Below are 57,671 nucleotides of genomic sequence, written 5' to 3' on the forward strand. Positions count from 1 at the left end.
CCGTCGCCGCCGGTGCCGCGCTGCTGACCGTGTCCCAGGCCGCGACCCCCGCGGCCGCCGACGAGGGCTTCGACCAGGTCACGGTCGAGTCCGGCAGCATCACCCCCGACGGCGAACTCACCCTCGCCGGCAGCTACCGCTGCCTCAGCACCGGCGGCTCCGTCCGCGTCGCCGCCGCGATCGAGCGCGGCGAGAACGTCTGGCACGGCCTGGACAGCATCCCCGCGAGCTGTGACGGCTCCTGGCACCAGTGGTCGAACACCAAGGCCACCGAGCCGGGCGCGTACGAGCCCGGCCCGGCGCGGGTGAAGACCAGCCTGGTGGAGTTCCGCCGCTCGGGCTTCATCCCGCTGCCGACGGTCCACTCGGAGCAGATCCAGGAAGTCGTCCTCACCCAGGCCTGATCGGCACGCCCCGCGCAACAGGGCTGACGGGGGCCGGCCGGTGCTACGCGCCGCCGGTCAGCCCCCGCATCCATTCCTCGACCTCGTCGGACGTACGGGGCAGCCCGGCCGACAGGTTCTCGTGGCCGTCGGCCGTCACCAGGATGTCGTCCTCGATCCGGACGCCGATGCCCCGGTACTCCGCCGGCACGGTCAGGTCGTCCGGCTGGAAGTACAGGCCCGGCTCGACCGTGAGGACCATGCCGGGTTCGAGGACGCCGTCGACATACAGCTCGGTCCGTGACTTGGCGCAGTCGTGCACGTCCAGGCCGAGCATGTGACCGGTGCCGGCCATGGTGAAGCGGCGCTGGAGGGCCAGCTCGTACACGTCGTCCGGGTCGCCCTCCAACAGGCCCCACTCGACGAGCTTCTCGGCCAGGTACCGCTGGGCGGCGACATGGAAGTCCCGGTACGCGGCACCGGGCTTGACCGTCCGGATGCCGGCTTCCTGGGCCTCGTACACCGCGTCGTAGATCTTGCGCTGGAGCGGGGTGAAGGTGCCGCTGATGGGGAGGGTGCGGGTGACGTCGGCGGTGTAGAGGGAGTTCGTCTCCACGCCCGCGTCGAGCAACAGCAGTTCCCCCGGACGGACTTCGCCGTCGTTGCGCTGCCAGTGCATGATCGTGGCGTGCTCGCCGGCCGCGCAGATCGAGCCGTAGCCGATGTCGTTGCCCTCAAGTCGGGCGCGGCGGAAGAAGGTTCCCTCGATCCAGCGTTCCGAGGTGGCGATCGCGGTCGCCAACTCCCGTACGACGTCCACGAATCCGCGTACGGTCGAGTCGACCGCCTTGCGCATCTCGCCGATCTCCCACGCGTCCTTCACCAGCCGCAGCTCGGACAGGACCGTCTTCAGCTCGGTGTCACGGTCCTCGTCCGTCGGTACGGCCGCTTCGAGTTCGGCGTCGTAGCCGCGCACGATCCGGGTGGGGACGGCGGGGGCCGCGCGCAGCTCGGCGACGGCCTCGCGGACGTCACGGCAGGGCAGGCCGAGGACCTGTTCGGCCTCGGCGAGGGAGTGGCGGCGGCCGACCCACAGCTCGCCCTTGGCCGCGCCCTGCCAGAACTCGCCGCTCTCCCGGTCGGAGCGGGGGAGGAGATAGGCGACGGCGTCATGGCCATCGGCGTCCGCACGGGGTTCGAGGACGAGGAGCGCGTCCACGGTCTGGTCGCCCGTGAGATGGACGTACTCGGTGGACGGGCGGAACGGGTAGTGGGTGTCGTTGGCGCGGACCTTGAGGTTGCCGGCCGGGACGATCAGACGCTCGCCGGGGAAGCGGGCGGAGAGGGCGGCGCGGCGCTCGGCGGCGTAGGGCGCCTGCTCGATGGGGCGCAGGTCCTGGAGTTCGGTGTCGGCCCAGCCGGTCGTCATCAGCTCGGCCAGCTGGGGGGAGACGGACGGGTAGAGGCGGTTCTTGCGGTCCTTGGTCTCGGCGGTTTCGTCGATCTCGGCGGTTTCGGTCGAATCCGTGGACACCTGTGGGCACCTTCTTCGTTTCGAGGTGAGGTCAGCAGCAGTCAGTCAGCAGCAGCAGCGAGTCGAGCCTAGGCGCCCTTGGCGAGAATAGGAACATGTGACATTGTACTGATGTGAGCAAGCGACTGACCTGCGATGTTGTGGTCATCGGCGCCGGAATGGTGGGCGCCGCCTGCGCCCTTTACCTCGCCCGGGCGGGCCTCGCGACCCTGGTCCTCGACCGGGGACCGGTGGCCGGCGGGACCACCGGTGCCGGTGAGGGCAATCTGCTCGTATCCGACAAGGAACCGGGGCCCGAGCTGGACCTCGCGCTGCTCTCCGCCCGCCTCTGGCACGACCTCGCCGCCGAGCCCGGCCTCGGCGGCGCCGTCGAGTTCGAGGCGAAGGGCGGGATCGTCGTCGCCTCCGACGCGGCAGGCATGGCCGCGCTGACCGGCTTCGCCGCCGGACAGCGGGCGGCGGGCGTCGAGGCCGAGACGGTCGACGCCGGTCAACTCGCCGACCTGGAACCGCACTTGGCCCCCAGTCTCGCGGGCGGTGTGCTGTATCCGCAGGACTGCCAGGTGATGCCCTCCCTCGCCGCCGCCCAGGTCGTCCGGGCGGCCCGGCGGGCCGGAGCCGAACTGCGCACCGGCACGGCCGTCACCGGCATCCTGCGCGCACCGGACGGCTCCGTGCGGGGTGTCCGGACGGCGGAGCACGGCGACATCCACGCCCCGGCCGTCGTCAACGCGGCCGGCACCTGGGGCGGCGAGGTCGCCGAGCTGGCCGGGGTGCACCTACCCGTGCTGCCCCGACGCGGCTTCGTCCTCGTCACCGAACCGCTGCCGTCCGGCACCGTCCGGCACAAGGTGTACGCCGCCGACTATGTCGCCGACGTGGCCAGCGGCGACGCCGGGCTCCAGTCCTCGGCGGTCGTCGAGAGCACGGCGGCGGGGCCGGTGCTGATCGGGGCCAGCCGCGAACGGGTCGGCTTCGACCGGACGTTCTCGCTGCCTGTCGTGCGGCGACTGGCCGCGCAGGCCACGGCACTCTTCCCGGTGCTCGGCAGTGTGCACGCGATGCGCGCCTACCTCGGTTTCCGGCCGTACATGCCGGACCATCTGCCGGCCATCGGGGCCGATCCCCGGGCGCCGGGGCTCTATCACGCGTGCGGTCACGAGGGGGCGGGGATCGGGCTCGCGGTCGGTACGGGGCAGCTGATCGCGCAGTCGTTGGCGGGCAAGACGCCCGATCTGGATCTCGCGCCGTTCCGTCCGGACCGCTTCGAGGAGGGCAATCAGTGAGACAGAGGACTCCGCTGGAGCTGGCCAGGGCCCACCCCGGGCCGCCCTTCAGCGTCACGGTCGACGGACACGAGACCGCCGCGCTGCCCGGTCAGACCGTCGCCGCCGTGCTCTGGTCGGCGGGCATCACCTCGTGGCGGAGCACCCGGGGCAGTGGTGCGCCGCGCGGGATCTTCTGCGGGATCGGGGTCTGCTTCGACTGCCTCGTCACCGTCAACGACCGGCCCAACCAGCGGGCTTGCCTGGTGCCGGCTGCACCCGGCGACGCGATCAGTACCCAGGAGGGCACGGGTCATGACGAACTCGGCGGCTGAGCGGGGCGCCCCGACAGGGGCGCGGGGAACTGCGCGACCAGCCCCCACCGGCCCGCAGCAGAAGAACTGCGCAACCCACGGAGCACTTGTGGTCATCGGCGCCGGTCCCGCAGGCCTCGCTGCCGCGCTGACCGCGGCCGACCTGGGCGTACGGGTCGTGCTGCTCGACTCGGGTGCGCAGGCGGGCGGGCAGTTCTACCGGCAGCCTGCTGCGGCGCTCAAGGCGCGCCGGCCGCAGGCCCTGCATCACGCCTGGGGCACCTGGGAGAAGCTGCGGGACCGGCTGGCGGCACATGTCGAGGCCGGTCGGGTCACTCATCTGGCGGACCGTCATGTCTGGTTCGTGGAGCGGGAGTTCGGCGGAGCCCGTCGCTTCGGCGTGCACGCCCTGCTCGGTCCCGCGCAGACCCGGTCGGAGACCGTCAGCGCCGACGCCGTCCTTCTCGCCACGGGCGGGTACGAGAAGGTACTGCCCTTCCCCGGCTGGACCCTCCCCGGTGTGGTCACCGCCGGTGGCGCCCAGGCGATGCTCAAGGGCGGGCTCGTCCTGCCGGGCCGTACGGCGGTCGTCGCCGGGACCGGGCCGCTGCTGATGCCGGTCGCGGCCGGGCTCGCCGCAGCGGGCGCCGAAGTCGCCGCGTACGTCGAGTCCACGCATCCCGCCGACTTCGTACGGCACACCGCGACACTCGCCGCCAACCCGGCGAAGATCGCCGAGGCCGCCCGGTACGCGGCCCAACTGCTGCGCCACAAGGTCCCGGTGACGGTACGTCACACCGTCGTCGCGGCCCATGGCACCGACCGCGTCGAGGCCGTCACCGTCGCCGCCCTGGACACCGGCGGCCGGGTACGGCCGGGCACGGAGCGGCGGATCGTCTGCGACACCCTGGCCGTGGGCCACGGCATGCTCGCGCACACCGACCTCGCCGAGAGCCTGGGCTGCGCGATCGACGCCACCGGTGATCCCTTCGTCGTCACCGACGCCGAGCAGCGCACCGACGTCGACGGTGTCTGGGCGGCGGGTGAGGCCACCGGTATCGGGGGAGCGGTGCTGGCGCTCGCCGAGGGGGAGATCGCCGGGGGCTCGATCGCCGCGCGGCTGGGGGGAGTTGAGCCTCGTCCTGCCGACTGGGCGGCTGCCGCCCGGACCCGTACCCGGCTGCGGAGGTTCTTCGCTGCCGTTGATACCGCGTACGCGCCGCCTGCGCACTGGGTGGAGCAGGTCGCCGATGACACCGTCGTATGCCGTTGCGAGGAGGTGACGGCTTCCGAAGTCCGGGAGGCCGTCGAGGAGTTGGGGGCGACGGATTTGCGTACCGTCAAGCTCCTCACTCGCGCTGGCATGGGGTGGTGTCAGGGGCGGGTCTGTGCGACCGGGGTCGCTGGGGTTGCCGGGTGTTCGGTGGGGGTGGCCAAGCGGCCGTTTGCTCGGCCCGTGCCGTTGGGTGTGCTGGCGAATGATCCCGATCGGTAGTGATGTGTCTGCAGGTCCGTTGTGGCTGGTCGCGCAGTTCCCCGCGCCCCTAAAAGAAGGGGCGCTTCTCCTCTGTATCTCGAAAGCTGGAGGTCTCTATGAGTACCCACACCCCCGTCTGGCGCGGCGTTCTCGTCGCAACCGCTCTGCCGTTGAACGACGATCTGAGCGTCAACTACGGCGCGTACGCCGATCATTGCCGTTGGCTCGTCGAGAACGGGTGTGACGGTGTCGTGCCCAATGGGTCGCTCGGTGAGTATCAGGTGCTCACCGTCGAGGAGCGGGTGAAGGTCGTCGAGACCGCTGTCGCCGCGATCGGCGGGGACCGGGTCATGCCCGGTGTCGCCGCCTACGGCTCCGCCGAGTCCGTCCGCTGGGCCGCGCAGGCCAAGGACGCCGGCTGCGCCGCCGTCATGCTGCTGCCGCCCAACGCCTATCGGGCCGACGAGCGTTCGGTGCTCGCGCACTACGCGGCCGTCGCCGAGGCCGGTATCGACATCGTGGCGTACAACAACCCCATCGACACCAAGGTCGACCTCACCCCCGAACTGCTGGCCAAGCTGCACGCGGCCGGGCTCATCAAGGGCGTCAAGGAGTTCTCCGGGGACACCCGGCGCATCTACCAGATCCAGGAACTCGCCCCGGAACTCGATGTGTTGATCGGTGCCGACGACGTCCTGCTGGAGCTGGCGACCGCCGGAGCGGTCGGCTGGGTCGCCGGGTATCCCAACGCCCTGCCCCGGGCCACTGTCGAGCTGTACCGCGCCGCCGTCGCGGGCGACCTGGCCACCGCCCTGCCGCTCTACCAGCAGCTGCACGCCCTCCACCGCTGGGACTCCAAGGTCGAGTTCGTGCAGGCGATCAAGTTGTCGATGGACATCGTGGGGCGCCATGGCGGTCCTGTTCGGCCGCCGCGCATGCCGTTGCTGCCCGAGCAGGAGAAGGCGGTCCGTGAGGCCACCGAGAAGGCCGTCGCCCTCGGCCTCGCCTGAACCGACGGCCCGCTGAACTGAGTTGGCACGACCTGAGAGGATCGCCCCATGCGCAGCAAGCTCGTCCTGCACGCCGTCGACTCGCACACCGAGGGCATGCCGACCCGGGTCATCACCGGCGGGATCGGCACCATCCCCGGCGACACGATGAACGAACGCCGGCTGTGGTTCCGCGAACACCGGGACGACGTACGGAACTTCCTGATGAACGAGCCGCGCGGGCACGCCGCCATGAGCGGGGCGATCCTCCAGCCGCCGACCCGGCCCGACTGCGACTACGGCGTCGTCTACATCGAGGTCTCCGGCTATCTGCCGATGTGCGGCCACGGCACGATCGGTGTCGCGACCGTGCTCGTCGAGACGGGCATGGTCCCGGTCGTCGAGCCGGTCACCACCATCCGGCTCGACACCCCGGCCGGGCTGGTCGTCGCCGAGGTGGCGGTGGAGGGCGGCGCGGCCAAGGCGGTCGCCATCCGCAACGTGCCTTCTTTCGCGGTGGAGTTGGAGAGGAAAGCGACCCTCGCCGACGGGCGCACGGTCACGTACGACCTCGCCTTCGGCGGGAACTTCTACGCCATCCTGCCCCTCGACGAGTTCGGCCTGCCCTTCGAGCGCGAGCGCAAGGACGACATCCTCGCCGCCGGACTCGCCCTGATGGACGCGATCAACGCCGACGGTCCCCCCGTACACCCGGAGAACCCGACCATCAACGGCGTCCACCACGTCTATCTGGCCGCCCCCGGCTCCGACGCGACCCGTTCCCGGCACGCGATGGCCATCCACCCCGGCTGGTTCGACCGCTCGCCCTGCGGCACCGGCACCTCCGCGCGCATGGCCCAGCTGCACGCGCGCGGTGAACTCCCGTTGCACCAGGACTTCTTGAACGAGTCCTTCATCGGTACGTCGTTCACCGGGCGGCTCGTCGAGAGCACCGAGGTAGCCGGGCGGCCCGCCGTGGTGCCCACGATCACCGGGCGGGCCTGGGTCACGGGCACCGCCCAGTACCTGCTGGACCCGGACGATCCGTTCCCGGCCGGCTTCGTACTCTGACATCCCCACGAATCAACGAGTTCCGCCGAATCAACGAGTTCCGACGAATCATCGGGTTCCAAGTTCCGAGATCCATCCAGGAGAAACCCATGGCCGCTCAGCCCACCGGGCCCGCCCTGCCCAGCCTCGGCGGGCCGCGGCCCAGTTACCGGGCGAGCGTCGCCGACGCGCTGCGGGCCGCGCTCGTCGCCGGTGAACTGCGGCCGGGCGAGGTCTACTCGGCGCCCTCGCTCGCCGCCCGTTTCGGCGTCTCGGCGACCCCGGTGCGCGAGGCCATGCTCGACCTGGTGAAGGAGGGCATGGTCGATCCCGTGCCCAACAAGGGGTTCCGGGTCACCACGGTGTCCGAGCGGCAGCTCGACGAGTACACCCACGTCCGGTCGCTGATCGAGATCCCGACCACCGTCGGTCTCGCCGCGACCGCCGACCCGGCCGCCCTGGAGGCGCTGCGCACCTACGCGGAGGAGAGCGTGGCCGCCGCCGACAGCGGCGATCTCATCGCCCATGTCGAGGCCGACCGCCGCTTCCACCTCGGTCTGCTCGCCCTGGCGGGCAACGAGCATCTCGTCGAGGTCGTCGGCGACCTGCGCAAACGGTCCCGGCTGTACGGGCTGACCGCGCTGGCCGAGCGCGGTCTGCTGAAGTCCACCGCCGAGGAGCACCTGGAGATCCTCGACGCGCTCCTCGCCCGGGACGCGGAACGCGTACGGACCGTGATGACCAGGCATCTGGGCCATGTCAGGGACGACTGGGCCCACTGAATCACCTGTTGAATCTCCTGTACAAAAGGCGTACGCGAACTCACCGTGCGCGTTCGGACGTGTTCGGTTGTTGCCCTCCGGGCGGCGGGAGGACACTGAATCCATGGCCTCCGAGCACGCGGACGACGAACATCAGGACGGACCCGACCTGGTGGAACAGGCGTTCCGGCAGGCGTCGTACTCGATGTCCGTGTTCGACATCGAGCAGCGGTACCGGCGGCTCAACGACGTGGCCTGCCAGGTGATGGGTGTAGAGGAGGACGCGCTGCTCGGCCGGGTCTTCCCGTACGGGGTCCCGGAGGACGTGGACTGGAAGGGCACGCTCCAGGCCCTGAAGGACGTGGCCGCGACGGGCAAGCCCGCGCACTACGAGAGCTTCACCCGGGCCCCCTCCGGCATCCGCGAGCACGCCTGGAACCTGGAGCTGTGGCCCGTCCGGGACGCCTCCGGCGAGGTGTGCGCGGTCGGGATGGCCGGGTTCGACAGCAGCGAGCAGCACTGGGCGCGGCAGCGGCTGGCGGTGCTCGACGAGGCGGCCGTCTCCATCGGCACCAGCCTGGACCTCGACCGCACCGCCCAGGAACTCGCCGACCTGGTCGTTCCCCGGTTCGCCGACTTCGCGAGCGTCGACCTGCTGGAGGCGGTCATGCGTGGCGACGAGCCCGCCGAGGCCGGCCCGGACGGCGAGGTCGTGCTGCGTCGCCTCGCCCACGCCTCCGGCTCGGAGTGGGAGCCCGGCGCGGTGATGGGGCTGGGCGCCACGGACACGTACCCGCCGTACTCCCCGCCCGCCCGGGCGCTGCGTACCGGGCAGACGGTGCTCAGCCGCAGCGGCGCCCCCGACTTCGACCACTGGATGGCGAGCGCGCCCGAACGGGCCGAGAGCCTGCGCGGAACCGTCGTCACCTCGCTGGTGGCGGTGCCGCTCATCGCACGCGGTACGACACTCGGGGTCGCCGTACTGCTGCGCACCCGGCCCGACGTCTTCAACGAGGACGACTTCGTGCTGGCGAAGGAGCTGGCGAGCCGTGCCGCCCTCTGCGTCGACAACGCCCGCCGCTTCACCCGCGAGCGCACCACCGCCCTCGCCCTCCAGGAGAGCCTGCTGCCGCGCGGCCCGTCCCGGCAGTCGGCGGTGGACGTCGCCTCCCGCTATCTGCCGACCGACTCCCGCGCGGGCGTCGGCGGCGACTGGTTCGACGTCATCCCGCTGTCGGGCGCGCGCGTCGGCCTGGTCGTCGGCGATGTGGTCGGCCACGGCATCCAGGCCTCGGCGACCATGGGCAGACTGCGTACGGCGGTCCAGACCCTCGCCGATGTCGACCTGCCGCCCGACGAACTCCTGGCTCATCTCGACGACCTGGTCCTGCGGCTCGCCGCCGACGACGACAGTGACGCGAGCGACGCGCGGATCGGCGCAGGCGCCACCGGGGCGACCTGTCTGTACGCCGTCTACGACCCGGTCTCCCGCGAGCTGGCCGTCGCCAGCGCCGGCCATCCGCCGCCCGTGCTGGTCCTGCCGGACGGCGACACCCGGGTCGTGGACGTCGCCGTCGGGCCGGTGCTCGGGGTGGGCGGCCTGCCCTTCGAGACCACCGAGAGCCAGCTGCCCGAGGGCACCCTCGTCGCCCTGTTCACGGACGGGCTGGTGGAGGCCACCGAACGTGACGCGGACCTGGGGATCGCCCTGCTCGCCCGGACCCTGGCCGACGGGGACACCGTCCGGATCCCGCTGGAGGACCGCTGCGACCAGGTCCTCTCCGCCCTGCTGCCGACGCACCCGAGCGACGACGTGGCCCTGGTGCTGGCTCGCACCCGCGCCCTGGACGCCGACCACGTCCGCGTCTGGGACCTGCCCGCCGACTTCGAGGTGGTCGCCGAGGCCCGCAGACGCGCCGTCACACAGCTGACCGAGTGGGGACTGGACGAGGCCGCGTTCGTCACCGAACTGGTCGTCAGCGAACTGGTCACCAACGCGATCCGCTACGGCGCCGACCCGATCCAGCTCCGGCTGATCCACGACCGTACGCTCATCTGCGAGGTCTCCGACGGCAGCTCCACCTCACCGCATCTGCGCCGGGCCAGGATCTCCGACGAGGGCGGCCGGGGTCTCCTCCTCGTCGCCCAGCTCACCACCAGCTGGGGCACCCGGCACACCAGGAACGGCAAGACGATCTGGGCGGAACAGGCCCTGACCTGACCGCTCCCGCCCAGGCTCAGGAGACGGTCGTACCGCCTGGAGTGGTGCGCAGCCGCTCCGGGACCGCCCACCACTGGTCCGGACGGTCCACCACCGCGGCCTCCGGTCCCGTCTCGAGGAACCGGGCGAGCCGGAACAGATACGCCGCGATGCCCGCCGCGCCCTGCATCCAGGCGGTGCCCGGGGGCAGCAGCGGATCCTCCTGGCGGTACTCGACGAAGCGCCAGCGGGCGCCCGCCCCGTCCCGGATCGCCCGCTCCACCAAGGCGTCGCCCATCACACGGGCCGCCTGGACGAGCGTCTGCGCGGTGTCCGTTTCCGGGGTGTCCTGTGCCGCGTCCAGGAGTATGTCGCCCACGCCCGCCGTGCCGCAGCAGCGGCCGTCGTTGTCCCAGAAGCCGGGGCGCAGCCGCCGCGGGACGCCCGAGGTGAGGATCGAGGTCAGACAGCGCTGCCGCAGCTCGCCGACGCCGAGCCCCGACACCTCCGCCACGCCCGCGTGGGCCAGCGCGGTGAACAGGTGCGAGGTGCCCGCCGGACCGTGGCACCAGGTGTACGTCACCGGCTCGACCTCCCGTTTCGACGGCGGGATCGTGTGCGGGACGACGAAGCCGCCGTCGTCCAACAGGCCCACGGACAGGACGTGTTGGGCCCCTTGTGCGGCGGCGTCGACGAAGTCCTTGCGGCCGAGCGCCGCCCCCGCCACAGCCAGCGCCGAGGCCACTCCGGCGGTGCCGTGGGAGTAGTTCGGCGCCCGCCACTCCGTGGTCGCCCCGATGCCCCAGTCCAGGCCCGCCGCCGTACGGTGCGCGACCCGCAGCAGTGCCTCGCAGCCCGTCGTCGCGATCGACTCCGCGTGCTCGCCGCCCGCCCAGACGGCGGTGAGCACCACACCCGCGGTGCCCATGATGATGTCGTTCAGGGGCGCGTCGGAACCGGCTTCGAACCCGACGGTGGTCCTCCAGCCGTCGGGGGCCGCCAGTTCGGCCAGCCGCCGCAGCGCGACCGACTCCGAGCCCGGTTCGAGCAGCCTCAGCGCGGTGACGTCGCCGGCCAGCCCCTCGTACAGCGAGGGTTCCGTCCGGTCCCGCGCCGTCGCCGACAGCCTGGCCACGATCCCGGCCGCCAACGACCGCTCCCGCAACGTGAGTTCGCGGTGCCGGGCGATCTCCGCCAGGACGGGGGCCAGGCCCGCGATGCCCGCGTACAGGGAGTCCCGGTCCTTCGCGGGGGAGGGGTCCGGACCGTCCTGCGCCGAGTCCTCGGACACCGTCACCGTCTCCGGCAGCCAGGGGCCGTCGTCGTCGCGGATCTGGTCGAGCACCCACGACCAGGCGGCTTCGCCCAACTCCCGATAGCTGTCGTACGAGTCGTTCGAGCTGCTTGATTCGTTCTTCTCCGGCACCCGGTCACGCTACCGCCGCACGCTCGCCGTCGGTAGGCGCCCACCGGCCGGGAAGGGGCAGAGGCCTAGGTCCATCGGCCGAGTCGGATCGGGACCGGGGTCGGGTGCCGGCCCCGGGGCGCGTCGCTACCGTGGGCGATCGGCCACGGTGAGGAGAGCAGTGACGCGGACGCCGGACGACGCCATCGTGGAGCGGGCCGATGCCACCCGCAACCGCGCCCGGCTGCTGGAGGCCGCCGCCCTGCTGGTCGCCGACCGGGGAGCGGAACATGTGACGATGCACGAGGTCGCGCGGGCGGCCGGGGTCGGAAAGGGCACGCTCTTCCGCCGGTTCGGCGACCGCGACGGACTCCTGCTGGCCCTGCTGGACGAAGCCGAGGCGGAGTTCCAGGAGGCGTACACCTCCGGCCCCCCTCCGCTGGGACCGGGAGCAGCGCCGCGAGAACGGCTGACGGCGTTCGGCTCCGCCCTGATCGATCGCATCACCGACGACGAGGACCTGGGTGCCGCGCTGGGCCGCCAGATCCTCTGCGAACGCCGTATCGCCTCGGACACCTGCCGCGCCTTCCAGCACCACGTCGAGTCGCTCCTGCGCGAGGCCGGGACCGAGGGGGACCACGCCGTACTCGCCCACGCCCTGCTCGCCTTCGTGAGCTTCGAGAGCGTGCACCACCTGCGCGGCGAGCGCCGGATCAGCGGCGCGCGGCTGCGGGCCACCTGGGCGGACCTGGTACGGCGGATGACCTGAGCGACGGGCACGGGCGGTGACGCGCACCCGGGGCGCCACCCCCGCCCACCCGACACTGTGTGCCGGCCGAGACCGGGCAGGCCTCTCCCATGCGCCGCGCCGCACCATGTAGAGCCCCGAACCCACCCGGTGCGTCGTCCGGCTGGGTGGAGTCCAGCGAGAACGTCCCGGTCGGGGCAGCGGGCTCGTGGCCGCTTTCGTCCTTCTGACAGACGGCCCGCCCACGGTGTGACAGCCGCCGAGGGGAAGCGCCTTGCGCCAGGACACCGAAACCCGAGAGCCGAGACGGACGTCACACCGGGCTTTCTGTCACGTATCGGCGGGCGGCTCCGGTCAGTAGGGGTGAATCCGCACCATGACACGGAGTTCACCGTGGAATCGCTTATCGACCATTACGGCAACCCACTCGCGGGGAAGAGCGGCAGCACCGGCATGCGCGCGATGATCGGCCGGGACGCGGAACTGCGAACCCTCCGGCGGGTGTTGGCGGACGCGGCGTCCGGGCACGGTGGCGCGCTGCTGGTCCACGGCACCGCCGGTGTCGGCAAGTCGGCTCTGCTGCGCACGGTCGGCGCCGAAGCCGCCGGGAGCGGTTTCAGGGTGCTGAGCGCGTCCGGCGTGGAGTCCGAGCTGTGGCTGCCGTTCGCCGCACTGCAACTGCTGCTGCAACCGGCCGCCGGCGGTATCGGGAACCTGCCGGCCCCGCACCGGCTGGCGCTGAGCAACGCGTTGAGCGCCACGGAGACCGAGCCCCAGATGTTCCAGGTCGGCATGGCCGTACTCGAACTGCTCGCCGACGCGGCCGACCGGCAGCCGCTTCTGCTGCTCGTCGACGACCTGCAGTGGATCGACTCGTCGAGCCGGGACGTGCTCAGGTTCGTCGCCCGGCGCACCCGCGACCTGCCCGTACTGATCATCGTCGCCTCCCGGATCCACTACCCCGAGTCGAACAGCCTGAGCGCGCACCCGGACCTCCATCTGGAACCGCTCGGCCGGACGGCCGCCGCCGAACTGCTCGACCTCGGCGCCCCCGGCCTGTCGGCGCCGATGCGGGCGCTCATTCTGGAGCGCGCGGCGGGCAACCCGCTGGCCCTCGTCGAGCTGCCCAAGGCGGTGAAGGGCATGCCCACGGAGCCGGACGAACTGCCGCTGCCGCAGCGGCTGGAGGAGGCGTTCGCCGCGCGTTCCGACTCGGCGAGCCGGGAGTGCCGTACGTTCCTCCTGGCTCTGGCCGCCGAGCCGAACGCCCCGCTGAACCGGCTGCTGAAAGCGTCGAGTCGCCTCGCCGGCTCGACGGTCTCCGTGGACACGCTGCAGGAGGCGGTCGACGCGGGCCTGGTGACCCTGATCGGCCGAACCCTCGAGTTCCGGCATCCGCTGATGCGCTCGGCGATCCACACCCGCGCCACGGTGGCCGATCGCCTGGCCGCCCACCGCGCCCTCGCGGCGGTGATGGACGACATGCCCGAGCGTCAGCTCATTCACCTGGCCGCCGCCACGCTCGGCCCCGACGAGGAACTGGCCGCCCGGCTCGAACGTTTCGCTGACGCGTCGCAGGCCCGGGGAAAGGTGGCGGCCGCCGTCCCGGCCCTGCGTCGGGCGGCCGACCTCGTCCACGACGCGCACCGCCGGACCGGCATCCTGATCCGGGCGGTGGAGCTGGCCAGCGAGATCAACGACCGCGTCCACACCCAGGCGCTGCTGGACCGCGCCGACATGCGCGAGCTGGGCCCACTGGAGCGGGCCCGCCTCATGGTCGTGTCCGACAAGGCCGCGTTCGACCCGGGCGAACCGAATCGACGTATCCGGGAGATGGTCACTACGGCGGCCGGGGCGTTCGACGCGGGAGGCGCGGACATCGCCGAGAACCTGCTGTGGCGTGCGGCCGCACGCTGTTTCTTCCAGGACGGCGACGCACAGGTGCGCGCCGGGACCGAGGCCGAACTGGCCCGCTGGAACCCCGATCCGGACGACCCGCATGTGCTGACGGTACGGGCGTACACCGAACCGTACCGACAGGGAGCCGAGGTGATCGCGCGGCTCGACGGCATCGAACCGGACAGCCAGGACGGCCGGATCCTGCACTTCCTCGGCAGCGGCGCGATGGTCCTGGGCGACACCACCCGCGCCGCCCGGTACCTGTCGCTGGCGGCCGGTGTGTGGCGGTCGCAGGGCAGGATCGGGCTGCTGGCCCGCTCGCTGGCCGGCAGCTGGCCGCGCGCGTACCTCGGTCAGCTCGACCGGGCCCGCGAGGAATCCGGCGAAGGGCTCGCCCTGGCCGAGGAGACCGGGGAACGGATCGTCTGGCTGGGCCTGAAGGCGACGGGGGGCCTGGTGGCGGCACTGCGCGGCGAGACCGAGGCCGCGACGCGTACGATCCGCGAACTGCGCGCCCACGCACTGTTCCCCGGGATGCCGTTCGCCACGGTGATGGCACAACAGGTCGACGGCCTGCTCGCCCTCTTCGACGGCCGTACGACCGAGGCGTACGACCTTCTCGCGCGCGCGTTCGATCCGGCGGACCCGCACTACCACTCGGTGAGCCGCTGGCTGCTCGCGCCGGACCTGGCGGACGCCGCGGTGGCCGCGGGCACTGTGCCGCAGGCCAGGGAACTGCTGGCGGAACTTCCAGCACTGGCCCGCCGACTGCCCTCGGAGATGATGGTGGTCGCGCACGCCTACACCGACGCCGTGCTGGCCCCGGACGACACGGCGGAGGAGCGCTACGCCGCGGCACTCACCGCGCTGCCGGCCGGCTGGGCGCTGTCGCGGGCCCGGCTGCACCTGCACCACGGCCGCTGGCTGCGCCGTCAACGCCGCAACGTGGACGCCCGGAACCCGCTGCGCGGTGCCCGCGACGAGTTCGACCAGGTCGGCGCCCAGCCCTGGGCCGAGCAGGCCCGCGAACAACTGCGCGCCGCCGGTGAGTCGAGCCGCCGACGGCACGCGAACACCGCCGAGCAGTTGTCGGCGCAGGAGATGCAGATTGCCGTACTGGCGTCACAGGGCCTGAGCAACCGGGAGATCGGCCGGCGCCTGTTCATCTCGCACCGCACAGTCGGTGCCCACCTGTACCGGATCTATCCACGCCTGGGCATCACGAGCCGGGGCAAACTCGCCGCCGTACTCGCCGCCCTCCATGAGGAACGGCCCGCGGCCACCTTCTCCGGCGGCCCGGAATGAGGTGGTGGCGGCGCCGCGCGGCGCCTTTGCGGAGCCGGGCATCAGCGGTCCGACCGGGGCTGCGACTCCACCGGAGGCCCGGTCGGTGAAGGTGGCCCGATGCGCATGAGTGTCGCGCGCGTCTCCTCGGTCAACCCGCCCCAGATGCCATGCCTTTCACGGTGGTTCAGCGCGTACCGCCGACAGGGAATCCGCACCGGGCACCGGCCGCAGATCGCCAACGCCCGCTGGACGGTGGCCTCGTCGTCCGGAAGCGGGAAGAAGGTCTCGATGCCGGAGCCGCGGCAGTGTGCGGCCTTCCACCAGCTCATCGCCGAGCGGGTGCTCAGTGCCGTCGTCATCCCATCTCCTCCAGCTTCCTGCCGTTGATCTCGCGCACCGGACCGGCGACGAGGACGAAGGAGAGCGGCGCGAAGCCCGTGTACATGCCGTAGGCGGACGACAGGCTCCCGAGGAGTGGGGACGCGCACGGGGAGATCGTCACGGCGTTCCTCTCATCGTGTCCAGGGACACCTCAGCCTCTGTGTTCCGGCGACGAGTTGCTTGAGTCGTTCGACTGCGTCCCGTACCGGCAGTCGAACGCGGAAGGCCGCCGAGTCATTTGACTGATGACGGAACTTTCCGCGCCCCTGAGGATCGTGAGGCGATGACTCGCGCAGCCCCTTGATCGCACCGGTTACCGAGCGGTGATGTGATGAGAGAACACGACAGTCTCACTCTGGTGGTGTCCCGGATCCTGGTCCGCCTGGTCGTCGCCCAGGGGGTGGACCGGCCCGTGATGGTCGATCTCTGTTACAAGTGCACCGATCCGTACGCGGTGTCCCTGACGTTCCACGTGAGTGCCGATGACACCGTGCGCTGGGTGTTCGGCCGCGATCTCCTCCTGAACGGACAGCACGGGCTCACCGGCGCCGGCGACGTCCAGGTCTGGCCGTCACGATGCTCATGGGTCAAGAAGACGTGCATCGCACTGCGCCAGTCCCCGAATCGGGACGCGGTCGTCGTGGCAGCCTCGGCGCGAACCCTGGACGCCTTCCTCCTGCGAACCCTCGAGGTGGTGCCCGCGGGCACCGAGGACCGCCACCTGGACCTGGACGGAACCGTCCATCAACTCCTGGGCGGCCCCGGAGAGCCGCGTCGATAGGCGCTGCCACGCGCGGTGGCAGTGCCTTCTCGGAAAACCGTCAGATGTCCCGGAAGATCTCGATCTGCGCCCCCACCGAGTTCAGCCGCTCCGCCAGATCCTCGTACCCCCGGTTGATGACGTACACGTTCCGCAGCACGGACGTGCCGTCGGCCGCCATCATCGCCAGCAGGACCACCACCGCCGGTCGCAGTGCGGGCGGGCACATCATCTCGGCCGCTCGCCAGCGGGTCGGGCCCTCCACCAGGACCCGGTGCGGGTCGAGTAGCTGGAGGCGGCCGCCGAGGCGGTTCAGGTCGGTGAGGTAGATCGCGCGGTTGTCGTAGACCCAGTCGTGGATGAGGGTCTTGCCCTGGGCCGACGCCGCGATGGCCGCGAAGAACGGCACGTTGTCGATGTTCAGGCCCGGGAACGGCATCGGGTGGATCTTGTCGATCGGCGCCTCCAGCTTGGAGGGCCGGACCGTCAGGTCGACCAGCCGGGTACGGCCGTTGTCGGCGACGTACTCGTCCGTACGGTCGTGGTCGAGCCCCATCTCCTCCAGGACCGCCAGTTCGATCTCCAGGAACTCGATCGGCACCCGGCGCACGGTCAGTTCGGACTCGGTGACGACCGCCGCCGCCAGCAGGCTCATCGCCTCGACCGGGTCCTCGGAGGGGGAGTAGTCGACGTCCACGTCGATGATCGGTACGCCGTGCACGGTGAGCGTCGTCGTGCCGATGCCCTCGACCCGTACGCCCAGCGCCTCCAGGAAGAAGCACAGGTCCTGGACCATGTAGTTGGAGGACGCGTTGCGGATCACGGTCGTGCCGTTGTGGCGGGCCGCCGCGAGCAGCGCGTTCTCCGTCACGGTGTCGCCGCGCTCGGTCAGCACGATCGGGCGGCCGGGGGAGACCGAGCGGTCGACCTGGGCGTGGTAGAGCCCCTCGGTCGCCGTGATGTCGAGCCCGAACCGGCGCAGCGCGATCATGTGCGGTTCGATGGTCCGCGTACCGAGGTCGCAGCCGCCCGCGTACGGCAGCTGGAAGCGGTCCATACGGTGCAGCAGCGGGCCGAGGAACATGATGATCGAGCGCGTACGGCGGGCCGCCTCGGCGTCGATGGCCTCCATGTCCAGCTCGGCCGGCGGCACGATCTCCAGGTCGACGCCGTCGTTGATCCACCGCGCGCGTACGCCGATCGAGCCGAGTACCTCCAGGAGGCGGTACACCTCCTCGATGCGGGCGACCCGGCGCAGCACTGTGCGCCCCCTGTTGAGCAGGGAGGCGCACAGCAGCGCGACACACGCGTTCTTGCTGGTCTTGACGTCGATCGAGCCGGAGAGGCGGCGACCGCCGACCACCCGCAGATGCATCGGACCCGCGTACCCCAGGGAGACGATCTCGCTGTCGAGCGCTTCACCGATTCGGGCGATCATCTCAAGGCTGATGTTTTGATTGCCGCGCTCGATGCGGTTGACGGCGCTCTGGCTGGTGCCGAGTGCGTCGGCGAGCTGCGTCTGTGTCCAGCCCCGATGCTGCCTGGCGTCACGGATGAGCTTGCCGATACGTACGAGGTAGTCGTCTGCCATGGGGTTGAGGCTATCTCAGATATGAGATGGCGCCTTCTGGGGAGTCCGTGCGGGTGACGTACCGTCAGGTACTTGTGGTTCCCGGCCGTTCGTCAGTGGCGCTTCTTGGTGCGTGTGCGGCGCCAGCCGAACGGTCCGGGCAGGTCCATCGAGGTCGTACGGCGTCCCGTGCTGCTGTGGGTACGCCGCGGCCCGTGGTCGCCGCCGGACGTGATCGACCAGGAGCGCCTGTTGATGTTCAGCCGGACGCCCGGGAGGATCCGGAAACTCTTGCGGAATGTGAGTGCCATGGGCGTCGGGTACCCCGGATCGGCGTGGTGATGGCCACAACGCCCCTCCTTTCAGGCGCCCGCGCCGCCGTCGACCGGCACGATCGCGCCCGTCACCATCGAGGCGCGGTCGCTGAGCAGCCACGCCGCGACCTCGGCCACCTCGTGGGGCTCGGCCATGCGGCCGAGCGGGATCGACGTGGTGATGCGCTCGACGATGCCCGGGGTGGCCGCCTCCCACGCGTCGATCATCTCCGTGGCGGTGCCGCCGGGGGTGATGCCGTTCACCCGGATGCCCTCAGGGCCCCAGGTCGCGGCAGCGGTCTCGGTGATGCTGTTGAGCGCGCGCTTCATGGCGCCGTACGCGGGCAGAGCCGGGTTCGCGCGGCGGCTGCCGATGCTCGACGTGTTGACGATCGCCCCGCCACCGCCACGTCGCATGAGTGCGGCCTCGGCGTTCATGGCCGTCCAGTGCGAGCGGAAGTTCACGGCGAACTGCTCGTCGATGTCGTCGTCGCTCGTGGTGTCGAGCGGGCCGGGATGCTGGATCGTCGCGCCGTTGTTGAAGGCGCCGTCGAGCCGTCCGTGCAGCTCCTCCACGTGGTCGACCGCCGCGCGGATGCTCGTACGGTCGGCGAGGTCCAGGGTGACCGTGTCGGCGGTGCCCCCGTCGGCGCGGATCTCGGTGACGAGGTCGTCGAGGGCCTTGGTGCTGCGGGCGGCGAGTACGACGGCGGCGCCCTCGGCGGCGAAGAGCCGGGCCGCGGCCGCCCCGATGCCACGGCTGGCGCCGGTGATGAGCACGACCTTGCCGGTGAGCAGGCCGATGGGGGTGGGGGTGGGGGTGGGGGTGTTGTTGTTGTCGGTTGTCATGCCAACAGAGTGCGCGGCCCCAGATCCCGGAGACAGGCACAAGCGGTACCAGGCTCCGTCGCCGATCGGGGTGCAGACTCGGGGTATGGACAAGCAGGAACTAGGGGCGTTCCTCCGCAGCCGTCGCGAGCGGCTGCGGCCGGAGGACGTCGGCCTTCCCTCCGGACCGCGACGCCGGACACCGGGGCTGCGCCGTGAGGAGGCCGCGGTTCTCGCGCACATCTCCACGGAGTACTACGTCAGGCTCGAACAGGGCAGGGCGCCACGGCCGTCGGGCGAGGTCCTCGCCGGGATCGCGGGCGCGCTGCGGCTCACCGACGCCGAGTCCGACCACCTCCACGTCCTCGCGGGCACCGCGCCGATCCGCACCCGGCTGCACCGGCGCGACGTCCGCCCGAGCGTCCTCGCGCTCCTCGAACGGCTGCCGCGGACGGCCGGGTTCGTCGTCTCCGCCGCGTTCGAGGTGCTCGCGTGGAACGACCTCGCGGCCGCGCTCATGGAGGACTTCGCCCAACTCGCCCCCGAGGAGCGCAATCTCGCGCGCCGGGCGTTCCTCGGACCGACGCGACCCGACACACCGCTGTACGGGATCTCCGACGCGGCCGAGTTCCGGCACCACGTCGTGATGGAACTCCGCGCCACCCTTGCCCGGTACCCCTCCGATCCCGCGGTGACCGGCCTCGTCGACGAACTCCGGGACGGCAGCCCCGACTTCGCGCGGCTCTGGGAGCGACACGACGTACAGGCCGCGCCGATGCTCACGAAGACCTTCCGCCACCCCGTCGTCGGGGAGGTCACCGTCGACTGCGACAGACTCACGCTCACGGACCGCGACCAGCATCTCGTGCTCTACAGCGCGCCGCCGGGTTCCCCTGGCGCGGAGGCGCTGGCGCTTCTGGACGTGCTGGGGGCCGAGGCCGGCGAATATCGGCGCTGAGCGCTCCGCCGGATGTGCCGTGACGGGTTGTCTTTCGGCTGCGGCACCGTCGTGGCTGGTCGCGCCCACGCGGCGGTAGCCGCAAATTCAAGGCAGCCCCGCGCCCCTTGGCCGCGTCGCCGGACCGCGGTCGACTTCACCGGGTCCGATCGGCGCCGCGGTCGGATGTCCGGCCACGGCGAACACCGTCGCAGGCCGGGGCGACTTGCCGATCCGGTCGCCGGGGTGCCCCTCCCGACACGGCCGGTTGCCCGAGTGGCCGGAGGCAGGGGGCTTCCCCTCGGCCCGGTGTCAGTCCTCGGCCGTAGCGTGTGCCGCGTGACCCAACTCATGCAGACCTACTCCTACTTACGGCCCTCGGCCGTGCACGAGTCCACGGCCGGACGTACCCTCGCGCTGGAGACCTCCGGCGGTGCCACCCCGGCCGGAGAGGCGGCCAACCCCCGGTTCTTCAGCGGGTTCCTGACCGCGCCGACCGCCGCCGCGACGGCGTTGCTCGCGGTCGCCGACGTGGCCGCCGCCCGCTACTACCGGCCGGGCGGCGGGGCCTCGCTCGATCCGGTGGTGACGGCCGACGGCGACCGGCTGCGGCTGGAGTCCTTCTCCGGCTGCTGCGGGGTGTACGCCCGGCTCGACGTCCTCGCGCCCGGCCTCGACGGCGACGACGTCGGCCACGGCACCACGAACGTGGACGTCAACCCGCCGCTGCGGCGGGCGCTGGCCGGGCTCGGTGGGTTCGACCCGCTTCATCTGGCCGTCGGGCCCGAGGAGTTGACCGTCAAGACCTTCGACGGTGAGTTCGTGGAGAAGAAGGTCCCGCTGCCGGAGCGCTGGCTGCGCGGCTTCGCCGAGGCCCAGGTGCTGGCGGCGGGCTTCGCCCTTCGCGCCGAGGTGCCCGCTGTGGAGGCGGCGGCCCTGCTGCGGGCGCTGCCCCGGCCGACCCAGCGCTCGGACGCCCGTACGACCCGCTGGGTGGTGCCCGCCGGCCGCACCCTGCGTCCCACGACCAGGCCGGCACCAGGGGCCGTGTGCCTGCCAGGGCCCGAGCGGCTGCTGACCCTCCGGACGGTCCTGCGGCACGCGACGACCGTACGAGTGTACGCGCCGGCCGCCGTCGACTCCCCGGACGGGACGACCTCCGTCACCTGGGAGGTCGAACTGCCGGGCATGCGGCTGACGTTGATGCTCTCCCAGAGTGCCTCGCGCGGCTTCTCCGGCGAGGGCGGAGTGCTGAACGACCTCGCCAGCGGACCCTCGGTAGCGGACGCGGAACGGGTCGCCGAACTGCTGGCCTGGGAACCGCGGATCGACGTCACCGAACTGTCGACGCAGACAGGCCTGCCCGCCGACCGTGTACGCGCCGCACTGACCATGCTCGGCACGTCCGGCCAGATCGGCTACGACCTCGCAGAGGAGGCGTACTTCCACCGCCACCTGCCCTACCGGGCGGGCGCCGCCGAGACCCGCAACCCCCGGCTGCGCGGCGCACGGGCACTCGTCGCGGACGGCGCGGTACGCCTCGACGGCCCGCTGGCCCGCGTAGGAAAGGGCGACGACGCCCACGTGGTCCGCACCGACGACGAGTCGGGCCGACTGAGCTGCACCTGCTTCTGGTGGGCGAAGTACCGGGGCGGACGCGGCCCGTGCAAACACGTACTCGCGACGGGCATCGCGCGGGGCACGACGGCGGACACGGAAGCGGAAGCTGCCGTGGAAGCCGTGGGGTCGGCTTCCGCCGTGGGGTCGGCTTCCGCCCCGCCCCCACCTTCACCAACAGCCACAACAACCCCCGCACGATCGGAGACCGCCCGATGAACCTGGTCCACCTCGCGGAAGCGGGCGATGTCGATGCGGTGCTCCGGGAACTCGCCGCTCTGACGCCGGACGAGCGTGCGGCGCAGGCCGAGGCGCTGGAGGTGCGGCGCGCGACGCTGCGGGCCGGGTGGTTCCATGATGTTCCGGAGGAGAGGAAGGCCGCGCAGCTCGCCGCCGAATTCGGCTGCCGGACCGATCCCGCGGCCGCGGCCGACTGGATTCTGCGGCCCGAGAACGACAGGCACGCGGTTCGGCTGCCCCTCGATGGCGTCTGGGTGCTCGACGTCGTGAACCTCCACCCCGTCGCCTGGCGGGCGGAGCTCGCTGCACAGCTCGCCGATCGGTTGACCCCCGGGCAGGGCCTCAGATCCGACCTCGTCGAACACCTCGTCCTCGACACGGGCTGTCCCGTCCCAACCACCGACGGGTTCATCGACAACTGGCTGCGCTGGCGCGACAGCACCTGGACGCATCCCGCACATCTGCGCGGCGGGCCCCGGCCCGGCGCCACCTTCCTGGAGCGGCTGCGCGCGGACGATCTGACGCCGCTGCTCCTCCCGCTGGTGCTGGAGCGACCGGGCGTGCACCTCGGCGCGGGCTCGTTCCACCACATGCTCGCCAGGAGAGGCCTGGCGTACATCTTGGAGGACACCAGGCTGGGCGTGTTCATCAGCCTCTCCAGGGAAGGCAAGGAGGACCTGGTGGACCGCGCCGCGCTGGTCCGGCGGGTCTTCGCCGACCTGGCCGCCGCCGGCTGGGGGCGGGACGCCGCTGTCGCGCTCACCCAACTCGCCCTCACCCCGGCGGAACACGCCTCCACCGCCCGCGAACGCGTCGCGCTCGCCGAGCCGTTGGTCGCCCAGCTGCTCCAGGACGGCACGCGCGACGAGACCGCGCCGCCGCTCGCGTATCTGCGAGCCCTGGCCCTCACCCCGGCCGAGAACGCCCCCGCCCTCCGGGACCATGTGGCACTGCTCGACCTGTCGATGCCGGTGGCCGCCTACGCCCAGGAGGTCCTGCTCGGCCTGGACGAGGCCGGGCTGCTGGAGCCCGACGTACTCACCGAGGTGTGCGAACGGGTCCTGCTACGCCCCGAGAAGAAGCTGGTCCGCGCCCAGCTCACCCGGCTCGACCGCGCGGCCCGGAAGGACCCCGCACGCGCCGCCCGGACCGTGCTCGACGCCGCGACGGCCCTCGACCACCGGGAGGTCGACCTCCAGGAGCGCGCCCTCGACGTGATCGCCCGGCACATCGAGGCCGCGGGCGACTCCGTACTGCCCGAGCTGCGCACGGCCGCCGCACGGATCAACCCCGCCCTCGCGGGCCGGGCCGCCGAACTCCTCGGCACCGCACCGGACCGACTCACCGACCAGTACGCCGACACGCTGCCCGCCGTGCCCGAGCCCCGCCCGGTGCCCGGACCCGTCGAGACGGCCGTCGAGGTCGCCGAGGAACTCGCGGCGGCCGTCGCGAACCCCAAGGACGTGGTGACGTTCGAGCGTGTCCTGGACGGCCTGGTCCGCCACGCCCACCTCGACCGGGCCGCGCTGGCCAAGGCCCTGAAGCCGGTCATGCGCAAGGAACCCCGCGACGCCGTCGACGTCACCCAGGCCGACGTGTACGACGTGGCCAGGGCGCTGCGGGGCGACGAGCCGAGGCAGCGCCACTTCGCCTCCCGCTACAGGTCCGGCCACTCCTCCCCGGCCGGGGAGCTGCTGAGGGCGCGCCTGGCCGAGGCGATCGACATCATCGAGGCCGACGCACAGCCCTTCCTGCTGGCCGTGCCGACCGACGCCACGGGCGCGCTGGACGCCGCCGAACTCGTACAGCGGATCTCGGTGCTCGACGGGCTCGGCATCACACCCGCGCCGGTCGACCTGGCCCAGGCGCTGCTGCGCGTCACCCCGACCGCCGACGAGAAGGTGCTGAACGCGGCCGGGAAGCTGGGATCCGACGCCGGGCAGAGGCTGGCCCAGTGGCTGCGCGAGGGTGGTCTGCCGCACCAGGACTTCGCCCCCGAAGACGACGCCGACTCGGGCAAGCACCCGTCGGAGCTGGTGAAGCACATCCACCCCGAGCCGGCCTCCGGCCCCCCGCTGCTCCCGGCCGCCGAGAGCCTGGTCGGGCCGCACGAGAACAACGGCCTCTACGACCCGATGGTCCCCTTCTGGCTCGCCCAGCTGCCGCACCACCGCGAACTCGTGCTGGCCCGCGACTACTTCAGGTACCGCGTCTCCATGCGGGGCTGGGCCCACGCCCTGCCGTTCGCCGCGGAGTCCGGCGGCCCGGCGGGCTTCGCGCTGCACACGGCCGTGGCGTCCACCCTCGCGTACGACCAGCAGGGCGAGCGCGACGCGGCCGTGGACGCGCTCCTCGTGCTCGCCGGGCGGGGCCGGCTGGACACCGGCCTGCTCGGCCGTCGGCTGGCCGACATGCTGCGCGCCAACTGGGTCGAGGCGAACCGGGTGACCGCCTCCCTCCGGACGGCCGCCGAGTCGGGCGCGTACGCCACGATCTGGTCCGTGCTCGAAACCGCCTTGCCCCCTCTGCTGCGCGACCCCGTGGTCCGGGGCACCGGAGCACTGCTCGCCCTCGGCATCGACTGCGCCTCCCGCTGCGCGGCGAAGGGCGAGATACCCGAGGTCACGACGGCCGCCGCGCGCACCGGATCGAGCCAGGTGGCGAAGAACGCACGGCTCCTGCGCGACGTACTGGGCTGACCGGCTCGGCTCCGGGAAGGGGGCAGCGCGAAGCGGGGGTCATCGCACGGTCGGCCACATCACACGGCGGCCGGGCATGACCATCCGCCACCCATGTACTAGAGTTATCTCGACATCGAGATATCTGCCGGGCGTACCGCGGCCCACTCCACCGTCGGTCCAGCGGTAAGGCTTACCTAACTTAGCCTTACCTTAGCGGATCGGCCAAGCAGGCGTGGCGGCAGGATGCGGTGGAACGCGCACATCAATGAAGGAGACTGTCGTGTCGGCGAACAGCTTCGACGCCCGTAGCACGCTCAGCGTGGGCGACGAGTCGTACGAGATCTTCCGGCTGGACAAGGTGGAAGGCTCGGCTCGCCTTCCGTACAGCCTGAAGGTGCTGCTGGAGAACCTGCTCCGTACCGAGGACGGCGCGAACATCACCGCCGACCACATCCGGGCCCTCGGTGGCTGGGACTCGCAGGCGCAGCCCAGCCAGGAGATCCAGTTCACGCCCGCCCGCGTGATCATGCAGGACTTCACCGGCGTGCCCTGTGTCGTCGACCTCGCCACCATGCGTGAGGCCGTCAAGGAGCTCGGCGGCGACCCGGCGAAGATCAACCCCCTCGCCCCCGCCGAGCTGGTCATCGACCACTCCGTCATCGCTGACAAGTTCGGCACCAACGAAGCGTTCGCGCAGAACGTCGAGCTGGAGTACGGCCGCAACAAGGAGCGCTACCAGTTCCTGCGCTGGGGCCAGACGGCGTTCGACGAGTTCAAGGTCGTCCCGCCCGGCACCGGCATCGTCCACCAGGTCAACATCGAGCACCTCGCCCGGACCGTCATGGTCCGCAACGGCCAGGCGTACCCCGACACCCTGGTCGGCACCGACTCCCACACCACCATGGTCAACGGCCTCGGTGTGCTCGGCTGGGGCGTCGGCGGTATCGAGGCCGAGGCCGCGATGCTGGGCCAGCCCGTCTCGATGCTCATCCCGCGCGTCGTCGGCTTCAAGCTCACCGGTGAGCTGACCCCGGGTACGACCGCCACCGACCTCGTGCTGACCATCACCGAGATGCTGCGCAAGCACGGTGTGGTCGGCAAGTTCGTCGAGTTCTACGGCGAGGGCGTCGCCGCCACCTCCCTCGCGAACCGCGCCACCATCGGCAACATGTCGCCGGAGTTCGGCTCCACCGCCGCGATCTTCCCGATCGACGGCGAGACCATCAAGTACCTGAAGCTGACGGGCCGCGACGCCCAGCAGCTCGCGCTGGTCGAGGCGTACGCCAAGGAGCAGGGCCTCTGGCTGGACCCGGCCGCCGAGCCCGACTTCTCCGAGAAGCTGGAGCTGGACCTGTCGACGGTCGTCCCGTCGATCGCCGGCCCGAAGCGCCCGCAGGACCGTATCGTCCTCGCGAACGCCGCCGAGCAGTTCAAGTCGGACGTACGCAACTACGTCGCCGACGACGACGAGGCGGGCAAGGAGTCCTTCCCGGCCTCCGACTCCCCGGCCACCAGCAACGGCGTACCGACCAACCCGGTCACGGTCACCGCCGCCGACGGCTCGACGTACGAGATCGACCACGGCGCGGTGACGGTCGCGGCCATCACCTCCTGCACCAACACCTCGAACCCGTACGTCATGGTCGCCGCCGCGCTCGTCGCGAAGAAGGCCGTGGAGAAGGGCCTGACCCGCAAGCCGTGGGTCAAGACCACCCTCGCCCCGGGCTCCAAGGTCGTCACCGACTACTTCGACAAGGCGGGGCTCACCCCCTACCTCGACAAGGTCGGCTTCAACCTCGTCGGCTACGGCTGCACCACCTGCATCGGCAACTCCGGCCCGCTGCCGGAGGAGGTCTCCAAGGCCGTCAACGACCATGACCTCGCGGTCACTTCGGTCCTCTCCGGCAACCGCAACTTCGAGGGCCGGATCAACCCGGACGTCAAGATGAACTACCTGGCGTCCCCGCCGCTGGTCGTCGCGTACGCCCTCGCGGGTTCCATGAAGGTGGACATCACGCGCGACGCGCTGGGTGTGGACCAGGAGGGCAAGCCCGTCTACCTGGAAGACATCTGGCCGACCGAGGCCGAGGTCAACGACGTCGTGGCGAACGCCATCGGCGAGGACATGTTCAACAAGTCCTACCAGGACGTCTTCGCGGGCGACGCCCAGTGGCAGGCCCTGCCGATCCCCGAGGGCAACACCTTCGAGTGGGACGCGCAGTCGACGTACGTCCGCAAGCCCCCGTACTTCGAGGGCATGACGATGGAGACCACCCCGGTCTCGGACATCGCCGGCGCCCGCGTCCTCGCCAAGCTCGGCGACTCGGTCACCACCGACCACATCTCCCCGGCCGGCGCGATCAAGGCCGACACCCCCGGTGGCAAGTACCTCACCGAGCACGGTGTCGAGCGCCGTGACTTCAACTCGTACGGTTCCCGCCGTGGCAACCACGAGGTGATGATCCGCGGTACGTTCGCCAACATCCGTCTGCGCAACCAGATCGCGCCGGGCACCGAGGGCGGCTACACCCGCGACTTCACGCAGGACGGCGGGCCGGTCTCCTTCATCTACGACGCCTCGCGCAACTACATCGAGCAGGGCGTCCCGCTGGTCATCCTGGCCGGCAAGGAGTACGGCTCCGGCTCGTCCCGCGACTGGGCCGCCAAGGGCACCGCGCTCCTCGGCGTCAAGGCCGTCGTCGCCGAGTCGTACGAGCGCATCCACCGCTCGAACCTCATCGGCATGGGCGTCATCCCGCTCCAGTACCCGGCGGGCCAGTCCGCCGAGTCCCTCGGGCTGACCGGCGAGGAGACCTTCTCCATCGCCGGCATCACCGAGCTGAACGACGGCACCACCCCCGCCACGGTCAAGGTCACCACCGACACCGGTGTGGAGTTCGACGCGGTCGTCCGCATCGACACCCCCGGTGAGGCCGACTACTACCGCAACGGCGGCATCCTGCAGTACGTGCTGCGCAGCCTGATCACCAAGTAGGCCGAACGGCGAAAGGCCGCGCTCCCGTGGGGAGCGCGGCCCGACCGTCGCAGACGTCCTACTTCAGGCCGAACGCCCGCAGCACTGTCTGGTCGATCTGGTTGCCGTCCTTGTCGGTGGCCCGCACCCGCAGCGACACCGACTCGGCGTCCTTCGCGGCCTTGAAGCCCGCCTTGCCGTTCTTGACCTTCACTTCCTTCCAGGAGGTGCCGTCGTCAAAGGAGACCCAGGCCTTCAGGCTCTTCGCCTTCACACTCCCCAGCTGGTCGGAGACCGGCAGCGCGACCTCCAATTGCCGTTTGTGGTCGGCCTGGTTGAGGAGGTCGAGGCCCTTCGGGGTGATGCCGACCGTGAGCACCGGCAGCGCGGTCGAGGCGTCGGTGTGCGCCGAGGCGAACGTCCACTCGGTGTGTGTGCTCGTGGAGTACTTGGCCCACTCCGCCCGCCGCTGCACATCCAGCTCGAAGCGGTAGGAGGCCTTGTCCGCCGGGACGTCGAAGATGCCGTACCCGCCGAACGTCGAGTCGCCGACCAACTGCCCGTCCGCGTAGAGCTTGCCCTTCGCGGTGCTGTCGGTGCCGTTGATGTACCCGTAGTGGCCAGGCGTGGAGTCGGTCAACTCCGCCACCGACATGGTGAGTTTGTCGCCGGTGCGCTCTGAGAGGCCGTACTCCTCACTGGTTCCCGGGCGGATGACCTGCTGCAGCCAGTTCTCCGTGGTCTTCTCCGTGCCCGCCTCGGTGAAGGTCCGCAGCGGGCTCCACTGGCCCCTGAACGTGTTCCAGTTGGGGTAGACCGTGTGCCAGGTACGGGTGTCGGGGTCGACGTAGTAGTACTCGTCACGTTCCGTGCCCAGCTGCGTGTAGACGCTGCTCTCGATGCCGAAGAGCTGCCAGGGGCGGAAGGTGTACAGCGCGTCCGCGCCGATCTCGCCGGCCGTCGCCCCGTAGTAACGGGCGTGCCGCTTCACGGTGTTGGACTTGTCCAGGGTGTACGTCTGATTGGCGGAGATGGAACCGCTCTGCGCGACGAGCACGTTGTAGACGTACGGACTGACCGGTGTGCCGCCCAGCTTGAGCGTGACCTTCTTGCCGGTCTTCAGCAGGGAGGTGAGCTTGGCGCCCTCCTCGCCGGTGGCGATCATCAGCGGGACGGTGGTCGCGCGGTCCACGGCCTCGATCCAGAAACCGGGCTTGTCGCGGTACACGATGAGGTAACCGGCGCCCGCCTTGGTCGCGTTGTCCAGGGCGCTCTGTGCGCGGTCCGCGGCGCCGACCTTGACCACCGCCACCTTGCCCTTGACGTCGAGCCCCGCGAAGTCGGCCTCGGTACCGCCGCCCGCGTCCACCGCCCGGACCTTGTGCTCACCGCTGATCTTCAACGGGAAGTCGTTGTACGTCTGCGAGTAGTAGAGCGAGGACAGCTCGGTCTTCTCTGGGCTGGTGACGCTCGCCGTCAACTCCTTCTCGTACAGCCGGAACTTGGCGGAGAACTCCAGGCTTCCGATGGTGACCTGCGGGGTCGGCGACACATAGACGTGGTCGGTCCAGAAGCCCTGGCTGTAGGTGAGCCCCCAGGCATTGCCCGGCCCCTCGCGATGCACATTGGTGCTGAAGCCGTTGAACTCGGAGTTCTGCTTGGTCTTCGGCTTGATCTCCACCGCCTTGCGGGCGTCGAGCACGACCTTCGTGTCCCCGTCCACCTTGATCTCGGGGCTGGAGACGACCGAGGTGCCGACGGCAGTTCCGCCCGCGTCACGGTCCGGGATCCAGGTCGAGATGGCGTAGGTGCCGGCCGGGACCTGCCAGGTCCAGCCGGTGCCGAGGAAACCGTACTCGTCCGGGTAGGCGCCGCTGAGCTCCATGAGCGTGTAGATCGAACCCCCGGTGGGCGCCTTGCCGTCGCGGGCCAGGAGGGAGACGTCGAGGTCGTAGGTCTTCGGCGCCTTCTCGAAGCCGACGGCCGTGGTGACCTTGATGCCGTCGGCGGTCGCCGTGATGTGGCCCGTGTACCGGCCCTGTGCCTGCGCCGCCGGGTCGACCGTGACCGGGACCGTGGCGGTGCCCTTGGCGGGGACGGTGACCGTACCGGCGCCCGGGGCGGCTGCGGCGAGGGTGGACGAGATCGTCAACTCCACCGCCTTGTCCGTGGTGTTGGTGTACGTGATGTCCTTGCCGACGACCCCGGTGTCACCGTCCTCGAACAGGCCGAAGCTCAGCGCCGAGGTCGCGAACACGCCCTGCCCGACCGCCCGTACGGCGTCGACCCGGCCGTCGCCCTGCTCGAACACGGAGTTGACGTCGTTCGTCTTCGCCGTGCTGGCCAGGGACTGCTTGATCTGCTCGCCCGTCCAGTCCGGATGGGCCTGCGCGACCAGCGCCGCCGCACCCGCGACATGCGGGGTCGCCATCGAAGTGCCGTTCGCCGACGTGTAGTTGGCGTCGACCGGCGTACCCATGGTGGTGCCCGCCGCACGGGCCGCCACGATGCCGACACCCGGCGCGGTGATCTCCGGCTTGACCGCGAAGTCGCCGAGGCGTGGGCCACGGCTGGAGAACGAGGCCAGCTTGTCGGACTTGTCGACCGCGCCGACCGTCAGCGCCGAGTCGGCGATGCCCGGGGTGCCGACCGACTGCTCGTAGGGGCCCGCGTTGCCCGACGCGACCACGAAGAGGGCGCCGGTGGAGGCGGACAGCTCGTCGACGGTCTCACTGAGCACGTCGGACGCGCCGGTCGCCGTACCGCCCAGCGACATGGAGACGATCTTCGCACCGGAGTGCGCCGCCCACTCCATGCCCGCGATGATCCAGGAGGACTGGCCGCGGCCGTCGTTGCCGAGCACCTTGCCGACCAGCAGTTCCGCGCCCGGGGCGACGCCCTTGAGCCTGCCGTCCGAGGCCGCGCCCGAACCGACGATCGTGGACGCCACATGGGTGCCGTGGCCGTGGCCGTCCTGCACCGCCTGGTCCGGCACGAAGCTCGTCGACTCCGCGATCTTCCCCGCGAGGTCCGGGTGCCCGGTGTCCACACCCGTGTCCAGGACGGCGACCTTGACGCCCTTCCCGTCGTAGCCCGCCTGCCACACCTCGGGTGCGCCGATCTGCGGGACGCTCACATCGAGGGACGCCTTCACCTGGGCGTCCAGCCAGAGCTTGTCGATGCCCTCGCCGAGCTGCTTCGCGGCCTTCGCGGTGGGCTCGGTGCCGAGGGCCGGGGCGATGTCCGTCCAGAAGGCGCTGGACTTCTTCGCGCTGAGCGCGGCGCCGTCGATCCCGGGCAGCGCGAGCGTCCGGCGCGCGCCCTCGGGGGTCGCGCTGCCCTTGCTGTACGTCGCTATGACGGGGGTGGCGCCGGTCTTCGCGTCCGAGTAGCCCTGCTTGACGAGCTGGGTGACGTTGAACAGGGCCGGGTCGATGCGGCCCGCCTGGATCAGCGGGATCGCGTCCGTCGGCAGGACGCTGACCTCGCCGTTCTTCTCGCTGGACAGGAAGGTGGCGGCCTCGCGGCCCTGGCCGCGCCGGACGTCGACGGCGTTCTTGCCGTCCGCTCCCGTGGTGACGGAAACCGTGTCGCCGGTGATGAGGGTGACGGTCTGCGTGCTCGTGGCGCCCGATCGGGTGAGGTCCGGTGTGCTTGTGGCACGGGACGTGGGGACCGGGGACCGGGGACCGGCCGTCGCGGGGACGATGGCCCCCGCGAGCAGTCCGGCCGCTCCTGCCACGGCCCAGAGGGCGTGGAGTCTTCGCATGTGTGGACTTCCTCCCCTGAACTCTGGAAAGACTTCCGGCCTTGTAGGCGGAAGCCATGGATCAGAGTGGGCGTTGTGCGGAACGCGCCTCAAGGGATTCCTGTGGCCGGGGAGTGCCAATGCACCCTTCGGCCACGGCAGTCGACGGAGCGAGGGCCCCGCTCCCGGCCGGAGCGCGGCCCTTCGCCTCATAGGAGCCGCAGCGGCTACACCCAGCCGCGTTGGGAAGCCCGCATCCCCAGCTGGAACCTGCTCGCCGCCCCCAGCCGCTCCTGCAGCTCGCTCACCCGCCGCCGCAGGGTCCGCAGACTCACCCCCAGATGGCGAGCCACCGCCTCGTCCTTCATTCCGGCCGCCAGCAGCCGGGTCAACGTCCTCTCGCTCTCGGAGAGTTCGCTGTCGTCCGTCGCCTGGCCCAGCGGAGTCGCCTGCTGCCAGGCCATCTCGAAGAGCTTCTGCAGGGCCTCGGTCACCGCCGAGTGCCAGATCACGACGGCGCAGTAGCCGCCGGCCACGGAGGCGGTCAGCGGCAGCAGCGCCCGGCATCCGTCGACCACCAGCAGCTTGAGCGGCACGGAAGGCAACACCCGGGCCTGCTCGCCGAGTTCGACCATCCTCAGGGCGCGGGACATGACCTTCGGATCCTCCAGGCCGGTCGCCGCGTAGATCCCACGGGAGACGATCCCGCGGTCGAGCAGATCGGCCTGGAGATCCACCTGCGGACCGGCCGGGGCGAGATACGGCGGTGTGTCGAAAAGGCACACCTCGTGCTCCGCGCGCGCGTACATCTCCTCCAGGCGTGCCGCGATGGCGCCCTCGCCGGACGCCACCTCGACCAGCCGGGACGGCTCCTCGCGCAGCAGCCCCGCCTCGTACGCGGTCGCCATCTCCTCGGCGGTGGCGGACAGCAGTTCGGACTCCGTCTCGCGCCGCCGGATCAGCGCGCGGATCGCCACCCGGGGGTCGACCGCCCGTAATCCGCCCATGGAGTCCGGTGGTTGCAGCAGACCGAGCGTGAGAAGCCGGTTGCAGGCCTCGCGGACCCGGGCCGGGGAGGCACCGGTCAGCAGCGCCCAGCCGGCCGCGCCGGCGTCGGGCTGGTTGAGGATGGCCTGATACAACAGCTCGTCGAACGCGGAGACCCCCACCGCGGCCCAGGGGCTCGCGGCAGGGGTCTCCCTTGCCGTGTCGTATGCCGTGTTCACCATGGCTCGGCACGGTAGACGATCTTTGTTAAGGATTTTCGCAATGTTTGACGGAGGTCGCTACTTCAGGCCGAACGCCCGTACGACTGTCTGGTCGACCGTGTTGCCGTCCCGGTCGGCGGCCCGTACGCGCAGCGACACGAACCCGGCGCCCTTCTTCGGGTGCTTGAGCTCCGCCTTGCCGTTCTTGACCTTCACTTCCTTCCAGGAGGTGCCGTCGTCGTACGAGACCCAGGCCTTCAGGGAACCGGCGGTGACGCCGCCCGACTGGTTCCGGACGGAGAGGCCGAGCTTCGACGTGTGCCCGGCCTCAGCACGGTTGAGGAGGTCGATCCCGGCCACGTCGTAGTCGACCGAGAGCACCCCGAGCGCCGTCTGCTGGTCCGTGTGCGCCGAGGCGAAGGACCACTCGGTGTGGGTGCCGGTGGAGTACGACGCCCAGTCGGCCGTGCGCTGTGCGTCGACCACGAGGCGGTACGAGGACTTCGCCGCCGGGACGGTGAAGGTGCCGTAGCCGCCGAGCGCGGTGTCGCCGACCAACTGCCCGTCCGCGTACAGCTTGCCCTTCGCGGTGTCCAGGACGTTGTCCACCGATCCGTAGTGGCCCGGTGCGGAATCGCTCAACTCCGGGATCCGGAAGGAGAGTTTGTCACCGGTGCGCTGGGAGAGGCCGTACTGCTGAGCGGTCGCCGGGCGGACGACCTGGCCCAGCCAGTCCTCGGCGGGCTGCTTGCCCGCCTTGTCGAAGGTCCGCACGAGACCCCACTGAGGCTGGGTCGCCTTCCAGTTGGCATAGACGGCGTGCCAGATCCGGGTGTCGGAGACGTTGTAGTACTCGGTGCGCTCCGTGCCGAGCTGCACGTTGGTGCTGGTCGCGATGTCGGCCCCCTGCCAGGGGCGGAACCGGTACACGGCGTCCTTGCCGACATCACCGGCCCGGGCCCCGTGGTAGCGAACCGTCTGCTTCACCGTGTTGGAGCTGTTCAGGTTGTACGTCTGGTTGGCCGAGACGGCCCCCACCTGCGGGAACATCACGTTGTACACGTACGGACTGACCGGAGTGCCCTTCAGCTTCAGCTTGACCTTCTTCCCGCTCTTCAGCAGGGCGCCGAGCTTCGCGCCGTCCTCGCCGGTGGCGAGCATCAGCGGGATGGTCATGCTCTGCACGGAGCCGAGCCAGTACCCGGGCGTCTCCTGGTAGGCGAGGACGTAACCGGCCCCGGCCGCCGTCGCGTTGGTCAGTGCCTCGTCCGCCCTCTTGCCGGCGCCCACGTGGACGACCGCCACCTTGCCCTTGACGTCGAGTCCTTCGAAGTCGGCCGCGGTTCCGGCGCCCGCGTCCACCGCCCGCACCGTGTGATCACCGCTGACCTTCACGGGGAGGCCGCTGTACGTCTGCGCGTAGTCGAGGGGCAGCGCGTACTTCTCCGGGCCGGTGACGCTCGCCGTCAGCTCCTTGGCGTACAGCCGGAACTTCGAGGAGAACTCGAACACGCCCTGGGTGACCTTCTCGGTGGGCGCCACATAGACGTGATCGGTCCACCAGCCCTGGCTGTAGGTCACCCCCAGGCCAGTGCCCGGGCCTTCCCGGTGCCAGTTGGTGGTGAAGCCCCGGAACTCGGAGTCCTCCTTGGTCTTCGGCTTGATCTCGACCGCCTTGCGGGCGTCGAGGACGACCTCGGTGTCCTTGTCGACCATGATCTCCGGATCACCGACGATCGAGGTGTCGACCTCCAGTCCGGCCGCGTCCCGCGTGGAGATCCAGGACGCCATGGAATACGTACCGGCCGGCACCTTGAAGGTGTAGCCCTTGCCGATGAACCCGTAGGTGTCCGCGTACGCGCCGTTCAGCTCCTGCAGCATGAAGAGCGACGCGGACGTGGACGGCTCGCCGTCGCGGCCCAGCAGCGACACCTTCAGGTCGTAGGTCTTCGGCAGCTTCTCGAAGCCGACGGCGGTGGTGACGAGGACACCGTCGGCGCTCGCGGTGATGTGGCCCGTGTACCGGCCCGTCGCCTCCTTGGCCGGGTCGACCGTGACCGCGACGGTGGCTGTGCCCTTCGCCGGGACGGTGACCGCGTCCGCGTTCAGTGCGGCGTCGAGAAGTGACGAGGACACCTTCAACTCCACCGCTTTGTCCGTGGTGTTGGTGTACGTGATGTCCTTGGTGGCGACCTCGCTGTCGGCCTCCTCGTACTTGCCGAAGCTCAGTGCCGGGGTCGCGAAGACGCCCTGATTCACCGCCCGTACGGCGTCGACGCGGCCGTCGCCCTGCTGGAAGACGTCGGCGTCCGGCATGGTCTTCGCCGTGGTCGCCAGCGCCTGCTTGATCTGCTGGCCCGTCCAGTCGGGGTGGGCCTGGGCGACCAGCGCCGCGGCGCCCGCGACATGCGGGGTCGCCATCGACGTACCGCTCGCCGTCGAGTAGTAGTCGTCGACCGGCGTACTGCCGGCCATGGTGGTGCCGGCGGCGCGGGCCGCGGTGATGGCCACACCCGGCGCGGTGATCTCCGGCTTGACCGCGGAGTCGCCGAGGCGCGGACCGCGGCTGGAGAACGAGGCCAGCTTGTCGGACTTGTCGACGGCACCGACCGTCAGCGCCGAGTCGGCGATGCCCGGGGTGCCGACCGTCTGCTCGGCCGGACCGGAGTTGCCCGCCGCGATCACGAAGAGGGTGCCGGTGGAGGCGGACAGCTCGTCGACGGTCTCGCTCAGGATGTCGGAGGGGCCGGTCGCCGTACCGCCCAACGACATGGAGACGATCTTCGCCCCGGAGTGGGCCGCCCAGTCCATGCCCGCGATGATCCACGAGTCCTGGCCGTGGCCGGTGTTGTCGAGCACCTTGCCGACGAACAGATCGGCGCCCGGCGCGACGCCCTTGCGCTTGCCGTCCGAGGCCGCGCCGGAGCCGACGATCGTGGACGCCACATGGGTGCCGTGGCCGTGACCGTCCTGCACCGCCTCGCCCGGCACGAAGCTCTGCGTCTCGGCGAGCTTCCCCGCCAGATCCGGGTGCCCGGTGTCCACGCCCGTGTCCAGGACCGCGACGTCGACGCCCGTGCCGTCGTAGCCCGCCTGCCACACCTCGGGTGCGCCGATCTGCGGGACGCTGACGTCGAGGGACGCCTGCACCTTGCCGTCGAGCCAGAGCTTGTCGATGCCCTCGCCGAGCTGCTTCGCGGCCTTCGCGGTGGGCTCGGTGCCGAGTGCGGGAGCGATGTCGGCCCAGAACGAGGTCGACTTCTTCGCGCTCAGCGCGGCCCCGTCGATCGCGGGCAGTGCGAGCGTCCGGCGTGCGCCCTCGGGGGTCACGCTGCCGCTCTTGTACGTCGCGATCACCGGCGTGGTGCCGGTCTTCGAGTCCGCGTACCCCTGCTTCACCAGCTGGGTGACGTTGAACAGGGCCGGGTCGAGACGGCCCGCCTGCACCAGCGGGATCGCGTCCGCCGGCAGGACACTGACCTCGCCGTCGCGCTCGGTGGACAGGAAGGTGGCCGCCTCACGGCCCTCGCCGCGCTCGACCTCGACGGCGGATCTGCCGTCGGACCCGGTGGTGACGGAAACCGTGTCGCCGGTGATGAGGGTGACGGTCTGGGTGTCGGTGTGTGGTGTCTGCGTGCTGCCCGGTTGGATGGTCGGGGACACGGGACCTGCCGCCGCGGGCGTGACCGCCCCGGCGAGCAGCCCGGCCGCTCCTGCCACGGCCCAAAGGGCGTGGAGTCTTCGCATGTGTGGACGTCCTCCCCTGAACGCTGAAACGCCTCCGCCCTCGTGGAGCGGAAGCCAGTGATCAGAGTGCGTGGAGCGCGCAAAGCGACTCAAGGGATTCCTGTGGCCGGGGAGTGCCAATGCCCCCTTCGGTCACGGCAGTTGACCGCATCCGATGCCACCGGGAGGGCGTCCCACGGCCGTCGCCCAGGTTGAACACAGGATTCCCCCAGGAAACCGGGACACGATCAGGACATGTCTGGCACTTCAGGGGTTCGCGGCGGTCATGTCCGTGTGCTGATCGTCGACGACGAACCGGCGCTCACGGAACTGCTGTGCGTTGCCGTCACCGAGGCGGGCTGGCGGCCCTACCCGGCCCTCGACGGCGAGAGCGCGCTGCGCATCGCCCGCTCCTCGGCCCCGCACGCCGTCGTCCTCGACGGCATGCTGCCCGACATCGACGGCCTCCAGGTGCTGCGCAGGCTCCGGTACGAGAGCCCGCGGCTGCCCGTCCTCATGCTCACCGCCCGCGACGCCCTCGAACACCGGCTCGACGGACTGGAGGCGGGCGCCGACGACTACGTCACCAAGCCGTTCTCCCTGGAGGAGGTCGTCCTGCGGCTGCGCGGACTGCTCCGGCGCTGCGGCGCCGAACAGACCCGCACCGACGACTCCGTACGCGTCCTCGGCGACCTCGTCGTCACCGAGGAGACCCGCGAGGTGCACCGCGACGGCACGCCCGTCCAGCTCACCGCCAAGGAGTTCGACCTGCTCAGCCTGCTGATGGGCCATCCGCGCCAGGTGCTCAGCAAGAGCCAGATCCTCGACCACGTCTGGACCAGCTGCTTCGACAGCGGCGACAACCTCGTCGAGGTCTACATCTCCAGCCTGCGCCGCAAGATCGACAAGGGGCGGGCCCCGATGATCCACACCGTGCGCGGACTCGGGTACGCGATCCGGGCGGGGGAGGACGGGAGATGACCGTACGACTGCGCGGGCGCTCACTGCGGACCCGCCTGCTGTTCTTCATCGGCGTCACCCTGGCCGTCGTGTGCGCCGCCATGGCGGTCACCACCATCTTCGCCCAGCAGAGGTACCTGCTGGGCAGCCTCGACGACCGCGTCGCCAACGCCGTCGCGCGCAGCCAGGGCGGAGCGCGGCTCCACCCCGAGCTGGACTCCAACCTCGGCTTCCTCAACGAGAGCGGCCAGCCCGCCGGAACCCTGGCCGCCCGGCTCGACGCGGACGGCACCCTGCTCACCGCCCAGGTCGTCGCCCAGGACGCGGCGCCCCAGAACCTGACTCACGCCCAGCGGTCGGCACTTGCCGGAATCAGGCCCGACGGCAGGATGCACACCCGTACCGTGCCGGGCCTCGGCACCTACCGGATCACGGCGATCGGCGGCACCTCGGGCAACGGCGTCCGGGTGCTGACCGGGCTGCCGATGGACGACGTCCAGAACATGATCCGGGGCCTGGTCGTCGTCGAGGCCGTGGTGGCGGCGGTCGGACTGACGGTCGCGGGCTGCCTCTGCGCGGTCGTCATACGGCGTCAACTGCGACCCCTGGGCCGGGTCGCCGCCACCGCCGTCGAGGTCTCGCGGGCGCCGCTGGGCCGGGGCGCGGTCGTCGGTCTCACCCGGGTCCCGGAACGCGACACCGACCCGGGCAGCGAGGCGGGCCAGGTCGGCGCCGCCCTCAACCGGATGATCGACCACGTCGAATCGTCCCTCGCCGAGCGCCAGGCGGGCGAGGAACGCATGCGGCGCTTCCTGGCCGACGCCAGCCATGAACTCCGTACCCCGCTCGCCTCGATCGCCGGATACGCCGAACTCATGAACCGGGGCACGCAGCGGATCGAGCCCGCGATGGCCTGGCGGCGCGTGTCGGCGGAGTCGGCGCGGATGACCGGGCTGGTCGAGGACCTGCTGCTGCTCGCCCGGCTCGACGAGGGGCGGCCGTTGCAGTCGGCCGAGGTGGACCTCGCGGCGGTGGTCGCCGAGTCGGTGTGGGACGCGCGCGCCGCCGGCGAGAACCACAACTGGCAGCTGGCCCTGCTCCTCGACTCCCCGGCACTGGTCTCCGGCGACGAGGCCAGGCTGCACCAGGTGGTGGCCAACCTGCTCGCCAACGCACGCGTTCACACACCCCCCGGTACGACGGTGGTGGCCTCCGTCGAGGTCGTGGACGAGCGCTGCGTCGTCCGCGTACGCGACGACGGCCCCGGCATCCCGCCGCACCTGCTCCCGTCGGTCTTCGAACGCTTCACCCGCGCCGACGTGTCCCGCGCCCGTACGGGCCCCCATGACGGCGGTTCGGGCCTCGGCCTCGCCATCGTGACGGCCATCGTGTCCGCGCACGGCGGCAGCATCGGCGTCGAAAGCGTCCCCGGGCACACCGAGTTCACGATCGAACTGCCCACCGCGACACCGGCACCGCAGCCGACACCGACCCGCCCTGATCTCCGTACAACCATTCGGAGTTGATCGTTGTCGTGTCTCGGGGGACCCGCATGTCCCTCCGGTAGCAGCAGACACGACAGACGACGGATGGGGGAAGTCGCATGCCGGTGGCACGCAGACTGTTTCTGGGGAGCTTCACGGCGGGCGCGGTGACCGTCGCGACGGCAGCCGCGACAGGTACGGCCTCGGCGGCGGGGGAGAACGGCGCGACGACGACGTTCGACGGCCCGGTGGCGGCCGAGAGATTCAGTGCCGACACGACACTGGAGGCCGCGTTCCTCAAGACGACCTCGGAGACGAACCACGCGGCGACCGTCTACCAGGCCGGTACGGCGGGCAGCGGCGCCGCGCTGAACGTGGTCTCCGACAACCCGGGCACCTCGGCCATGTACCTCTCCGGCACCGAGACCGCCCGGGGCACCCTGAAGATCACCCATCGGGGGTACGCCGACGGCTCCGACGCCAACGCGGCGGCCCTGTCGATCGACCTCCGCACGGACGGCACCGCCGCCCAGGGCATCTACCTCACGTCGACGACCGGCGCGACCAAGGGCAACCTGATCGCCCTGCGCAACAACACGGGCCTGGACGACTTCATCGTCAAGGGCACCGGCCGCATCGGCATCGGCATCGACCGCGCGGCCACACCCCGCGCCCAGGTCCACATAGTCCAGCGCACCGACGCCCCCGCCGCCCTCCTCGTCGAGGGTTCGGTCCGCCTCGCGAACGCGCCGACGGTACCGACCTCGGTGGACAGCACGGGCGGCGGCGCCCTGTACGCATCGGGCGGCGCCCTCCTCTGGCGCGGCGCGAACGGCACGGTCACGACAATCGCCCCAGCCTGACGGACAGAAGGATCCAGCGGTGCAACTGACCCCCGAAGAACTGGTCTCCGAGTTCCACGACGCGGTGATGGAGCTGTATTTCGCGAGAAAACGGATCGTGTCCTTGGAGGCGGAGAACGCCGAGTTGAGGGCCCGGCTCGAAGTCTCCACAGAGGCCGCGGAGGGCTAGGAGGGCTAGGAGGGCTGGGAGGGCCGGCGAAGCCGCCCTCCCAGGGGCGCGGGGAACTGCGCGACCAGCCACGACGGCGCCGCACCCAACAGACAACCACCCAGCGGCACTTCCCCTTCAGCTTTCCCTCAGGTACTGCCCTCAGAGTCGTCTGGCAACGACGACGGAAGGGAGCTTCCTCGACAGCATCTCCTGACGTCACCGCACCACCGGTGACACAACTCCCGAACGGTTTTTCTGTCATCGCGCGGGCCGCATCCACCAGGGTGCGGCTCTCGTGCGTCAGCCGTTTACAACCACACCGCTCGGCGCTAGCTTCGAAGAAGAGTGGGGTGGGAGCGCTCCCACATCGAGCGGACCGGAACCCGCACAACCGGGAGTGGCTCCCGCCCCACCGCCCCGCACCCCCTTCGCCCCCCATGTATCGCACATCGCGCACGCCCTCCAGGAGATCATGACATGGCCATGACATCCACATCACCACCCCCACCCTCCCCCCGCTTACCCCTCCCCACCCGGGGCAGAGCCCTCCTCCTCGTCCTCCTCGCCCTGCTCACCGCGATCCCGGCCCTCGGCCTGGTCGTCACGGCGGGCGGTGACGCCGAGGCCCACGGCACCCCGATGAAACCCGGCAGCCGTACCTTCCTGTGCTGGCAGGACGCCCTCACCGACACCGGCGAGATCAAGGCGGTCAACCCGGCCTGCAAGACGGCCCAACAGGTCAGCGGCACCACGCCGTTCTACAACTGGTTCTCGGTACTCCGCTCGGACGGCGCCGGCCGCACCCGGGGCTTCGTCCCGGACGGCGAGCTGTGCAGCGGCGGCAACACCAACTTCACCGGGTTCAACACCCCCAGCGCCGACTGGCCGTTGACCCATCTCACCTCGGGTGCCACCGTCGACTTCTCGTACAACGCGTGGGCGGCGCACCCGGGTTGGTTCTACGTCTACATCACCAAGGACGGCTTCGACCCGACCCGGACGCTCACCTGGGACGCGATCGAGTCCCAGCCGTTCCTGAGCGTCGACCACCCGCCGCTCAACGGCACCCCGGGCAACGTCGAGGCCAACTACTCCTGGACCGGCCAACTTCCGGCGAACAAGTCGGGCCGCCACCTCATCTACATGGTGTGGCAGCGCTCCGACAGCGCGGAGACCTTCTACTCCTGCTCCGACGTCGTCTTCGACGGCGGCAACGGCGAGGTGACCGGCATCAAGGACCCGGGCAACCCGCCCACCGAGCCCCCGCCCGGCGCGTGCACCGCAAGCCGCCGTACGACGGGCAGTTGGAACGGCGGCTACCAGTCCGAGGTGACCGTCACCAACTCCGGCACCGTGCCGATGCTCGGCTGGATGGTCGACTGGACCCTCCCGGCCGGCCAGACGGTCGCCAGCCTCTGGAACGGCACCCCGACCTACAACGGCCAGGCGGTGATGGTCCACAACGCCAACTGGAACGGCTCGCTCAGTCCGGGCGCAAGCGCGACTTTCGGGTACGTCGTCCAGGGCTCCGGCGGTGATACGGCAACGACCTTGCCCTGCCGGGTCGGTTAGACCTGTCGGGCCTCGGCCTGCTCAGGGCGGACCCGGTGGTCGATACCCACCGGGTCCGCGAGCCGGGCCGGCACGGGGGATGAGGCCCGGGTGGAGCAGTTCTCGGAGTGGGGCCAAGTGCTGGAGACAACGTTGTCCAGCGGCCCAAACATCACTCTATCGCCCCAATGGACAACATCGTCAACCTGGTTGCCTCCCTGGCAGGGGCCTCAGGGTCCCCCGGAAGCATGACCGGCTCGCGTGTTGCCGCAGGGGCACACGCCTGCCCGTGGTACCGCTGGCGGACGTCACTGTCCCCGCGGCTTGTGCGACCTGTGGTGCGCGACCCGTCCGAAGAAGGAGGGTCCGCGTCATGCGTGTCCGCCCCACGTCCCTGCTGCTCGCCGCCGCTCTGGCGCTGGGCGCGCCCTCTCCGGCGGACGCATCCGCAATCCCCCTGGTCGAGGACCCCACCCCGTACGTCGATCCGCTGATCGGCACCAGGAACGGCGGCGATGTCTTCCCGGGCGCGGTCGTCCCGTTCGGCATGCTCTCCTGGAGCCCGGAGAACACCCGGGGCGACGCCACCCGCACGGCCGCCCCCGGCGGCTACCACTACGACGCCACCCGCATCCGGGGCTTCAGCCTCACCCATATGTCCGGCACGGGCTGCGCGGGCGGCAGCGGCGACATCCCGTTCTTCCCGTACGCCGGACAGGTCACCTCCTCCCCGGCGAGCGACACCCAGGACGCGGTGTACGCGGCCGACTTCAGCCACGCCGACGAGACGGCGGAGCCGGGCCGCTACCGGGTGGGCATGGCATCCGGGGTCACCGCCGACCTCACGGCGACCGCCCGCACAGGCTCCGCCCGCTTCACCTACCCACTCGACAAACCGGCCTCGATGCTGATCCGTACGGCCAACTCCGAGGTGGGCTCGACGGATTCGACGGTCACGATCGACCCCGCCGCCCGCACGGTCTCGGGCTCGGTCACCTCCGGCAACTTCTGCGGCCACCTCGACCCGGAGGGCCGACGCCCGTACTACACCCTCCACTTCACGGCCCGCTTCGACCGCGCCTTCAAGTCGACTGGCACCTGGCAGGACGACCGACTCAGCCCCGGTACGACGTCCACGTCCGGCGGCACAGGCGGCTTCACCGCTGACAACGGCCGCCCGGTGGCGGGCAAAGGGGCAGGCGGCTATGTGGAGTTCGAGCCCGGCACGGGCCCGGTGGGCGTCAAGGTCGGTATCTCGTACGTCAGCAGGGCAGGCGCCGAAGCGAACCTGGCTGCCGAGAACCCGCCGACCCGCTCCTTCACCTCGATCCGATCCGCAGCCCAACTGGCCTGGCGGGAAAGGCTGGCCGCGATCAGGACAGGCGGCGGCACGGAAGCGGAACGCACCACCTTCTACACCGCCCTCTACCACTCCCTCCTCCACCCGAACGTCATCAGCGACGCCGACCGCCGCTACCGGGGCGCCGACGGCAGGGTCCACCGGGTCCGCGCGAACCACGACCACCAGTACGGCACCTTCTCCGGCTGGGACGTCTACCGCTCCCAGGTCCAGCTGCTCACCCTCCTCGACCCCGACACCGGCTCGGACATCGCCCAGTCCCTGTACGAACTCGCCCGCCAGAACGGCGGGTTGTGGGACCGCTGGCTGCACGGCGCCAGCGGCACCCACGTCATGAACGGCGACCCGTCGCCAGCCGCCCTCGCCGGCATCCACGCCTTCGGCGGCACCCGCTTCGACCTGCGCGGCGCGCTGGACTCCCTGGTCCGGGCGGCGACGACACCGACACGACAAGACCTGTCCCCGGCGGGCAGACCGGTCCTGTCGGTCGGCCAACGCCCGTCCCTGGACAAGTACTTGGCCCACCACTACATGCCGTCGGTGTCCAACGCGTGGGGCGGTGCGGCGGAGACGCTGGAGATGTCGGGCGCGGACTTCGCGCTGTCCCAACTGGCGGACGCGGCAGGGCAGAAGGAGAGGGCGGCCGAGTTCATGAAACGCGCCCAGTGGTGGCAGAACAACTTCAACATCGCGGCCCACCGCAGCGGCGGCTACATCACCGACCGGAGGGCGGACGGCAGTTGGGCCCCCGGCTTCACCCCGGCCACCGGCAGAGGCTTCGTCGAGGGTACGGCGGCCCAGTACACCTGGATGGTCCCGCACAACCCGGCGGGCCTGTTCGCGGCGATGGGCGGCACCGCAGAGGCGATCGACCGCCTGGACACCTTCTTCCACCACGCCGACGGCACCTGGGCCCTCACCGGCAGCGGCGGCGAGAAGTCGGAGCTGGACAACGAACCCTCGGTCAACGTCCCCTACCTGTACGCCTACGCGGGCGCACCGCACAGAACGCAGGAGACGGTACGCGCGGCGATGACGAGCCTCTGGTCCACCCGCCCCGGCGGCATCCCCGGCAACGACGACCTGGGCGCGATGTCCTCCTGGTACGTCTTCGCGGCACTCGGCATGTACCCGCAGGTACCGTCCCGAGCCGAACTGGTCCTGGCATCACCCCTGTTCCCGAGGATCGAGATCAACCGCCCGTACGGCAACGACATCTCGATCCGCGCGGAGGGAGCGTCGGCGAACTCCCCGTACGTCCACTCCCTCACGGTCAACGGCCTTACGAGCAACCGCCCTTGGCTCCCGGCGACCTTCGTCCGACACGGCGGCACCCTGGACTACACCCTGGCTGCCACCCCGCACCCCACGTGGGGCACGGCTCCGTCGGACGCCCCGCCGTCCTTCCGGGCGGGCGAGCAGCCGTACCAGATCGGCGTAGGCCCGACCACGGTGACGGTCGCACCGGGAGGCAGTGCGGGGGTGGACATCCGCGCACTGTCCCTGATGGGAGCCGACGGCAAGGGCCCGGAGGTGCGCTTCGAAGTGCAGACGCCGCCGGGAGTAACGGCAACGCCCGCCTTCGGCAGGGTGGTTGACGGCACCCAGCGGATCACGCTCGCCGCACCGGCCACGACCGACCAGGGCTTCTACGAGGCGAGGATCAAGGTCACGTCGACGAACACGGCGTACGAGCAGCCGATCGCCCTCACGGTGGCGGCCCCCGGCTCCCTCCTCGCCGCCTACAACAACACGGGCACCTCCGACGACACCGGCGACCACACCGAGGCCGACTACGACGGCGCCGGCTGGAGCTACTCCCGCCAGGCCCTGGCAGCGGCGGGCCTGGCTCCGGGCACGCGAGGGAGCCTGCCGACAGGCCTGACCTTCACCTGGCCGAACTCTCCACCGGGCCGCCCGGACAACGCGTCGGCGACGGCCCAGACACTCCAACTCGCCACCCCGGCAACCCGGTTGTCGTTCCTCGGCAGCGCGGTCTTCGGCAACCAGCAGGCGAAGGCAACGATCACCTACACCGACGGCACCACCGACACGACCGACCTGGCCCTCACCGACTGGACCCTCGGCGGCGGCACGGGAACCGTCCAGTACGGCAACGAGGTCGTGGCCCGGACCCCGTACCGGAACATCTCGGGGGCGGGCCGGGACCCGGTCCCGACGTACGTCTTCGCGACGAGGCCGTTCACGGCTCCGGCCGGCCGGAGCATCGTGAGCGTACGTCTCCCGGCCAATGCGAACGTGCACGTTTTCACCCTCGCCGTTGGCTGACACCATCGAAGGATGGGGCGACGGCCGAACCTTCCCGAGGAGTTCAGGTCCGAGGCGCGCATCGCCTTCGCGTTCCTCGTCGAGACCGAGGGCTTCGCCGAGCCGGAGGAGCACGACCTCCGGTGGGGGTTCTACGGCTCTGAGCTGACGTACCACCGCGCGGGCCTGGAAGTATGCATCAGTTTCTATGGCGGACGCGAGTCCGAGGTGTGCACGAGTCTGATCCCGATCGCGCCGGACGGTACCCGAGGGCGGCATGCGTCGCTGGACGACCTCTACACGGCCGTCGGCTGCGGCCCACCCCAGGACGTCCCCGGTACGGTCCACAACAGGCGCTCCATGCTCAAGCGCGTCCATCAACACGCCGAAGCCCTAAGCCGGTTGCTGCCCCGCCTCCCCGCCCGCTTCCCCGACCCCTGATCGGAGAAGCGGGCGGGGAGCACTCAGCCCAGCAACTCCACCTCCGCCAACGTCGACTCCCCGTCGAACACCAGCCGATAGCGCGTGTACGACCCCGCCGACGCCACCGAGAACGCCCGAGTCTGCCGGTCCCACCGGAACGACTCACCCGAACGCCGGTCCAGCGTCCGCCAGTTGGTGCCGTCCGGCGAGCCCTGCAACACCCAGCCCGTCGGGGCCTCGGCCCGGCCGGAGGACGTCAGCGTGTACTGGACGGCCTTCGTGCGACCGGCGAGCGGCAGGTCCACCGACGTCACCGTCGCGTTCGTCGCCGACGTGTTGTCGAACAACTCCCCGTTCAACGCGCCCTCACCCACCACCACATCCGCCCGCGGCGTCGGCACCTTGTCGTCCTTGGTGATCGACACCGGCGCCGCGCTCCTGGACGTTCCCCACGTCGAGGGCTTGGCGCCCATGTCGAACTCCAGGGTTCCGCCCCGGGAGACGATCGAGTGGGGGAGTGAAGTCGACGTCCAGGACTTGCCGTTGACCTTCAAGCCCTGTACGTACACGTTCCGCGTGCTGTTCTTCGGAGCCTTGATCACCAGGTCCCGGCCGTTCTCCAGATGGACCGTCGCCTTCGTGAACAGCGGGGAGCCGATGGCGTATTCGCCGCTGCCCATGACCAACGGGTAGAAGCCGAGCGCCGAGAACAGGTACCAGGCCGACTGCTCGCCGTTGTCCTCGTCGCCGTGGTAGCCCTGCCCGATCTCACTGCCCGTGTAGAGCCGGGAGAGGACCTCGCGGACGTTCTTCTGTGTCTTCCAGGGCTGGCCCGCCGCGTCGTACATGTAGTTCACGTGGTGGGCCACCTGGTTGGAGTGGCCGTACATGCCCATCCGGACGTCCCGGGCCTCCGTCATCTCGTGGATGACCCCGCCGTACGAGCCCACGAACTCCGGTGACGCCGTCTCCGGGGTCCCGAAATACGCGTCGAGCTTGTCCGCGAGGCCCGCCCGGCCGCCGTACAGGTTGGCCAGGCCCCGGCTGTCCTGCGGGGCCGTGAAGGCGTAGCCCCAGCCGTTGGTCTCCGTGTAGTCGTGGCCCCAGACGCGCGGGTCGTACGCCGACGACTCCACCCGCCAGTCGCCCTGGGCGTTCCGGCCCTGGAAGAAGCCGGCCTTCGTGTCGAACAACCGCACATACTCCTGGGCCCGGTTGAGGAAGTACTCGGACTCCTCCTTGTACCGTCGCTGCCCCGTCTCGCGGTACAGCTGCTGCCCCATCCGCGCGATGCCGTAGTCGTTGAGGTAGCCCTCCAGCGCCCACGACAGGCCCTCGTGGGTGTCGGTGCTCGTGTAGCCGAGGAAGGGCGAGGTCGCCATGCCCTTGCGGCCGACGCCCGACGACGGGGGCACGACGGTCGCGTTCTTCACGGCCGCGTCGTACGCCGACTTCGCGTCGAAGCCCACGCCCTTCACATAGGCGTCCGCGAACGCCACGTCCGACGACGTGCCCGTCATCAGATCGGCGTACCCGGGGGAGGACCACCGCGAGGTCCAGCCGCCGTCCTTGTACTGCTGCACGAACCCGTCGACCATCTCACCCGCTTGACGGGGCGTCAGGAGCGAGTAGGCGGGCCAGGTCGTCCGATACGTGTCCCAGAAGCCGTTGTTGACGTACACCTTGCCGTCCACGATCTTCGCCCCGGTGTGCGTCGGGGTGTCGGGACCCGGCATCGGGGAGAACGGCGACGCGTACTGGAACTTCGAACCGACCTTCTCGAAACCGGAGTTGGGGTACAGGTAGAGCCGGTACAGGCTGGAGTACAGCGTCGTCAGCTGGTCCTGCGTCGCCCCCTCCACCACGACCTTTCCGAGCAGCGCGTCCCACTGCCGCTGCGCTCCGGCCTTCACCGCCTCGAAGGACGTGCCGTCCGGGATCTCCTGGCGCAGGTTGTCCTTGGCCTGGTCGACGCTGATGAGCGAGGTCGCGATGCGCAGGGTGACCGTCCGGTCCTCGCCCGCGTCGAAGCGCAGATGGCCCTTGACCCCGCTCGACGAGCCCTCCGTCACCGGCGCGTCGAACACCCCGTACACGAACAGCCGGGTCGCCCCCGTCGACAGCCCTGACTTCACGTCGGAGTAGCCGGTGAAGGTGCCGGTCGCCTTGTCGAGGGTCAGGCCCGCCTGGTCCGTCACGTTGTCGAACAGGACGCTCGCGTCGTCGCCCGGGTAGGTGAAGCGCAGGGCCGCCGCGTGGTCCGTCGGCGCGATCTCCGACTTCATTCCGTTCTCGAAGGTCACCCCGTAGTAGTAGGGCCGCGCGGTCTCGTTCTCGTGCCGGAAGGCCAGCGCCCGTGCCGTACGCCCGGTGTCCGGGGTGCCGGCGGCTGCCGACGGCATCACCTGGAAGGTCTGCCGGTCGCCCATCCAGGGGCTCGGCTCATGACTCGCGCTGAACGCCTGGATCGTCGGCAGGTTGTCGGCGTTGTTGGCCCGCGCGTAGTCGTACAGCCAGCTCAGCGAGCCCGCGTTGGTCACCGGCGTCCAGAAGTTGAAGCCGTGCGGCACGGCCGTCGCCGGGAAGTTGTTGCCCCGCGAGAAACCGCCGCTGGAGTTGGTGCCCCGGGTCGTCACCGCGTAGTCGGACAGGTGGTCCCGAGGCTGCTCGGGGGTGACAGTCCGCAGCGTCACGTCGTCGATCCAGCCACGGAACTTCGCGGGACCGGACGGCGAGTCGTACGCCACCAGCACCCGGTCTACGGTCTTCCCCCGCGCCACCGTCCCGATCCGCGAGGCCACATGGTTCCACTGGTTGACGTACAGCACCTTGGCCGCGCCCTGCCCACGGGGCGTCAGCGCGAAGCCGTGCTGGTCGACCGCCGAGAGTTCACTCAGAAGGGTGCCGTCCGTGAAGGCGAGGTCCACCGACACGTTCGTGGCGTCGTAGTCGAGATCGCCGTCCGCCATCGACGGGAAGACCCGGTACGACAGCTCGGTGTCCCGGCCGACGGCCACGTTCACGTCGAACACCTTGTTGTACGAGTACGCCCGCCCGTCCGCCAGATGCGTACCGGCGTACCGCAGCGCCCGTTTGCCCGTGAAACCGGCGCGCGCCTTCGCGGTCGGGGAGGCGACCGGGCCCTGGTCGACCAGCGACAGCATGTCCCGGGGCGCGGGTGCGTCGCCGCCGCCCGTCGAGAACTGGACATCGGCGAGCTGCGTGATGGTGCCGCCGTTGTTCCGTCCGATGTCGAGCCGGAAGTGCTGGTAGGTGGCGGGCTCGGCAAGGTCGTACGACTTCGTCCGGAACCGCTCGGCGAACGATTCGCCCGAGCGGCTGTCGAGGGTCTGCCAGCCCGTCGTCCCGTCCGTCGAGCCCTGGAGCGTCCAGTCCGCGGGATCGCGCTCGTCGTGGTCGTTGGCCGAGGTCAGCGCGTAGGTGACGAGCCTGACCGGCGCGTCCAGGTCGAACTCCACCCAGCCGGTCGGCGCGAACGTCAGCCACTTCGTGCCCGGCTCGCCGTCGACGAGGTTCTCCTTCACCTCGCCCCCGGACGTGTTCTCGCTGCTCGCCCGTACATCCGTCACCCGGTCGGTGACACCGCCCGGGATTCCGCTGCTGTAGCCGCCGTCGACACCGGAGGCACGCTTCGTGCCGTCCGGGGCGGTGTCGACGGTGTTCAGCCAGTCGGGCGCCGGTTCACCCGCCTCGAACGAGGAGGTGAACTCCCCGTCGGCGGCCGGTGCGGCGGACGTCAGCGCGGTTGCCGCGCCCTGACCGCCGATCACCAGTGCGAACACCGCCGTGATGGCCGAAATTGATCTGAACTCCCATCCGTACCGAGCCCTGTGCCGAACTCCATACCGCATGCGAGAGCACCCTCCCTGCCACCTGGACAACGTTGTCACCTTGGCTGCGCAGGAACCAGTAGGGAGTCAAGTGACCAGTGGTGTCAAGGGCGTTGGGTGCGGCATTCGGGCCCAATATCGCGAATTTCCCGCTCAAAGGGATGTGTGCGGTCCACATATTTCCGCGAGGTCTCAACTCGGAAAAGACCCGCGGCCAACCCTGCATTCGATCTTGCCCCTTTGACGGGAAGTGGACTATACCTGTCGGCGTCTGCCACTGTTCGACCGGTCGGCGACGGCACGGGGAGAGCCGGAAGGGTGGTTTGACGTGCTGAACGCGCGGCCCGCCGGGTATTCCCTCAGATCAGGGCACATCACGCACTAAGTACTTCCTGCACGACCCAGTACGACCCGACCGCGGTGCCGGGAGGATCCGGTTCACCGCCTGAGTCCTGGAGAAGGCGAGGACTTGAGCATGGGATCCACCTCCGGCGAGAGCCGCACCACCGGTACCACCCCTGTGAACGGCGTGGGGCGCCGCGACCTGATCAAGCGTTCCGCGGCGCTCGGTCTGATCTCCGTCCCCACGATGAGCTTCCTGTCCGCGTGTGCGAGCAGCGGCGGAGACGACGAGGACAAGGCCGCCGCGGGCAAGAAGACCGCGAAGAACCCGCTGGCCGTCAACGACACGGCGCAGATGGAGTTCGTGCTGTTCGACGGAGGTTTCGGCAAGGAGTACGCCGAGGACGCGGTCAAGATCTACGAGACGAACTTCCCCAAGGCGAAGGTCAAGTTCTCCGCCACCCAGAAGATCCAGACCACGCTCCAGCCCCGCTTCAACCAGGGCACCCCGCCGGACCTGATCGACAACTCCGGCGCCGAGCAGATGGACATGGGCGTCCTGGCCGGCAAGAACCAGCTCGCCGACCTCACCCCGCTGCTGGACGCCCCGTCCTACGACGACCCGAACAAGAAGGTCCGCGACACCCTGCGGCCGGGCATCGTCGAGATGGGCCAGCTCGACGGCGACCCGGTCTGGATCATGTACTACGCCTACACGGTGTACGGCGTCTGGTACTCCCAGAAGGCCCTGGACTCGCTCGACGCCACCTACCCGGAGACGTGGGACGAGATGCTCGCCGTGTGCGAGAAGGCCAAGAGAAAGGGCATGGCCGGCTGGACCTACGCGGGCAAGTACCCGTACTACCTGCCCTTCTCGCTCTACCCGATGATCGGCAAGGTCGGCGGCGTCGAGGTCCTCGACGCGATCGACAACCTGGAGCCGAACGCCTGGAAGAACCCGGCTGTCAAGGCCTGTTTCGAGGCGTACTACGAGCTGTACAAGAAGGGGTACATCCTTCAGGGCACCCCTGGTCTCGACCACATCCAGTCGCAGACCGCGTGGGCCAAGGGCAAGGCGCTGTTCATCCCGAACGGCTCCTGGGTGGAGAACGAGTCGGCGAACGTCCTGCCGGCCGACTTCGACCTCGCCGTCTCCGCGCCGACCGGCATCGACAGCTCCGACAAGATGCCGTTCGGCACGATCTGGGCCTCCGGCGGCGAGCCGTTCATCGTCCCGGCCAAGGCGAAGAACACGGCGGGCGGCATGGAGCAGCTGCGCATCATGCTCAGCGAGGCGTCCTCCAAGAACTTCACCACCAAGGTCAAGTCGCTGACCGCGTACAACGGCGGCACCGACGGCATCACCCTCACCCCGGGCCTCAAGTCCGGTGTGGCGGCGCTGGAGAAGGCCGGCGACAACGTCGTCAACCCGCGTCTGCAGGACTGGTACGTACAGCTCCAGAAGGAGCAGATCGGGGTCTCGGGACTCGGCGAGATGATGGCCGGGCGGCTCACCCCGGCCGAGGCCATCAAGAAGATCCAGGACTACGCCGACGCGACCGCGAAGGACACGTCGATCAAGCACTACAAGCACCAGTGACCGGCACCCGATGATCTGTCACCGGCGGCGGCACCCGCGTACGGAACGGGGTCTGTGGTAATGCAGCACGGCAAGTACCGCTTCATCGTGGGATTCCTGGCGGTCCCTCTGGGGCTGTACGCACTATTCGTGGTCTGGCCGTTCATCCAGTCCATCTATTACTCGTTCACGGACTGGACCGGACTGAGCCCGGAATTCAAGATGGTCGGCTTCGACAACTACAAGAGGATGTTCGACGACGAGATCTTCTGGAAGTCGTTGCAGCACAGCCTCCTGTTCGCGTTGGTGCTGCCGCTGGTGACGATCAGTCTGGCGCTGTTCTTCGCCTTCATGATCAATGTGGGCGGGAAGCGGCGCCGCGGCGGACCGGTGATTTCCGGGGTCCGCGGTTCCTCGTTCTACAAAATCGTCTACTTCTTTCCGCAGGTCCTGTCGATCGCGATCGTCGCGCTGCTGTTCGCCTTCGCGTACAACCCGGAGAGCGGTGCGATCAACTCGCTGCTGCGCGGCATCGGGCTCGACAGCATCCAGCCGCTCTGGCTCGGCGACCCGGACCTCGCCCTGTGGTGCGTGATGGCGGTGCTGGTCTGGTCGACGGTCGGCTTCTTCGTGGTGCTGTTCTCCGCGGGCATGGCCTCCATCCCGGCGGACCTGTACGAGGCCGCGCTGCTCGACGGCGCGGGCCGGGCCACCACGTTCTTCCGGATCACCCTGCCGCTGCTGTGGGACACCGTGCAGTCCGGCTGGATCTACATGGGCATCCTCGCGCTGGGCGCCGAGTCGTTCGCGGTCGTGCAGATCATGACGACCGGACCCGGTGGCCCGGACTACTCGACGACCGTCATGGTCCTGTACGTGTACCAGAAGGCCTTCCGCGACGGTCAGGCCGCCTACGCAACCACCATCGGGGTCGCCCTGCTCGTCGTCACGCTGGCCTTCGCGGCCCTCGTGATGCGGCTGGGCCGGCGCGAGCGGCTGGAGTACTGACACCTATGAAGACGACCGAAAGCACACCGTCGGACACGGTCCCCCAGCAGGCCGGAGGGCCCGTGCGCAAGACGGACGCAGCAGCGAAGGGCGGCCGGGAGAAGCGTGAGGGCAGGGTCCTCAACGCCTTCTCGCACGGCATGCTCATTCTCTGGGCGTTCATGGTCGTGATGCCGCTCCTGTGGGCGGTGATGACGTCCTTCAAGGACGACAACGCCATCTTCAGCTCGCCCTGGTCCCTGCCGGACGAGCTGCATTTCGACAACTGGGCGCGGGCCTGGACCGACGCCAACATGAGCGACTACTTCCTCAACACCATCCTGGTGGTGGCCGGTTCGCTCATCGGCACCCTGGTGCTGGGCTCGATGGCCGCGTACGTCCTGGCGCGGTTCGAGTTCCCGGGCAACCGGTTCATCTACTTCCTGTTCATCGGCGGCATGAGTTTCCCGATCATGCTGGCCCTTGTCCCGCTGTTCTACGTCGTGGACAACATGGGGCTGCTGAACACGATCCACGGGCTGATCCTGGTCTACATCGCCTATTCGCTGCCGTTCACGGTCTTCTTCCTGACCGCGTTCTTCCGGACCCTGCCGACCTCGGTGGCGGAGGCGGCCTTCGTCGACGGCGCCTCGCACTCCCGGACCTTCTTCCAGATCATGCTGCCGATGGCCAAGCCCGGGCTGATCAGCGTGGGGATCTTCAACTTCCTCGGCCAGTGGAACCAGTACATGCTGCCGACGGTGCTCAACACCGACCCCGACAAGCGGGTCCTCACCCAGGGCCTGGTGCAGCTGGCCGCCAGTCAGGGCTACAAGGGCGACTGGTCGGGTCTCTTCGCCGGCCTGGTGATGGCGATGCTGCCGGTGCTGGCCGCGTACATCATCTTCCAGCGGCAGGTGGTGACGGGTCTGACGGCCGGCGCGCTGAAATAACCGGAACCTTTCGTTCGGACGCCGTACGCGCGCGTGCATACCGCAAACCGTGCACGCGCGCCGCTATGTGTACAAGACCCCGGATGCAGTTCAACCTCTTGACGGGAGGCGACCCTAACGGCTCAGCTTAGAGTTCACTAGTTGGACATAGACGGGCCTCATCGATGCGGTCCCGTGCGCAGGAGGTCGTCGTGGAGACTCCGGGGTCGCAGTCGTCACTGCACCGAGCCAACCTGGAACGGGTCGTACGGGCCGTACGCCTCGCCGGGTCGCTCACGCAGGCCGAGATCGCCAGGACCACCGGCCTGTCCGCGGCCACGGTGTCCAACATCGTGCGCGAGCTGAAGGACGGCGGAACGGTCGAGGTCACGCCCACCTCGGCGGGCGGCCGCAGGGCCCGTGCCGTCTCGCTGAGCGGCGACGCCGGCATCGTGATCGGCATCGACTTCGGGCACACACATCTGCGCGTCGCGATCGGCAACCTGGCCCATCAGGTGCTGGCCGAGGAGTCCGAGCCGCTGGACGTGGACGCCTCCGCCGCGCAGGGCTTCGACCGGGCGGAAGAGCTGGTCAGTCGCCTGATCGCAGCAACGGGCGTCGACCGTTCCAAGATCGCCGGAGTGGGCCTGGGCGTACCCGGCCCGATCGACGTGGAGTCGGGCACGCTGGGCTCCAGCGCGATCCTGCCCGGCTGGATCGGCACCAGACCCGGCGAGGAGATGCGGGGGCGCCTCGGCGTGCCGGTGCACGTGGACAACGACGCCAATCTCGGGGCCCTCGGCGAGCTGGTCTGGGGCAGTGGCCGGGGGGTGCGCGACCTGGCGTACATCAAGGTCGCGAGCGGTGTGGGCGCCGGACTGGTGATCAGTGGGAAGATCTACCGGGGTCCGGGTGGCACGGCGGGAGAAATCGGGCATATTACTCTTGATGAATCCGGCCCCGTCTGCCGTTGCGGAAACCGGGGCTGCCTGGAGACCTTCGCGGCGGCGCGCTATGTGCTTCCGCTCCTCCAGTCCAGCCACGGAACCGACCTGACCATGGAAGGTGTCGTGCGGCTGGCGCGGGACGGTGACCCGGGCTGCCGTCGCGTGATCGCCGACGTCGGCCGACACATCGGCAGTGGAGTCGCCAATCTCTGCAATCTGCTGAACCCGAGCCGGGTGGTCCTCGGTGGTGATCTCGCCGAGGCCGGTGAGCTGGTGCTCGGTCCCATCAGAGAGTCCGTAGGCCGCTATGCGATCCCCAGTGCGGCACGGCAACTGTCCGTTCTTCCAGGGGCACTTGGAGGCCGTGCGGAGGTGCTCGGAGCACTCGCTCTCGCGCTGAGCGAGATGGGTGATTCGACCCTTTTGGACGGCACGTTGACCACAGCAACTCCTGTCTTCACCTAGAGAACGAACAAAGCCGTTGCCAACCCGTTAAGGATTTACTTCTTGACGTCGCACGTGTGGCCGAGTTGACTTCCAGCCACCTCGGCCGCAGCGTTGCGGCCCTGTCAGGGAGGCACCCCCAAATGAACGCGTTGATGCGTAGAGTCGTGATCGGTACCACTGCGGTTTCCATGGCTCTCGCCGTGGCCGCCTGTGGCAAGGCCGGAGACGACAAGGACGACAGCGGCAGCAGCAGCTCCGGCGGCGACAAGTCGATCGGCCTCCTTCTGCCCGACAGCGTCACCACCCGGTACGCCAAGTTCGACAAGCCGTACTTCGACGCCAAGGTCAAGGAGCTGTGCTCCGACTGCACGCTGGAGTACGCCAACGCGGCCGGCAGCGCCGCGACCCAGGCCCAGCAGGTCAGCAGCATGATCACCAAGGGCGTCAAGGTCATCGCGATCAGCGCCGTCGACTCCGCCGCGATCAAGTCCTCGATCCAGGCCGCCGTCGACAAGGGCATCAAGGTCGTCGCGTACGACCGTCTGGCCCAGGGCCCGGTCTCCGCGTACATCTCCTTCGACAACGAGAAGGTCGGCGAGCTCCAGGGCCAGTCCCTGCTCGACGCGCTGGGCGCCAAGGCCACCCCGAAGGCCAAGGTCGTCATGATCAACGGCCTGGCCTCGGACCCGAACGCCGGACTGTTCAAGAAGGGCGCCCACAGCGTCCTCGACGGCAAGGTCGACATCGCCTACGAGCAGGCCGGCGACTGGGACGACAAGGTCGCCGCCCAGAAGATGTCCGCCGCCATCACCCAGCTGGGCGCCAAGAACATCGCGGGCGTCTACTCGGCGAACGACGGCATGGCCGGCGGTATCGCCACCGTCCTCAAGGGCGCGGGCATCAGCACCGTCCCGCTGACCGGTCAGGACGCCGAGCTGAGCAGCATCCAGCGGATCCTCGCCGGCACGCAGGCCAGCACGATCTACAAGGCGTACAAGCCGGAGGCCGACGGCGCCGCCGAGCTGGCCGTCGCCCTGCTGGAGGGCAAGAGCATCGACTCGCTCGCCAGCACGACGCAGACCAGTGGTTCCGGTGACAAGGTGCCTTCGAACCTGCTGACCCCGGTCACGCTGACGAAGGACAACATCGAGGACACCGTGATCAAGGACAAGCTGTACACGGTCGCCGAGATCTGCACCGGCGAGTTCGCCGCCGCCTGCAAGACCGCCGGTCTGCAGTAAGCGCCACCGGCGCACAAAGGAGTCCGCCGGCACCGGGTGGGCGCTCTTACGGGCGTCCACCCGGACATGACCGCCCGGCGGTCCCGCGAGACCTGTCCGACGCCCGCCCCGGCCTTCAGACCCCGCTGCCGGGACGGGCGTCGGACGGAACCCGTTGCCATCGGCAGCGGAATCGCGCATGTTCACCTTGTAAACCAGTGCCTTGTGCACAACCCTCCGCGCCTTTTGACAGCGCGGCATCCCCGCCGGTCAGGCGGCGAAGGAGATGGTTCACGTGTCCGCTACGCCCGTGTTGGCGTTGCGCGGAGTCTCCAAGCGATTCGGTGCGGTGCAGGCCCTCACCGATGTCGAACTGGAGGTCCACGCCGGAGAAGTGGTCGCGCTCGTCGGCGACAACGGCGCAGGAAAGTCCACCCTGGTCAAGACGATCGCGGGTGTGCATCCCATCGATGACGGCGTCATCGAGTGGGAGGGCAGTCCGGTCAGCATCAACAAGCCGCACGACGCCCAGGGACTCGGCGTCGCGACGGTCTACCAGGACCTCGCGCTGTGCGACAACCTCGATGTGGTCGGCAATCTCTACCTCGGTCGGGAGCTGCTGCGCCGCGGCGTCATCGACGAGGTCACGATGGAGAAGAACTCGCGTGAACTGCTGAGCACGCTCTCCATCCGCATCCCCAGCGTGCGCATCCCGATCGCGAGCCTCTCCGGCGGTCAGCGCCAGGTCGTCGCCATCGCCCGCGCGCTGATCGGCGACCCCAAGGTCGTCATCCTCGACGAGCCCACCGCCGCCCTCGGCGTCGAGCAGACCGCACAGGTCCTCGACCTCGTCGAGCGGCTGCGCGAGCGCAACCTCGGCGTCATCCTCATCAGCCACAACATGGCCGATGTGAAGGCGGTCGCCGACACCGTCGCAGTGCTGCGCCTGGGCAAGAACAACGGTTCCTTCTCCGTGAAGGACACCAGTCAGGAAGAGATCATCTCCGCCATCACCGGGGCCACGGAAAACGCCGTGACCCGTCGTGCGGGCCGTCGCAGCACGGAGGCCGCGAAGTGAGCGACACGTCGAAGACAGCGAAGAAGGACGGCGTGGTCGAGTCCCAGGCCACCGTGGCCCCCGCCGACGACCCCACGGCCGCGGCCGTACAGGTCGTCGACCCGCGGCTGCTGGTCCGCGAAGAGGGCCTGAAGGGCTACTGGACCGAGTTCAAGCGCAAGGTGAAGGGCGGTGAGATCGGCTCCCTGCCGGTCGTCATCGGCCTGATCGTCATCTGGACGATCTTCCAGTTGAAGAACGACCGGTTCCTCAGCGCCGAGAACCTGTCCAACATCAGCTTCTACCTGTCGGCCACCGGCATGATCGCCATCGGCCTGGTGTTCGTGCTGCTGCTCGGCGAGATCGACCTGTCCGTCGCGTCCGTCAGCGGTCTGGCGTCCACGCTGTTCGCCGTGTTCGTGGTCAACCACGGGGTGAACGTCTGGCTCGCCCTGCTGCTGACCATCGTGATCGGCATCGGTATCGGCAGCCTGCACGGCTGGTTCTTCGCCAAGCTCGGCGTACCGGCCTTCGTGGTCACCCTGGCCGGCTTCCTCGGCTGGAACGGCCTGATGCTGTGGCTGCTCGGCTCGACCGGCACCATCAACATCCCCGACACCGGCCCGGTGCACCTCCTCGGGCAGCGGTCCTTCTTCATGGACCAGGCCATCATCGGCGCCTACCTGCTGGCCGGCCTCGGGGTCGTCTCCCTGCTCGCCGGATCGCTCATCGAGCAGCGCCGCCGCAAGGCCGCGGGAGTGCCCTACCGGACCAACGCCGAGATCGCGCTGCGCGTCGGTGCGCTCGCGGTGGCCGCGTTCGTCGCGGCGTACGTGCTGAACTCCGCCTCCGGCGTGTCCAACGCGCTGGTGATCTTCCTCGCGTGCCTGGTGATCGTGGACTTCGTGCTGCGGCGTACGACGTTCGGCCGCAAGGTCTTCGCGGTCGGCGGC

The 57,671-nt window shown here is 70.1% G+C and carries 40 protein-coding genes (2 of these 40 cut by a window edge); 29 read left to right on the plus strand and 11 right to left on the minus strand.

Annotation, left to right across the window (positions count from 1 at the left end):
• On the plus strand, window positions 1-404 hold the 3' portion of the coding sequence (locus tag ACFYXF_RS36290; RefSeq protein ID WP_389356205.1) for a DUF6299 family protein. Its footprint begins 37 nt before the window's first position; 404 of the gene's 441 nt are visible here — the last part of the coding sequence; its start codon lies beyond the left edge, outside the window; the stop codon is at window positions 402-404.
• A 43-nt stretch (window positions 405-447) separates the two neighbouring features.
• On the opposite strand, the gene ACFYXF_RS36295 is transcribed toward ACFYXF_RS36290, so the two are convergent.
• Window positions 448-1,812, minus strand: coding sequence for an aminopeptidase P family protein (locus ACFYXF_RS36295; RefSeq protein WP_389356253.1), 1,365 nt, complete (start codon window positions 1,810-1,812; stop codon window positions 448-450).
• Window positions 1,813-2,030: 218 nt separating this feature from the next.
• Between ACFYXF_RS36295 and ACFYXF_RS36300 the strand changes: the two genes are divergently transcribed.
• The 7 genes from ACFYXF_RS36300 to ACFYXF_RS36330 all read left to right on the plus strand — a co-directional run bounded on the left by ACFYXF_RS36300 (window position 2,031) and on the right by ACFYXF_RS36330 (window position 9,994).
• A complete protein-coding gene (locus ACFYXF_RS36300) occupies window positions 2,031-3,203 on the plus strand; it encodes an NAD(P)/FAD-dependent oxidoreductase (protein ID WP_389356206.1) in 1,173 nt (390 codons plus the stop codon).
• On the plus strand, window positions 3,200-3,517 hold the full coding sequence (locus ACFYXF_RS36305) for a (2Fe-2S)-binding protein (RefSeq protein WP_389356207.1): 318 nt from the start codon (window positions 3,200-3,202) through the stop codon (window positions 3,515-3,517). The genes ACFYXF_RS36300 and ACFYXF_RS36305 overlap by 4 nt, the downstream gene beginning before the upstream one ends.
• Window positions 3,518-3,605: 88 nt before the next feature.
• Window positions 3,606-4,991 carry an FAD-dependent oxidoreductase gene (locus tag ACFYXF_RS36310; protein ID WP_389356208.1) on the plus strand — a complete coding sequence of 462 codons (1,386 nt, stop codon included), beginning with the start codon at window positions 3,606-3,608 and terminating at the stop codon, window positions 4,989-4,991.
• 98 nt (window positions 4,992-5,089) lie between these two features.
• Window positions 5,090-5,983 (plus strand): dihydrodipicolinate synthase family protein, encoded by an 894-nt coding sequence (locus ACFYXF_RS36315; RefSeq protein WP_389356209.1) that lies wholly within the window; start codon window positions 5,090-5,092, stop codon window positions 5,981-5,983.
• A gap of 48 nt (window positions 5,984-6,031) precedes the next feature.
• Window positions 6,032-7,033 carry a proline racemase family protein gene (locus ACFYXF_RS36320; RefSeq protein ID WP_389356210.1) on the plus strand — a complete coding sequence of 334 codons (1,002 nt, stop codon included), beginning with the start codon at window positions 6,032-6,034 and terminating at the stop codon, window positions 7,031-7,033.
• An 89-nt stretch (window positions 7,034-7,122) separates the two neighbouring features.
• Window positions 7,123-7,794, plus strand: coding sequence for a GntR family transcriptional regulator (locus ACFYXF_RS36325; protein WP_389356211.1), 672 nt, complete (start codon window positions 7,123-7,125; stop codon window positions 7,792-7,794).
• Between the two features lie 103 nt (window positions 7,795-7,897).
• On the plus strand, window positions 7,898-9,994 hold the full coding sequence (locus ACFYXF_RS36330; protein ID WP_389356212.1) for a SpoIIE family protein phosphatase: 2,097 nt from the start codon (window positions 7,898-7,900) through the stop codon (window positions 9,992-9,994).
• 16 nt (window positions 9,995-10,010) lie between these two features.
• Here ACFYXF_RS36330 and ACFYXF_RS36335 read toward each other — a convergent pair whose 3' ends face one another.
• Complete coding sequence (locus ACFYXF_RS36335) at window positions 10,011-11,399, minus strand: lanthionine synthetase LanC family protein (protein ID WP_389356213.1); 1,389 nt, start codon at window positions 11,397-11,399, stop codon at window positions 10,011-10,013.
• Between the two features lie 160 nt (window positions 11,400-11,559).
• Here ACFYXF_RS36335 and ACFYXF_RS36340 point away from each other — a divergent pair, with 160 nt between their 5' ends.
• Together ACFYXF_RS36340 and ACFYXF_RS36345 are read left to right on the plus strand one after the other, a co-directional pair.
• Window positions 11,560-12,147 (plus strand): TetR/AcrR family transcriptional regulator, encoded by a 588-nt coding sequence (locus ACFYXF_RS36340; RefSeq protein ID WP_389356214.1) that lies wholly within the window; start codon window positions 11,560-11,562, stop codon window positions 12,145-12,147.
• A gap of 372 nt (window positions 12,148-12,519) precedes the next feature.
• Window positions 12,520-15,330 carry an ATP-binding protein gene (locus tag ACFYXF_RS36345; protein WP_389356215.1) on the plus strand — a complete coding sequence of 937 codons (2,811 nt, stop codon included), beginning with the start codon at window positions 12,520-12,522 and terminating at the stop codon, window positions 15,328-15,330.
• A 41-nt stretch (window positions 15,331-15,371) separates the two neighbouring features.
• Here ACFYXF_RS36345 and ACFYXF_RS36350 read toward each other — a convergent pair whose 3' ends face one another.
• Both ACFYXF_RS36350 and ACFYXF_RS36355 read right to left on the minus strand, forming a co-directional pair.
• A complete protein-coding gene (locus tag ACFYXF_RS36350) occupies window positions 15,372-15,671 on the minus strand; it encodes a WhiB family transcriptional regulator (protein ID WP_389356216.1) in 300 nt (99 codons plus the stop codon).
• Complete coding sequence (locus ACFYXF_RS36355; RefSeq protein WP_389356217.1) at window positions 15,668-15,814, minus strand: hypothetical protein; 147 nt, start codon at window positions 15,812-15,814, stop codon at window positions 15,668-15,670. The genes ACFYXF_RS36350 and ACFYXF_RS36355 overlap by 4 nt, the downstream gene beginning before the upstream one ends.
• A gap of 210 nt (window positions 15,815-16,024) precedes the next feature.
• Here ACFYXF_RS36355 and ACFYXF_RS36360 point away from each other — a divergent pair, with 210 nt between their 5' ends.
• A complete protein-coding gene (locus ACFYXF_RS36360; protein ID WP_389356218.1) occupies window positions 16,025-16,474 on the plus strand; it encodes an SsgA family sporulation/cell division regulator in 450 nt (149 codons plus the stop codon).
• A 40-nt stretch (window positions 16,475-16,514) separates the two neighbouring features.
• On the opposite strand, the gene ACFYXF_RS36365 is transcribed toward ACFYXF_RS36360, so the two are convergent.
• The 3 genes from ACFYXF_RS36365 to ACFYXF_RS36375 all read right to left on the minus strand — a co-directional run bounded on the left by ACFYXF_RS36365 (window position 16,515) and on the right by ACFYXF_RS36375 (window position 19,186).
• The gene (locus ACFYXF_RS36365; protein ID WP_389356219.1) at window positions 16,515-18,044 is read right to left on the minus strand and encodes a helix-turn-helix domain-containing protein; all 1,530 of its coding nucleotides are present in this window, start codon (window positions 18,042-18,044) and stop codon (window positions 16,515-16,517) included.
• A 92-nt stretch (window positions 18,045-18,136) separates the two neighbouring features.
• Entirely contained in the window at window positions 18,137-18,334 is a 198-nt protein-coding gene (locus ACFYXF_RS36370) for a DUF4236 domain-containing protein (RefSeq protein WP_369029479.1), read from the minus strand.
• A 51-nt stretch (window positions 18,335-18,385) separates the two neighbouring features.
• Window positions 18,386-19,186 (minus strand): SDR family NAD(P)-dependent oxidoreductase, encoded by an 801-nt coding sequence (locus ACFYXF_RS36375; protein ID WP_389356220.1) that lies wholly within the window; start codon window positions 19,184-19,186, stop codon window positions 18,386-18,388.
• A gap of 85 nt (window positions 19,187-19,271) precedes the next feature.
• Here ACFYXF_RS36375 and ACFYXF_RS36380 point away from each other — a divergent pair, with 85 nt between their 5' ends.
• From ACFYXF_RS36380 to acnA, 4 genes are all read left to right on the plus strand, one after another.
• Window positions 19,272-20,123, plus strand: coding sequence for a helix-turn-helix transcriptional regulator (locus ACFYXF_RS36380; protein ID WP_389356221.1), 852 nt, complete (start codon window positions 19,272-19,274; stop codon window positions 20,121-20,123).
• A 330-nt stretch (window positions 20,124-20,453) separates the two neighbouring features.
• The gene (locus ACFYXF_RS36385; RefSeq protein ID WP_389356254.1) at window positions 20,454-21,938 is read left to right on the plus strand and encodes an SWIM zinc finger family protein; all 1,485 of its coding nucleotides are present in this window, start codon (window positions 20,454-20,456) and stop codon (window positions 21,936-21,938) included.
• The gene (locus ACFYXF_RS36390; protein ID WP_389356222.1) at window positions 21,935-24,658 is read left to right on the plus strand and encodes a DUF6493 family protein; all 2,724 of its coding nucleotides are present in this window, start codon (window positions 21,935-21,937) and stop codon (window positions 24,656-24,658) included. Before ACFYXF_RS36385 ends, ACFYXF_RS36390 begins: the two co-directional genes overlap by 4 nt.
• Window positions 24,659-24,920: 262 nt before the next feature.
• Window positions 24,921-27,635 carry an aconitate hydratase AcnA gene (acnA, locus tag ACFYXF_RS36395; protein WP_389356223.1) on the plus strand — a complete coding sequence of 905 codons (2,715 nt, stop codon included), beginning with the start codon at window positions 24,921-24,923 and terminating at the stop codon, window positions 27,633-27,635.
• A 58-nt stretch (window positions 27,636-27,693) separates the two neighbouring features.
• Here the strand turns inward: acnA and ACFYXF_RS36400 are convergent, their stop codons facing one another.
• The 3 genes from ACFYXF_RS36400 to ACFYXF_RS36410 form a co-directional block, all read right to left on the minus strand.
• Complete coding sequence (locus tag ACFYXF_RS36400) at window positions 27,694-31,383, minus strand: S8 family serine peptidase (protein WP_389356224.1); 3,690 nt, start codon at window positions 31,381-31,383, stop codon at window positions 27,694-27,696.
• Window positions 31,384-31,589: 206 nt separating this feature from the next.
• The gene (locus ACFYXF_RS36405) at window positions 31,590-32,591 is read right to left on the minus strand and encodes a response regulator transcription factor (protein ID WP_389356225.1); all 1,002 of its coding nucleotides are present in this window, start codon (window positions 32,589-32,591) and stop codon (window positions 31,590-31,592) included.
• Window positions 32,592-32,648: 57 nt separating this feature from the next.
• Window positions 32,649-36,317 (minus strand): S8 family serine peptidase, encoded by a 3,669-nt coding sequence (locus ACFYXF_RS36410; RefSeq protein ID WP_389356226.1) that lies wholly within the window; start codon window positions 36,315-36,317, stop codon window positions 32,649-32,651.
• A gap of 234 nt (window positions 36,318-36,551) precedes the next feature.
• Between ACFYXF_RS36410 and ACFYXF_RS36415 the strand changes: the two genes are divergently transcribed.
• The 7 genes from ACFYXF_RS36415 (at window position 36,552) to ACFYXF_RS36445 (ending at window position 45,374) form a co-directional block, all read left to right on the plus strand.
• On the plus strand, window positions 36,552-37,277 hold the full coding sequence (locus tag ACFYXF_RS36415) for a response regulator transcription factor (RefSeq protein WP_389356227.1): 726 nt from the start codon (window positions 36,552-36,554) through the stop codon (window positions 37,275-37,277).
• A complete protein-coding gene (locus ACFYXF_RS36420) occupies window positions 37,274-38,782 on the plus strand; it encodes a sensor histidine kinase (protein ID WP_389356228.1) in 1,509 nt (502 codons plus the stop codon). Before ACFYXF_RS36415 ends, ACFYXF_RS36420 begins: the two co-directional genes overlap by 4 nt.
• A 77-nt stretch (window positions 38,783-38,859) precedes the next feature.
• Window positions 38,860-39,603 (plus strand): hyaluronoglucosaminidase, encoded by a 744-nt coding sequence (locus ACFYXF_RS36425; RefSeq protein WP_389356229.1) that lies wholly within the window; start codon window positions 38,860-38,862, stop codon window positions 39,601-39,603.
• A gap of 19 nt (window positions 39,604-39,622) precedes the next feature.
• Window positions 39,623-39,772 (plus strand): hypothetical protein, encoded by a 150-nt coding sequence (locus ACFYXF_RS36430; RefSeq protein WP_389356230.1) that lies wholly within the window; start codon window positions 39,623-39,625, stop codon window positions 39,770-39,772.
• A gap of 459 nt (window positions 39,773-40,231) precedes the next feature.
• Window positions 40,232-41,326, plus strand: a complete 1,095-nt coding sequence (locus ACFYXF_RS36435; RefSeq protein WP_389356231.1) for a lytic polysaccharide monooxygenase — start codon at window positions 40,232-40,234, stop codon at window positions 41,324-41,326.
• A gap of 352 nt (window positions 41,327-41,678) precedes the next feature.
• Complete coding sequence (locus tag ACFYXF_RS36440; RefSeq protein WP_389356232.1) at window positions 41,679-44,954, plus strand: GH92 family glycosyl hydrolase; 3,276 nt, start codon at window positions 41,679-41,681, stop codon at window positions 44,952-44,954.
• A gap of 12 nt (window positions 44,955-44,966) precedes the next feature.
• Window positions 44,967-45,374, plus strand: a complete 408-nt coding sequence (locus ACFYXF_RS36445) for a hypothetical protein (RefSeq protein ID WP_389356233.1) — start codon at window positions 44,967-44,969, stop codon at window positions 45,372-45,374.
• A 23-nt stretch (window positions 45,375-45,397) separates the two neighbouring features.
• Here ACFYXF_RS36445 and ACFYXF_RS36450 read toward each other — a convergent pair whose 3' ends face one another.
• The gene (locus tag ACFYXF_RS36450; protein ID WP_389356234.1) at window positions 45,398-49,228 is read right to left on the minus strand and encodes a GH92 family glycosyl hydrolase; all 3,831 of its coding nucleotides are present in this window, start codon (window positions 49,226-49,228) and stop codon (window positions 45,398-45,400) included.
• Between the two features lie 454 nt (window positions 49,229-49,682).
• Between ACFYXF_RS36450 and ngcE the strand changes: the two genes are divergently transcribed.
• From ngcE to ACFYXF_RS36485, 7 genes are all read left to right on the plus strand, one after another.
• The gene (gene ngcE, locus ACFYXF_RS36455; protein WP_389356235.1) at window positions 49,683-51,149 is read left to right on the plus strand and encodes an N-acetylglucosamine/diacetylchitobiose ABC transporter substrate-binding protein; all 1,467 of its coding nucleotides are present in this window, start codon (window positions 49,683-49,685) and stop codon (window positions 51,147-51,149) included.
• A 60-nt stretch (window positions 51,150-51,209) separates the two neighbouring features.
• Complete coding sequence (locus ACFYXF_RS36460) at window positions 51,210-52,136, plus strand: carbohydrate ABC transporter permease (protein ID WP_389356236.1); 927 nt, start codon at window positions 51,210-51,212, stop codon at window positions 52,134-52,136.
• Window positions 52,137-52,141: 5 nt separating this feature from the next.
• Window positions 52,142-53,068, plus strand: coding sequence for a carbohydrate ABC transporter permease (locus ACFYXF_RS36465; RefSeq protein ID WP_389356237.1), 927 nt, complete (start codon window positions 52,142-52,144; stop codon window positions 53,066-53,068).
• A 191-nt stretch (window positions 53,069-53,259) separates the two neighbouring features.
• Window positions 53,260-54,459 carry an ROK family transcriptional regulator gene (locus ACFYXF_RS36470; RefSeq protein ID WP_369029498.1) on the plus strand — a complete coding sequence of 400 codons (1,200 nt, stop codon included), beginning with the start codon at window positions 53,260-53,262 and terminating at the stop codon, window positions 54,457-54,459.
• A 122-nt stretch (window positions 54,460-54,581) separates the two neighbouring features.
• Entirely contained in the window at window positions 54,582-55,682 is a 1,101-nt protein-coding gene (locus ACFYXF_RS36475) for a sugar ABC transporter substrate-binding protein (RefSeq protein ID WP_389356238.1), read from the plus strand.
• Between the two features lie 265 nt (window positions 55,683-55,947).
• Window positions 55,948-56,739, plus strand: coding sequence for an ATP-binding cassette domain-containing protein (locus ACFYXF_RS36480; RefSeq protein WP_389356239.1), 792 nt, complete (start codon window positions 55,948-55,950; stop codon window positions 56,737-56,739).
• A protein-coding gene (locus tag ACFYXF_RS36485) for a sugar ABC transporter permease (RefSeq protein ID WP_389356240.1) crosses the window boundary here: on the plus strand, window positions 56,736-57,671 show its 5' portion. 384 nt of this gene lie beyond the right edge of the window; 936 of the gene's 1,320 nt are visible here — the first part of the coding sequence; the start codon lies at window positions 56,736-56,738; the stop codon falls past the right edge of the window. The genes ACFYXF_RS36480 and ACFYXF_RS36485 overlap by 4 nt, the downstream gene beginning before the upstream one ends.

Source organism: Streptomyces sp. NPDC002680, assembly GCF_042889145.1.
Lineage (GTDB): Bacteria > Actinomycetota > Actinomycetes > Streptomycetales > Streptomycetaceae > Streptomyces > Streptomyces adonidis.

Coding starts and splice junctions, on each gene's coding strand:
- ACFYXF_RS36420 (WP_389356228.1), top strand. CDS start 37,274: ATGACCGTACGACTGCGCGGGCGCTCACTGCGGACCCGCCTGCTGTTC.
- ACFYXF_RS36450 (WP_389356234.1), bottom strand. CDS start 49,228: ATGCGGTATGGAGTTCGGCACAGGGCTCGGTACGGATGGGAGTTCAGA.
- ACFYXF_RS36435 (WP_389356231.1), top strand. CDS start 40,232: ATGGCCATGACATCCACATCACCACCCCCACCCTCCCCCCGCTTACCC.
- ACFYXF_RS36440 (WP_389356232.1), top strand. CDS start 41,679: ATGCGTGTCCGCCCCACGTCCCTGCTGCTCGCCGCCGCTCTGGCGCTG.
- ACFYXF_RS36425 (WP_389356229.1), top strand. CDS start 38,860: ATGCCGGTGGCACGCAGACTGTTTCTGGGGAGCTTCACGGCGGGCGCG.
- ACFYXF_RS36325 (WP_389356211.1), top strand. CDS start 7,123: ATGGCCGCTCAGCCCACCGGGCCCGCCCTGCCCAGCCTCGGCGGGCCG.
- ACFYXF_RS36460 (WP_389356236.1), top strand. CDS start 51,210: ATGCAGCACGGCAAGTACCGCTTCATCGTGGGATTCCTGGCGGTCCCT.
- ACFYXF_RS36365 (WP_389356219.1), bottom strand. CDS start 18,044: ATGGCAGACGACTACCTCGTACGTATCGGCAAGCTCATCCGTGACGCC.
- ACFYXF_RS36480 (WP_389356239.1), top strand. CDS start 55,948: ATGGTTCACGTGTCCGCTACGCCCGTGTTGGCGTTGCGCGGAGTCTCC.
- ACFYXF_RS36385 (WP_389356254.1), top strand. CDS start 20,454: ATGCAGACCTACTCCTACTTACGGCCCTCGGCCGTGCACGAGTCCACG.
- ACFYXF_RS36330 (WP_389356212.1), top strand. CDS start 7,898: ATGGCCTCCGAGCACGCGGACGACGAACATCAGGACGGACCCGACCTG.
- ACFYXF_RS36360 (WP_389356218.1), top strand. CDS start 16,025: ATGAGAGAACACGACAGTCTCACTCTGGTGGTGTCCCGGATCCTGGTC.
- ACFYXF_RS36475 (WP_389356238.1), top strand. CDS start 54,582: ATGAACGCGTTGATGCGTAGAGTCGTGATCGGTACCACTGCGGTTTCC.
- ACFYXF_RS36350 (WP_389356216.1), bottom strand. CDS start 15,671: ATGACGACGGCACTGAGCACCCGCTCGGCGATGAGCTGGTGGAAGGCC.
- ACFYXF_RS36315 (WP_389356209.1), top strand. CDS start 5,090: ATGAGTACCCACACCCCCGTCTGGCGCGGCGTTCTCGTCGCAACCGCT.
- ngcE (WP_389356235.1), top strand. CDS start 49,683: ATGGGATCCACCTCCGGCGAGAGCCGCACCACCGGTACCACCCCTGTG.
- ACFYXF_RS36320 (WP_389356210.1), top strand. CDS start 6,032: ATGCGCAGCAAGCTCGTCCTGCACGCCGTCGACTCGCACACCGAGGGC.
- ACFYXF_RS36405 (WP_389356225.1), bottom strand. CDS start 32,591: ATGGTGAACACGGCATACGACACGGCAAGGGAGACCCCTGCCGCGAGC.
- ACFYXF_RS36390 (WP_389356222.1), top strand. CDS start 21,935: ATGAACCTGGTCCACCTCGCGGAAGCGGGCGATGTCGATGCGGTGCTC.
- ACFYXF_RS36400 (WP_389356224.1), bottom strand. CDS start 31,383: ATGCGAAGACTCCACGCCCTCTGGGCCGTGGCAGGAGCGGCCGGACTG.
- ACFYXF_RS36445 (WP_389356233.1), top strand. CDS start 44,967: ATGGGGCGACGGCCGAACCTTCCCGAGGAGTTCAGGTCCGAGGCGCGC.
- ACFYXF_RS36465 (WP_389356237.1), top strand. CDS start 52,142: ATGAAGACGACCGAAAGCACACCGTCGGACACGGTCCCCCAGCAGGCC.
- ACFYXF_RS36415 (WP_389356227.1), top strand. CDS start 36,552: ATGTCTGGCACTTCAGGGGTTCGCGGCGGTCATGTCCGTGTGCTGATC.
- ACFYXF_RS36380 (WP_389356221.1), top strand. CDS start 19,272: ATGGACAAGCAGGAACTAGGGGCGTTCCTCCGCAGCCGTCGCGAGCGG.
- ACFYXF_RS36410 (WP_389356226.1), bottom strand. CDS start 36,317: ATGCGAAGACTCCACGCCCTTTGGGCCGTGGCAGGAGCGGCCGGGCTG.
- ACFYXF_RS36370 (WP_369029479.1), bottom strand. CDS start 18,334: ATGGCACTCACATTCCGCAAGAGTTTCCGGATCCTCCCGGGCGTCCGG.
- ACFYXF_RS36375 (WP_389356220.1), bottom strand. CDS start 19,186: ATGACAACCGACAACAACAACACCCCCACCCCCACCCCCACCCCCATC.
- ACFYXF_RS36295 (WP_389356253.1), bottom strand. CDS start 1,812: ATGACGACCGGCTGGGCCGACACCGAACTCCAGGACCTGCGCCCCATC.